Source organism: uncultured Hymenobacter sp. (assembly GCF_964242765.1).
GTDB lineage: Bacteria > Bacteroidota > Bacteroidia > Cytophagales > Hymenobacteraceae > Hymenobacter.
On sequence record NZ_CAXTBM010000033.1, the window covers coordinates 1 to 57,671 of the forward strand.

Genomic DNA, 57,671 nt, shown 5'->3' on the forward strand with positions numbered 1-57,671 from the left:
ACCAGCCACCGCTGCCATGCTCAGCCGATGCAACCCCTGACCAGCCACCGCTGCCGTGATAAACAGCCGTTAGGCCCGACCAGCCACCGCTGCCATGCTCGGCCATAGTAGTGTAGCGGGTTGTTTGAGCACTTACTAAGTTAGCTGAAGTAACAGCCTTGGTAGTAGGAGAAGCAATCTGCAACAGAGCGAAGGCGATGATATTAAGCATGATAGCAGGAGATTAGTTGTGTCAAGTGGTTGAGTGACACAAAGGTGTACCAGATCCTTTCTCCCGTAAAGGAAAGGTAGAGTATAAAAGTGATTTGTATGTTAGTTATATAATTTTTGACTATTCTAATTAGTCCTCTTGCCCCTTCGCCAACTACTGCTCTTCGCCCTACGACTTTGATAGATTAGGTGATTATAATACTTCATAATGTGACATCACATCTGCCAAAAGCACACACTTTATCTGGTGCAAAGGTTAAATCAGAATAGGATATTTGTAAAGGAAAAAAATACGTTAATTGTGACAACTGTTTAACTGCAGTTTCGATGCTCTACTTATGCCTTTCCAATACTCAGGGCACGTTTTATGATGGATGGGTTGAATAATTTGGCGCGAATTGTGACAGATCGGCGGCAAAAAGTGCTGCCAATATTAGATTTCACAGCCAAGCCTAGTTCCAATAAGGAAATGGCTTTGCTCAACTTTTTGGTTGAGGAGCAAGGCAAATCGCAACAGCAGATTGTGAAAGCGTTGTATGGTAAAACAGACGCTACTAGCAAAACTGCTTTTCGGAAGCTGAAGTCGCGGGTGCAGCAAAAGATGCTAAACCACCTCTTCTTTCTTGACGAGTCGGACCCACGGCACGAACTATCGCGCCGGTACGAGCAGCAATGCCTGAACTTGTATTACCAAGTCAGCACACTCTACAGAGAAGGCGAATATTACAACGCAGAGCGGCTTGGACGTAAGGCACTGCGCTTAGCAGAAAGTATGGAATTCACACATTACGCTGTGATGTGTGGGCAATTGTTGCGTAGCATTTATGCCGATATGCAGCAGCCAGCCAAGTTTCGTAGCAACAATAAGAAGCTGGCAACCAATCAGCAGCGCCTAGCACTGGAAGAGGAAGCAGGGACAATTTTTTGGGAGGTGAAGGCCATGATGGCGTATACCGTACGTGCCCGCCGTGCTATGCTCGGAAAGATTGAGCTTCATTTAAAACAATTGGAGGAACTGCATAAAAAAGCGCGCACGTTTATTACTTTCTTCTACCTCTATCGCACACAAATCGCACGAGAGGAGTTGATCGGTAACTACGAAAAAATAATTTGGTTGACTGCTGAAACTGTCAAGGGCTGGGAAGAAGGTAAAATAAATCGCATACGCTTTGACAAACGCTTCAATAACTACATGAGTGTGTATGCGCACTTGCGAAGTCGGCGGGCTGGAAAAGGACTTAAACTAGCAGAAGAATACGCTAAAGATTTTCACTATTCTTCTAATAACTGGCTGTATTTCCTGGAAATATACATGTTGCTAGCTTTGCATGCCGGACAGTATGGACAGGCGCAGGAATTGCATCAAACGGCCCGGAAAAGCTTGTACTTTGCCAAGCAGCGTCATGCTGCTCAGGAACGCTGGAATCTATATGAAGTGTACCTGCAATTCATTCGGCCTGAGGCTTCTCCTTTACGTATTCGCAGCTTCAACACGTTCATCCAGACGGTGCCAACGCACAGCCGTGATAAGCAAGGCTACAATGTGGCGGTACTGATCTTGCAGTTTCTATATTACTTACGTCAGCGTGATTTAGACGGCGTATTGCTGCGCTTGGAAAGCTTACGTAAATACCAGCAGCGGCATTTGCGGGAGGCTGGAGCACTTCGGAGCCAACTGTTTTTTCGGTTGTTAGCCATCACAGTGAAGTCCGATTTCGATCCGGCCGAGAGCCAGCGCTTGGCCGAACCGCTCTTAAATAGAATGCAAGCTGCTCCCCCTCCCGGCGAGGCTTTCTCAGAAATTGAAATTGTACCTTATGAGGATTTGTGGGCCTTGACGTTGGAAATTCTAAAGACCACAGCAGCTCAAGTTCAAGAAGAAAACCGGCAAATAGTTTGATCGTTGCTAACTAGTGCTACCGCTGTAGCTGTACCTAATACAAGCACTGCCTTGCTTATGTATATCTATCTCGGTTCAATCTTTCCTGAGACTGATTGTTGACCACAGTTTTTTGGGGTGGTAAGTGCTTTTTAATCGCCGTGCCCAGCTTGCGAAGCTTTTTTGTTTCGTTGCGTAGATATAAGAAAGTGATTCAGCACGCGAGATACTTCGACAAGCTGGGCACGATTCGAACTTGAAATTTCAACCATTCTTCCATAAACTGGCCCTTATTAGAAGCGAAAAATTGTTGACTTATGGGGTTTTGGCTGGTAATACGGTGACAATGCGGCCTACACAATGGCTGCTTGGGCATTCATTGGGGCCGTTGCCGCGCAGAGCCATCCGAACGGCATACTGGCCAGGACGGCGGAACGAGTGCTGTACGCGCCGGCCATTGCTTACTACGCCGTCGCGAAAATCCCAAAGCACCACTACATTCTCGCATAAGGGTAGTTGCGAATCCACCGCGTCGAAAGTGATAGGTTGCCCTACGCGAACCGTATCGGAGCCGGCTGTGAAGTTGAGGACGACTTCCTGTGTGAAATCGACGGGAATGATTTTTTCGGCTTCCCGAACCTCGCCCGTTTTCTCGTCTACTACATCGAGTTGGACGGTGTAGCGGTTTCGGGCAGTATAGCAGTGTGATATTACTGGGCCGGTAAGGGTGGTGCCGTCGCCCATCTGCCAGCGAAAAGTAAGCGCCCCCGCTGCCGCATCGACCGAAGCACGAGCATCTAGCTCCACACAAAGTTCCACAACGCGCGGCAGTGGACACGTTGCGCTAACCGTATCACCGGCCGCCTGCGCCTGCCCTGACTGCTGGAAGCCAAGTAGCAGAACGCCCACTCCGATAGGTATTCGTAAAAAACGAAAGTAAAATTTCACGCCACACACCTGAAAAGGCAGAAATAGTAGCTCACCAATTAAAATTTATTGAGGCGCTGAAATACTTCGCGCATGTAGGTCTGGCCAATAGGAATATGCTTGTTGTCAATGAGAATGGTATTGTCTTCTATGGCCTGCACCCGTTTGAGATTGACAATAAAAGAACGGTGTACACGTACGAACAGCGTATCGGGGAACTTCTCTTCGACAGCTTTCATGGTACTGTACACAATGAGCTTGCTCTGGTCTGTGACGATATGCACATAGTCGCCGAGAGCTTCTACATAACGCACCTCATCGAAAAGCACTTTCACTAGTTTGGTATCCACTTTCATAAAAGTGAAATCGGCGTCGGCGGAAGGTATAGCTTCGGCCGGATGCGCCTGAACTAGCTCTAAAGCTCGTTGGGCCGCTTTCAGGAAACGGCCGTAACTGACCGGCTTTACGAGGTAATCAACTACATCGTGCTCAAAGGCTTCCACGGCGTACTGTTTGCTGCTGGTGATGAGTACGACGAGTGGCGGATTCTGAAGTGTATTGAGCAGGTCGATGCCAGACATGAACGGCATTTCCACATCCAGAAATAGTAAATCAACCTTTTGGGTACGCAGAACTTCGGCTGCGGCTACTGCGCTTTCGCAACTACCAATGGCTGTCAGGAAAGGAGTGCTAGCAATGCAGTTTTCAACGACTTGCACAGAAAGCGGATCATCGTCAACAACCAAACAACGCAGGGGAGAAGGAGAGGCAGGCATATTTTCAAAGGTATACTATCGTTTGAAGAAAAGCAGGGTTACTATCTTTTACAAAGACGTTTGGCTAGTCAGTCGCTCTTGCAATTGCGGGTAAAGCAGCTGTAGTTCGCTGTCAACTTTCTGGATGAGAGGTGCTAAAGCATTTATATCTGTTTCCTGACGAGCTTGGCACTCCAGCGTCTCCAGCGCAGAATACAAATAGTCGACTCCAAAGTACGCTGCTTGACCTTTCAGCTTGTGTGCAATGCGCGCCAAAGCATTTGGGTCGGCGGCAGCAAATTCAATTTCCAAGTGCTGTTGCAGCTGTGGAGCTTGCGTGAGAAAGGTATTGACTATCTGACGAATAAATGCTTCGTTGCCGCCTGCCAGCTCTTCTAGCAGCGTCCAGTCGGGAGTACAGGTGTTGGTTTGGTGAGGAGCAATGGGTTCGGTTGGTGCCGGTGGGTGTTGCGAAGGCAGGGTGATACGACCGGTATAATAGGCAAGGCGAGCGTAGAGGAGGGCTGGGTCAAAGGGTTTGGCCAGCGTATCGTTCATGCCAGCTTCGAGCGCCAAGGCGCGGTCTTCGGGTAGGGCGGAGGCCGTGAGGCCGATAATTGGCAATTGAGCGTCATCCGGGAAACGCGCCCGTAACTGGCGAGCCGCTTCGTAGCCATCCATTTCGGGCATTTGCACATCCATCAGTACCGCGTCGAAAGTGGTTTGCTCGGCGGCTTCCACAGCTAGTCGGCCGTTAGCGGCAACAGTAACTTGCACATTCCAAGCTTCCAACGTTTTGCGGGCAACTAACTGGTTGAGGTCATTGTCTTCGGCCACGAGTACCCGCAACGCTGGCTCGAAGCGGCCGACGGCCAGGGTTGCCTCCGGGGCCACTTCGGCGGGGTTGGCGGTTAGGTAAGGAATTTCAAATGAAAACGCGGAGCCGTGGCCTTCTTCACTTTCCACCCACAATTTGCCGCCGTGCAACTCCACCAGATTACGGGCAATGCTCAAGCCTAGGCCCGTGCCGCCAAACTGCCGGGTAGTGCTGGTGTTGGCCTGCGAGAAGTCTTCGAAAATGGCGTCTAGCTTATTAGTAGCAATGCCAATTCCGGTATCTCGCACCACAAAGCGCACCAGTTGCTGGTTGGTTGCTGAATCGATGGCAGAATATACGTGCACCGTTACGCCCCCAGTTGTAGTGAACTTCACCGCGTTGCCGACCAAGTTGACGAGCACTTGGTTCAGCCGTACCGGGTCGCCAAACACAGCGGCGGGTACAGTGGAGTCTATTTCCAAGTTGAAATACAGGTGCTTGGCTTCGGTGGCAAACCGGAACATACTCGCTACGCGCCGCAGCAGCTCGGGAAGGCGAAAGGCGGTGTGCTCCAGACTGAGCTTGCCCGCCTCGATCTTGGAACTATCGAGAATGTCGTTGATAATGACCAGCAGGTTTTGCGACGACGACTGCACGGCTTCCAAGTACTCGTTCTGCTCGGAGTTGACGGGCGTCTGGCGTAGCAAGTGCGTCAGGCCGATAACCGCATTCATCGGCGTCCGGATTTCGTGGCTCATGTTGGCCAAAAACTGGGCTTTGGCTCGGCGCGAAGCTTCGGCTACGTCGCGGGCTATTACCAGTTCGGCGTTCATGTCCTCGATGTGCGCTTTTTGGTGGCGTAGTTCCTGCGTCCGTTCGCGAACTGTGGTTTCCAGTTGAAGCTTTTGTCGGCGAAGAGTTGCCTCTCGGGCCCGGACAAAGGCGAAAACCCCAGCTCCGGCCAGTAGCAGGCTGAGCGCCGCAAACCACCACGTCTGCCAGTACGGGGTGGCAACATCAAATGAACTTGCCACGGTCTTCGACCACACTCCTTGTTCGCCTGATCGGGCGCGCACTTGAAAGGCGTAGCTGCCTGCCCCAAGCCGTGGGAATTGTGCTTCGCCTACTACGGTAGGCCGGCTCCATTGATCCTGGTAGCCTAGCAAGCGGTACTGATATTGTAGGCCGGCCTGGTCAGGTAGCAAACTCACGGCCCGGAACGTGAAATTGACTTGATGCTGCGTGGCCGACAACTCTTTGAGTTGGTACGGCGGCTGAGCGGCGCCGTCTACTTCGCTGGCAAGCAGCACTGGAGTCGGTTTGCTGGTGCCGGGCATCAGGTGCGGCGCGTTGGTACGCAGGCAAAGCAGGCCAGTGCGAGTACGCAACCACACACACTGGTCGTTCCAAGCCCCGGCAGCTTCGGGCAATAAATCCCGCACCAGCGGATTGCCGGGCAAGGCTGCCGGGGCAAAACGCTGGTTGTTGTCGTGGAAGGATAAGCTGTTGCGGTGCACCACCAATACCTGCTCGCGATGCGCCTCCTGGCGGTTGTCACCACGGTAGCTGCCGCGCCAATGCGTTGGAAGCAAAGCGTAGCAGTAAGGCGAAAGAAGTCCATCGGCCGCACTATAGGTTCGCAGCTTATTTTTCTCGTAACAGAAAACGCCGCTGCCTTCGGTGCCAATCCATACACGGCCCACATCGTCGGTGAGTAGGGAGGATACATCAAGGGCACCCGTTTGGAAACGATAATAGCGAAAGCTTTTACCTTGCCACACGGCCAACCCGGTATCGTGGGTGCCAATCCATACCTGACCTAATGAATCGGTAGTAAGCGCGTAAATAGTATTGTGCAGCAACCCATTGGCTGTGGTAAAATGCTCGGCCAACTGAGAGGAGTCCGCGGGCAAACGATAGACGCCATCCAGTGCCGTTCCCACCCACAGGTCACCGTTGGGGTGTTGGGTTAGCGCTGTAACGGAAAGTGTAGCTGGCAGGCGCTTTACCTGGTGCATGGTCACTGCCGGAGACGTAGGTGCCGCTATCTGGGTTTGCCAGAGTCCATGGCCGGTAGTACCAGCCCAAATAAAGGTTCGGGCTGGCGACGGATAGCGGCCGTCAGAAATTGGGTGCGATGAACGGGCGCCCAGTGTTTGGAGCAAGACACTGGGTGGGTAGGGCAGCCGCTTTTTAGGGTCGACAACAAAAGGGGAAGACCGGCCTGGAACTGGGCTGAGCGTGAATTGTTGCCCGGTTGTTAGAATCCCGGTTGCTCTAGCGCCGCTCTGCAAAGCGCCAACTGCCGATCCTGCGCTTTCCGACAAAGGATAAAATGTTAAGTGTCGGTCCGCCCAGCGCCACAAGCCCTGACCGGCCGTGCCAATCCATACAGTATGCTCTCGGTCGGCCAGTACGCACTGTGGAATAGTGCCGGCGGGCAACACGTGGTGCAACGTGGCAAACCGCCGCGCCGCAGGCACCGATGCAGCCGACAAATCGGCATTATCGTAGGTAGTATCCGCGAGTGGAATGCCTGATACCGGATGGAAGCCAGGTGGACGTGACGCCGCATTTGTTACGCGCCTAAACCGTTGACCGTCCCAGCGCGACACACCGCCTTGGTAGTGCCCTACCCATAATTGACCGGTGCGTGGCTGCACGTAAAGCGTAGTCACGAAATCTTCGGCTAATCCGTCTTTGGTATCGAAGGCAACAAACTCCGTCCCATCATACCGAACCAGGCCCTCCGCCGTGCCAATCCAGAGGTAGCCCGCGCGGTCTTGCGTCAGAGCATAGATAAAGGGTTGAGGCAATCCATCAGCAGCGCCAAACTGCCGGAGAAAGTAGCGTGGCACCTGCGCGGCTGCCGGCACACTGAAAGACAGCAGGAGCAGCAAAAACAGACGGCGAAACAGCAAAACAATCATGTGGCGGAAGGGCACTACTGGCCTCATCAGTCGTAGCAAGTTAGGAGGCTGCCCATGACAATAAACATTTTGCTCCCGCAACGGAGTTGAAACCTCGTTGAACTGCCGCTACTGCCTGACGACTACTTTCCGGTTACTTTAAACTCGGTGCGGCGGTTTTGCTGGCGATTGGCTTTGCTGGTGTTGGGCGCTACCGGCTGCGTGTCGCCGTAGCCGGCGAATGTGAGGCGGTCTTTGCTGATTCCTTTGCCAACCAAATAATCCACTACTGTTTTGGCGCGGCGCTGGCTCAGGTCCTTGTTGTAGCTGTCGTTGCCCACGTTATCGGTGTGGCCGGATATCTCTAGACGTAGGGCAGGCGTTTCCGCTAGCAAAGCTTGCAGACGAACCAGTTCGCCCGTACTTTCTTTGCGCAGAGTAGCTTTGTCGAAGTCAAAGAAAATGTTGTTGAGCACGACCTTCACGCCTACATCCAACTTCTTGAGCGGAATGTCTTTCACCACTTCTGAATAAGCTGCCCCCGCCGGCAAATCAAAGTTCTCGGAATGGAACAAGTAGCCATCCTGCTTCACTACAATCCCGTAGTTCACGCCCGATGGCAACGACACCAAATAGCGCCCCGATTGGGCATTGGCCCGAAATGAGGCAATGGTTTGGTTCAGTGAGTTGTCGATTACGTCGATAGTGGCTTCCAAGGGCTGCTTGGTAGCATCATCCGTCACGGTGCCTTTCAGGATAGTTACCTGAGCCGTAGCAACTGGCACCGGCGGGGCTAGCAACGTCTCTTTCACTGGCAAAGCCCGCGAAGCTAGCAACTGGTCTTCCTGGCTAAGCATCGGTGGCTTCTCGGGCCCTAGAAACGTAATTTGGTAGATGTCTTTCGAGCCCATGCCATCGTCGCGAAACGACGAGTAGTAGCCGTGCCGGCCCGAAGCGGAAATCACGAAAAATACGTCGTCGTCGGGCGTGTTGATGGGCCAGCCCAGGTTTTCGGGGGCGCTCCACTTGCCGTTCTGGAAGGTGGATTTAAAAATGTCGTAGCCCCCCATGGAGCTGTGGCCTTCCGAGGAAAAGTACATCGTCTTGCCATCGGGGTGCAGAAACACGCCTTCCTCGCCATACGGCGTGTTGATGGTAGGACCCAGGTTCACGGCCGGACCACGGCCATCTATGTCCACCTTGTATATGTCGCGCCCACCCACGCCGCCCGGCTTGTCGGATACGAACAGTAAACTCTTGCCGTCCGGCGAATAGGCCGCCGACGATTCATGGGCTTTGCTGTTGATGCGGTTGCCGAGGCGCTGCGGCTTAGCCCAAGTGGCACCGCGTAAATTGGCTTCGTTCAGGTCGCCGCCGTTGTCTTCCACGTACACCAGCATCCGTTGCGCATCGGGGGCGAGGCCTACCGTGGCATCGTGGCCGGTGGAATTCACGGTTTCGCCGAGGTTGCGGGCGGTACTCCAGGTGTCGCCTTCGCGGTTGCTCTGGTACACGTCCTCGAAATAGCCCCCCGACTCCGGGTCCTTCTCTCCCCCGGTCGAGCCTTGCCGCCGCGACGTAAACAGAATCACCGATTCGTCGGCAGAAATAACCGGACCATAATCCGGATAGGGGGAGTTGACGCCGGGACCTGCGTTGTCGATAAATACCCGCACGGGCTTATCTGCTAGTTTGCGGCCGTTTTCGCACTCCTGAACTTTCTTCTGAATGTCTTGCGTGAAGGCTGCCGTATTTTTGGTGCCCGTTGCGGGCGTGGCCTGCTTGTACTCGGCTATGGCCTCCTTCCATTTACCATTTAGGTGCAAGCCTCGGCCCAGCAAGTAATGAATACGAGGGTCGACACCCGAATTGAGTTGATATGCCTTACGCAAATAATTCAGCGCACGCGGCTTGAAGCCGGAATGCAAATAACAATCTCCGATTTTGAGGTTAAGCTGCGCATTCTCAGCGTTCAACTTCTGGGCTTCGAGGTAATGCGGGAGAGCCTGCTCGTAGCGCGGCGGGTCCGAGTGGTACCACTCGTCTCCCGACTTAATTTCCTTGAGCGCCGTCTTCAAGCCATCTTTATTGTCGCCGAATTTGTCTTTACTGAATTCTACGCTTTGGGCTTGCGCAGCAGAGGAAAACAGCAGGAAGGCTAATAGATACTTGTGCATTTTGTTCGCAGGGTTATGCGGAGCTGTTCATGTTGATGCCGGTGCCCGCAGAAGGTGCAGAGATGCAGAGCATGTTCTTTGTCTGCTCGGCTACTGGACTACTCTATTTACTCTCGCCGCAGCCGGAGTTGGCGGCGTAGTTAGTGCCCACTTCCAAGCCCAACTCGGCCGCTTTGCGCCAATCCTGGCAGGCTCCTTCGGTGTTGCGAAGCATTTCGCGGGCATGGCCGCGGTTCAGATAGGCTTCGGCGTATTGCGGGTTGAGGGCAATAGCTTTGCTGGCGTCGGCTTCCGATTTCTTGTAGTCTTCGAGCTTGAGATAAGCGGCGGCGCGGTTGTTCCAGGCAAAAGCGTAGGTAGCATCCAGGGCCACGGCGCGGCCAAAATCTTCGGCGGCTCCTTTATAGTCGCCCGACTCGTAGCGCGTGGCACCGCGGTTGGTGTAGGCGGTAGGGTTGTCTTGCTTTTTCTGGAGGTAATCGGCGTAGTCCTGCAAGGCGCCTTTCACGTCGCCCGCTTTGCGCTTGGTACCAGCGCGGTTCAATAGAGCGGGCAGCAACTCGGGTTGCAACGCCAGCGCCTTGGTATAGTCTTGAATGGCTGCCGGGTAATTGTTGAGCTGGCGCTGGGTGCTGCCTCGGTCGTGCCAGGCGTAAGCGTAGTTTGGATCAGCCTTAATGGCTTGATCGAAATCCGCTTTAGCAGCGGCGTATTCCGCTTTTTCGAAGCGCAGCGCCCCCCGATAATACCAAGCCGGAGCATAGGCAGCGTTAACTTCCACGGCTTTCGTGTAGTCCTGCTCGGCTTCCGCGGCCTGCTTCAACGCTTCGTGGGCCTGCGCCCGCCCGAAGTAGGCCGTGCCGCTCGTAGGCTCAAGCTTCAGCGCCTCGTCGTAATCCTGCACGGCGGGCTGGTAGTCTTTTAGCTCGTAACGAGTGGTAGCGCGGTTGTAGAAAGCCTTGGCAAAGTCGGGACGCAATGCTAGGGCTCGGTCAAAATCCTGCAAGGCAGCCCGGTAGCTTTTCTGGTTGAATTTCACTACGCCGCTGTTGTACAGCTTCTCGGCTTGTTGGGCGGGCGGAAGGGTAGAGGCGCGAACCGAATCCACTTGAGCCCGGGTCGCCAGACTAGTTAGAATAAAGGTGGCCGTTAACAGTAATAATTTCAACATCACATCCAGGCAATTTTGCTTTGACTGGATAAATATAATTTTAATTGCGCAACCATGATTGCGCAGCTTATTTTTTTATTGATTGGTATAATTATAATTAGATGAAGTAGCAGCCTACTAGTTCTGACTAAGCTGCTAGCTGCGTACGAGCCAGCGTTTCCCATTCGTGCCGGATTGTACCGTGAAACACTGGCCGGCCGGCCCGGTGGTACCAATAAGCCGCATTGCTGGCGTCGCCTTCTTGGCGGTGCAACAAGGCATGCAGCCAATCGTGGAGTGGGTCTCCTTCATGCTCCTGTGCAATGTCGTGGGCGTTAGACCATTCGTCGCGGCCTGCATACCACAAGGCCTGTAGCAGCGGCGACAAGCCAGTTGGCGGTGCGTGTTGGGTAAGTGAGGCGTTAAATTCAGCGTACGTCATCGGTAGAAACAAAGCAGGGTGCTTACTCTATAAGTAATACGTGTTGCTGAGGTTACGAGGCTTTGCATCATCAAGATCATAGCACGATAAGACAACCGGCATGCTAGTGCTAGAAATCAGGGCTTTGCCAAGTAAGCAGCAGCTATTTTTCAGACCGAAAATCTTTTCAAAATCAAGCGCTGCATCAGGGCCACGGCTATAAATCAAACTTCCTGGAAGCCGCTGATGTTTGCGTATTTTTGCAGCACCAACGACTCACTATGGCTCGTTGCTTTTTCACATTTCACCCCAACGCCTAGCTTTTACCTATGGCTACGTACCCAGAATACATGGTTGCCCCTATTCGCCAGGACCTCGTGGAGGCCGGTTTCGAGCAGCTTATGACCCCCGAAGAAGTGGACGCCGTCCTCAACGAGCAAAGCGGTACCGTACTGGTAGCCGTCAACTCGGTGTGTGGCTGCGCTGCCGGCAAAGCCCGTCCGGCCCTCAAAATGGCCATTGCCAGCTCCGAAAAGAAGCCTGCCAAACTCGTAACAGTGTTTGCCGGGATGGAAACCGAAGCCGTAGCCAAAATGCGCGAGCATTTGCTGCCTTATCCACCCAGCAGTCCTAGCATTGCCCTGTTCAAAGACGGCGAGCTGGTACACATGATTGAGCGCTACCACATCGAAGGCAACGACATGATGCGCATCGTCAACAACCTGCAAGGCGCTTTCGAAGAGTATTGCTAAGTTGTGGGCTGCCATTTATGGCATTAATTCAAAAGGAAACGGCTTGTGGCATCTGCTACAAGCCGTTTCCTTTTGGAGACGTTTATCAACTTGTTCCTTTATGTCCGCATCTTAACTAAAGCCCCAACGATTTGAAGAAGGCTTCCTGGTTTGGCTCACGCCCCAGGAAATTTTTTACTAAGTTGATTTCCTCGTCGGTGCCGCCTTTGGCCAGAATCATGTCGCGGTAGCGCAGGCCGGTTTTCTGGTCCATCACACCGTTCTTCTCGAACACCGAGAACATGTCCTCAGCGTATACTTTCGACCACATATAGCCGTAGTAGCCCGCGGCGTAGCCAGTGAGGTGGCCGAATGCCGCCTGAAAGTTAGTGCCGTCGAGGTAAGCGAAAGGCATGATCTGGTTCTGAAGCTTTTTCACTACTTCAGTGGTCGTTTCGGTGCCGTTCGGATCAAACTTATCGTGCAAAGTCATGTCGAGGGTGCCAAGCATAATCTGCTGCGACGCGCCGATGCCGGAGCCCACGTTGCGGGCAGCCTGCATCTTGTCGTATAATGGTTTCGGTAATACTTCGCTGGTCTGGTAGTGCTTAGCAAAAGTCTTGAGGGCATCATAGTTCCAGGCCCAGTTCTCCAGAATCTGAGAAGGCGCTTCCACAAAGTCGCGCTTCACGCTAGCACCCGACTGGCCTGATAGCTCCGCGGTGGTAACCATGTTGTGCATCACATGGCCGAATTCGTGAAAGAACGTGACGACTTGTGAGTGACTCATTAGGGCCGGCTTGCCGGGCGTGGGCGCGTTGAAATTGCAAAGCAGCACCGCCGTGGGTAGTTGGTAGCCCTTGGCCGTTGCCTTACCCGATTCCACTCCGAAACAGGCGGCGTGGTAGTACTTGTTTTCGCGCGGAAATAGGTCGATGTAGAAGCGGCCAATAAGCTTGCCGTCGCGCTGTACTTCGAACATGCGCGCATCCTTGTGCCACACCGACGGCTCTTTTACTTCGTTGAATTTAAGCCCAAACAATTGCTGCGTAGTTTGAAACAAGCCATCTACTACGTGGCTCACTTCGAAGTATTCCTTCACCTTCTCGGCATCAAGTTGGTATTTGTCCTTCATTAGAAGGTTGTTGTAGAAGGAGCTTTCCCACGGTGAAATCGTCTTCACGCTAGGGTCTTTGAGGTAAGCGCGCTTCACGGTCAGCAATTCGTCTAGGTCCTGCAAGCTTTTCTGTTTCACCCGGTCCACCAATTTGGTTTCGAAGGCCCACACAGCCTCGGGGTTTTTGGCCATGCGGCTACTGGTTTGGTAGGCGGCATAGGTCTTGTAGCCAAGCAGCTGCGCTTTTTTTTGCCGCTCAATAAGCAGTTGCTTCAGCACCTCTAGGTTGGTGTCGGCGGCGCGGTTGTTATAAAGCACGTAGAGCTGCTTGCGCATCGCCTCCGATTCGGCATACTTCATAAAGGTGCTATACGTGGGGCCGTCCACGGTAATGCGGTAGGCGTCGCCAGCCTTGGGGCGGCCCTTTTTGAAGTCGTCGGGTAAGCCTTTCATGTCGGTCTCACTTACCAGCAAGAAGCTTTGGTCTTTGGCGATGTTTGCCCCAAAGGCAATGCTCAGGTCCCCGATTTTGTCGTTCAGCTTTTGCAGCTCCTTGCGTTGCTCGGGCGTCAGCGCAAAGCCGTTGCGCTCGTAATCCTCGATAGTCTCGGTCAGAAATTTCTTGCGAGCACCCGTCAGGGCTTGCGCTTCCTTGGTTTTGGAATAGCCTTTTACCGCTTGGTACAGTTTCTCGTCCAGGGCCAGCTCATTGCCATACTTGCTGATTTGCGTTATGCTTTTCTGCGCTTGGTTCCGGATGGCCGAATCGGGGCTGGCGTTGAACAGAATATTGATTGGCCCGGCCACCCGATCAATATCATCCGTGAGATTGTCAAGCGCCACCATCGTATTGGCAAACGTGCGCTTGCCGGCTGGCACATTATAAATGGCATTCAGTGAAGCTCTCGTACCGGTAATAACCGTTGCTGTTGCCTGCTGCACATCGGCCTTGGTGGCTTTAGCGAAAGCAATGGGCTGATTGAAAGCCGGCACCAATGGGTTGAGCGCAGCCGCTACGCTTAGCACCGTCAATGAGCTGATCAGCAGCGTTAGTATCGTTCGCACTGGCACGAAAAGAGTATAAAGGTGCATCGAAAGTGGGGTTGAAAAAGTATGCTTTAAGATAATCTCTTTACTGGACTACTTTTATATAAAGTAGTATATAGTTAAGTAAGTTTCTCCGCCATCTGTAGAAGCGAGGTACGCTGGCAGCCAACAAAAACGCCGCTTCTCAAGGAAGCGGCGTTCAGCTTTCATTAGCAGCAAAACAGCGTTTAGTTGGCTACTTCGCTCAGGAACTTGATGCGCATCAGGCGTAAATCTTCCTCGGTATAGTCGTCGCTGCCGAGCTCTTTCAAAGCCACCGCAATATTGTCGGTGCTGGCCGTCATGAAGTAGTCGTAGATTTCCTCTTGGCGCTCTTCGTCCAGAATGCCGTTGATGTAATAATCAAGGTTGAGCTTGGTGCCGGAGTAGCAGATATGCTCGATTTCCTCCATCAGTTCGCGCATATCAATGCCTTTAGAGGAAGCAATTTCCTCTAGGTCCATCTTTTTGTCGATCTGCTGGATAATATAAATCTTGATCTTCGACTTGTTAACGGCCGACTTCACCACCACGTCGGAGGCTGTCAGAATATCGTTTTCTTCGACGTACTTCTTGATGAGGGCCAGGAAGGGAGGGCCGAATTTCTGCGCTTTACCTTGGCCTACGCCCCCAACGTGCGCTAGCTCATCCAGCTTGGTAGGGAAAGTAGTGGCCATCTCCTTCAGCGACGGGTCCTGGAAAAGAACGTAAGGCGGCAGTTCTTTCTCCTTCGCCATTTTCTTCCGCAGCGCCTTCAGCATCTCGAACAGGGTTTCGTCGTGGCCAGCGGCTTGCTGCACCTCTTCCTGCTCCTGTTCTTCCTTCACCTCCTCGTCGTAGTCGTGGTCTTTGGTGAGTTTTATTGAATGAGGATTTTCGATGAAGTCCATACCCATATCGGAGATTTTTACAACGCCAAAATTTTCAATATCCTTCTCTAAGAAACCAAAAATCAGACACTGGCGCAACAACGAATGCCAATACTGCGCATCGTGGTCTTTGCCTTTTCCATATACTGGCAAGCCGTTGTGGCCATAGCTTTCTACGTGGGCATTGTTCATGCCCATGAGCACGGTGCCAATGTGGTCGAGGCCGAAGCGTTGCTCGGTTTGCACTACCGCTTTCAAAGCTAATTCCACCTCGTGCTGGGCTTCGAAACGCTCTTTGGGGTGCTTGCAGTTGTCGCAGAAGCCGCAGTCTTTCTCGAAATGCTCGCCGAAATAGTGGAGCAACTGCTTGCGTCGGCACACCGCCGAGTCGGCATAGTTAGCCATTTCCTGGAGTAGCAGCTTGCTGTTGTCGCGCTCCGTTACGGGCTTGTCTTTGTTGAACTTCTCCAGCTTCACGATGTCGTCGTAGCTGTAGAACATCAGGCAGTCGCCGTCGAGGCCGTCGCGGCCGCCGCGGCCGGTTTCCTGGTAGTAGCCCTCAATGCTCTTCGGCGTGTCGTAGTGAATCACGAAGCGCACGTCGGGTTTGTCGATACCCATTCCGAAGGCGATAGTGGCCACAATCACGTCGCAATCCTCGTTGAGGAAGGCGTCTTGGTTGGCCATGCGCACGTGCGGATCGAGGCCGGCGTGGTAGGGAAGGGCCCGCACGTCGTTTACTTTCAGCAGCTCGGCAATTTCCTCTACTTTTTTGCGGCTGAGGCAATAAATAATACCAGCCAGCCCCTTGCGCTGCTTCACGTACTGAATCAGCTGCTTTTTGGTGTTGTGCTTAGGCCGAACTTCGTAATAAAGGTTGGTGCGGTTGAACGACGTCTTGAAAACGCTGGCATCATCCATTTGCAAGTTTTTCTGGATGTCGAGCTGCACTTTGGGCGTGGCGGTGGCCGTGAGGGCAATAACGGGTACCTGCCCAATGTTGTCGATAATGCCACGAATCCGGCGGTACTCCGGCCGGAAGTCGTGGCCCCACTCCGAAATACAGTGCGCCTCGTCGATGGCTACAAACGAAACGGTGGCTTTCTGCAGAAAGTCAATGGTTTCATCTTTGGTCAGGCTCTCGGGCGCCACGTAAAGCAATTTCACTTCGCCGCTGATAACGTCTTTCTTTACTCGGTTCATCTCGGCCTTGGTCAGGGTCGAGTTTAGAAACTGGGCATTCACGCCAAAGGCGTTAAGCTGGTCCACCTGATTTTTCATCAGGGCGATAAGCGGGGAGATGACAATGGCCGTGCCGGGCAGCACCAGCGCCGGGAGCTGGTAGCAAAGGCTTTTACCGGCTCCAGTAGGCATAATAACGAATGTATTATGCCCCTCAATTACGTTCTGAATAATGGCTTCCTGCGTGCCGCGGAACTGCCCGTACCCAAAAACTTCCTTTAACTTGCCTTTCAAATCAGCTCCTTGGCTGATTACATTGTTCACGGCTGGCATTGACATCCTCACTTGCTCGGTTGGAAGATTCAGGTAAGTAGCAACCGCAAAGTGCAGGTTTCTTATCTCAATCTAGGGAATTTTGAAGTATTCGGTAGGAGATACTAAAGGAGTAAGATAAAACCACGCTCTATTTCGCCCTCCGTACTCAATACCTAATCAAATTTAGATTGAAACCGCAAAACGAACTTCATTCCATTGCAAAAAAAGTGCTGCTCAGCGAAGCGGAAGCAATCATGGGCGTTGCGGAGGCTATTCAGTTGACTCCAGACTTTGCATTATGCGTAGAAGCAATACTCTCTTTACGGGGTAGAGTGGTCGTTACGGGCATCGGCAAGAGTGCGCATATTGCCAGCAAGATCGTGGCTACCCTTAATTCCACAGGCACTCCAGCCTTATTTATGCACGCCGCCGACGCCATTCACGGCGACCTGGGCATGATCCAGCCCGAAGATTTTGTAGTGGCCATCAGCAAAAGCGGTGATACGCCCGAAATAAAAGTATTGGTGCCGCTACTCAAGCGTAAAGGGGTGCCTATGGCCGCTTTGGTCAGCAATGCCGACTCTTATTTGGCTGTACAAGCCGACTTTATCTTACATGCCCCGGTCACGCGCGAAGCCTGTCCGCACAACTTAGCTCCCACCACTAGCACCACCGCGGCCCTCGCCCTCGGCGATGCGCTAGCAGTGTGTTTGCTGGAAAGCCGGGACTTCACTCGTCAGGACTTTGCCCGTCTACATCCTGGCGGCACCCTCGGCAAGCAACTTTATTTGAAGGTAGGTGATTTAAGCCGCCAAAATCAGCGGCCTCAGGTGCAGGAAAACGCGCCGCTAAAGGAAATCATCCTTGAAATATCCGGCAAGCGGCTTGGCGCTACTGCCGTGCTGGACGCAACCGGGCAGCTTCGAGGTATTATTACCGATGGCGACCTGCGCCGAATGCTCAGCACGTTTGCTGGTCGCCTAGAAGATGTGCGCGCTAGTGACATTCTCACGCTCAACCCGGTGGCGGTTGATGTAGAAGATTTCGCGGTGGAAGCTCTGGCCCGGATGCAGGAGCGCAACATCACGCAGCTTATTGTGACCGAGCAGAACCAGTTCTGCGGATTCATTCACCTGCATGATTTACTGCGTGAGGGCCTAGTTTAAACCAGTTAGGGAGGTGGTAGCGTCCTTTGAAAGGATGGCAAGTAAAGCCACCTCTTTACGGTTCCTTTTAAAGTTAGATATTTGCACACCTCTAACACTAACACCTTAGCAGCAACAATTCTTGTTTTATGATGCAACACACTTATCTCGTCGTAATGGCGGGCGGCATTGGTAGCCGCTTCTGGCCCTTTAGCCGTACCAACCATCCCAAACAATTTCATGATGTATTAGGAGTAGGCCGCTCGATGCTTCAGCTGACCGTTGACCGGTTTGCGGGTATTTGCCCACCCGAAAATGTATTCGTAGTTACCAATAGAGATTATAAAGAGCTGGTACAGCAGCATCTGCCCGACCTGCCCGCCGATCAAATTCTAGGAGAACCTATTGGGCGCAATACCGCTCCCTGCATTGCCTACGCCAGCTATTGTATTGCCAAGCGCGACCCGCAAGCCGTTATCGTAGTGTCGCCGGCTGACCATGCCGTACTGCGCGAAGACGAGTTCCGGCACGTTATTAGCCAAGCCGTTGATGTAGCGCGCACGCACGAGGTGCTGATTACGCTCGGCATCCAGCCTTCCCGCCCCGATACAGGCTACGGCTACATTCAGTACATCGACGAGGAAGCCAGCAGCCTGCCCAACGGATTGAAGAAGGTGAAAACCTTCACGGAGAAGCCAAATCTGGAATTGGCGCAGATGTTTTTGCAAAGCGGCGATTTTCTCTGGAATTCAGGCCTGTTTGTATGGCGTGCTGACGTTATCGTGCAGGCCTTCCACCAGTACCTGAATGATATTGCCGAAGTATTCGACGATGGATACGACCAGTTAGGCACCGCGCAGGAAGAAAATTTCATCACCGAGGCCTACTCGCGCTGCCGCAACATCAGCATCGACTACGGCATCATGGAAAAAGCCGACAATGTATTTGTGCTGCCCGCCGATTTCGGCTGGAGCGACCTGGGTACCTGGGATTCATTGCACCGCATGGGCCGCCGCGACGAAAACAACAACGTCATCGACGGCGACGCCATTCTTTATGATACCACCGAGTGTGTTATCAAGACACCGTCTGAGCGCCTGGTGGTCGTGCAAGGCCTTGATGGCTACATCATTGCTGAGTACGACAATGTGCTGCTTATTTGCAAGCGCACTGAAGAGCAGCGCGTGAAGGAGTTCGTAGCCGACGTGAAAGCCAAAAAGGGAGTAGGATACAACTAACCGTTATTGACGAGAGAAGAGCTAGTCTTTTTTGTTGTTCCGTGCTTTAAAACAACAAGCCCTTGCTGTTCACACAGCAAGGGCTTGTTGTTTTAAAACAGTAGGTTTTTGAAGACACGAATTGCACCGGTTTGCGTCCTCGCAGGGACTAGCTCTTTATCAACCGCTGCCGCAGCACCTCAAACAGCATGATGCCGCTGGCAACGGAGACGTTGAGAGAACCAATCTGGCCGGTCATTGGAATGCGGAGACGGTGGTCGGCGAGGCGAAGGTATTCGGGGGAAATGCCGTCTTCCTCGGAGCCCATAAGGACGGCTACGGGTCCGGTGAGGTCTACCGTGCCGGTTTCAAGGCTCGCATCGGCTTTTTCAGTGCAGGCCACGATTTGGACTCCCGACTCGCGTAGGAAGGTCAGCGTGTTTTTTAGATTAGCTTCCCGGCAGACGGGCACTATGTTGAGCGCACCAGCCGACGTTTTCACGGCGTCGCCGTTGATTTGGGCCGCGCCGTGGGCGGGTACTACGATGGCATGCACGCCCATACACTCGGCGTTGCGGGCAATAGCGCCGAAATTACGTACGTCTGTTACCCGGTCCAGAATCAGTAGGAAAGGCGTTTTGCCTTCCTCATACAGCCCAGCCAGAATACTGTCGAGCGGCATATAATCTATGGGCGACACGAAAGCAACAGCACCCTGATGGTTTTTGCGAGTCAGGTTGTCGAGCTTTTCCACTGGTACCGACGATACTGGGATGCCTTGCTGCCGAGCCAGGTCATTGATTTCCTGGGTGAGGCTGTTTTTGGTGCCGCGCAATAGAAAGATTTTTTCCAGGGTACGGCCGGCGCTTAAAGCTTCCATGATGGGCCGCAAGCCAAATAGCATATCAATGCTGCGGTCGGCAGCGGCAGGCCGGTTTGAATAGCGAGGCTTCTCTGTATCAAAGGAACGGCCCTCATTGTTGCGTGGGCGTAGCCCTTCTGGCCGGCTGTCGTTGCCTTCCGAACGACTTTCGGGGCGGCGGTAGCCGGCTGGGGTTTCGCCGCTGGAAGCGGGGCGGCCCGAGTCCCGGCGCGAGGCCCGCGGCACGGGGCGGTTTTCCGAGTCGTAGTAATTGCGGCGCTCCTTCAGCGGCCTAGGGCGGTCGTCGTTGCTTTTCTCCATTGCTCCACGGCGGCATACCAAAGTCGTTCGTACTCAGGCCGGCGCACCAATTCATAGTGTTCGGGTGCAAAGGTACTGGGTTTCCACCGGAACGTGTAAGAGGAAGCCGCCCCGTTGTCTGTACCATGATACACCCAGCGTTCCTCCTGCGCTGTGCGATATACTGCATCAGGAGGCCCCAAGGCTATGTACAACATGCCCCGGTCGGTCATCCAACCCGCTTTGTGCGCGACAAATAGCTGATTGGCTGCTTTGGCCCGGCCGTAGTATGTCCGGATGGCCTGTCGCGCTATGGCTTGCTGTCCGGCAGCGGCATTCAGCCAGAACTGATCTACGGCCCGTTTGGGATTAGGCGCATCGTAGAGTTTCTTGCGCTCCGCCGAGGTAGTTAGGTAAACCAAGGGTTGAATCAACTCATCGGCCGTTGTGAGCTCCGGATAATTTTTATCGGTCACCAAAATGCCCATCAAGCCTTTCTCGCCGGCCAAGCGTACGGTGTAGAGCCCAACTTCTGGCAACACTACGGGCAAGCCAGCCGGAAATGCCAGAGAGTCGCTGATGGACAGGGTGGGTGGAGCAGACGATTGGCGGGCTGGGTCAGCGTGAGGCGGCAGCGAAGCGACAAAAGACGCTGCGTAACGGCGTATAAGCACCGGCAAATCCTGACCATAACGGTCCACATAAAATACTTCTCCGGCCCGCACGGAACGGCGCAGCAACGGAGTGCCTACAGTGTCTGTAAGTACATAAGGTCTAGAAAGTTGCGCCGTAGTTAGCGGTAGCCAGGCTGCGTCGCCGGTGGCAGCTTCAGTGGCCGGCGCACAGGCCATGCTGAGCACGGTGCCGCTGGCGAGTTTAGCTATCGGCAAGCAAAACTCCACCCGGGCGGCTGCCCCATCGAGGCGAATGCGCCGGGCAAGGTGACGTACTGTATCGGTCCAGAGCGGACGACGAGCGTCATACGACGGCCAAGCCATTATGCGCAATAGTTGGCCCTGACGAACTGCGTTGCCGTTTGGAAAGCGTAGATAAACCCGCAAACTGTCGCCCTCTCGGCGTGTGTCAAGCTGCACGCGCCGGTCGATGCGGTACTGGTCGGAAAATTCCCGTTTTTGAGCAACTACGGGAACAAACTCCAACAGCAAAAGCACTAACAGCAAATAACCTTTCATGGAAGTTGGCATAAAGGCTGTAACGCGAAGTTCCCCTCCACGAACGTAAGAACAACAACCTATACTGGTTCTGTTCAACGTTCGCGAAGGGGAACATCACGTTATAGCTAGCTACTGTTATTGCCGCGGATAGTACTGATTTAGTAACTCCAGCGCCTTGCTGGCGCGGCCCTGGTCGCCGATTTGTTCGGCAACGCGGTATACACTCTGCACACTCAGCAAATAGGTTTGGTTCTCCATGTCAAACAGTGCTGGGTTGTGGGTCTGGTAATAGGGTAGTGCCACCTGAGCCCGGCTGATTATCTTGTCCATAATGTCGTTGGCGCGGGGCCGCTCGCCTACAGCTACCAATGCCGGCACAAATTGCGGAGCGTAATAATCGTAAGGAATGCTGGCGTCCGGCATCACGGCAAAGCACTTATCGAGCACCTCTTTGGCTTTCGCCTTGTTGCCTTCGGCTAGGTACGTGTTGGCTAAGCGCGCGAATTTGTCGCGGTAGTTGGCTGGGAAGCGCAGATGGTTTTCGTCGTAGAAGACGCCCGGATCATTCAGGTTGCGATAGGCAAACTTTTTCATCAAGCTCTCATACATCAGGTCTTTGGCTACGTAGCCCTCGTCGCCGCGGGGCTGGTAGTTGGGGTCCTTCATCGGCAGCACCCGGTAGGCCATGCCTTCCAGCTGGAAGTAGGGCTGCAAGTTCATGAAGTCGCCGCCCGCCACGGTGCTAGAGAAGTAAATCGGCCGCTGCCAGTTGTTGGTTGCTAGCATGTCCAGAATCACCAAGTTTTTCTTTTCAATGGCGCCTTTGCCCATGTTCCATTCCATGCGCGTCACGAGTTGCTTGCGGCGGTCTTTGGGTACGATGCCTAGCTTTTCCACCGCTGTGGTGTCTACGTCGAGGTAGAAGCTCGGGCTTGGGAACGACATCATGGCCGGGCCACTTTCATCGTACGATACCTTCAGCAAATCACTGTTCTGCGTCACTAACTGCACAAATTCCTTTAGGTTGATTTGCTTTACGGCCGGATTCTCGGCGTACGGCAGGTAGTCGTTGGTGCCCTGCTTGTAGCGGTCAGCCGGCATAGAAATAGGCAATGGCTGCGACTTGTACGAGCGGTTTTTCATTTGCTGAATGTACCAGTCGGTGTTCAGGTAGCTCAGCACGGCTACCCGCACGTCGGTGCGCACGCCTTCCACTTCCTGCGCGTACCAGAGCGGGAACGTGTCGTTGTCGCCGTTGGTAAACAGGATGGCATTGGGCTGCAACGAATTCAGCAGGTTTTTGGCGGAATCCACGGAGTTGTAGCGGCCCGACCGGTCGTGGTCGTCCCAGCCCTGAGCCAGCAACAGCACCGGAGCCAGCAGGCCCAACATAGTAGCTGCCACAGCACGACCAGAATCAGCTTTCAGCACCGAACGCAGCAGTTCAGCCAAGCCCAATACGCTTAAGCCGATCCAAATGGCAAAGGCATAAGTGGCCCCAGTAAAGGTGTAGTCTCGCTCACGCGGCTCAATGGGTGGCTGGTTGAGGTAAACTACAATGGCCAAGCCAGTAAACACGAACAGCAGACCTACAATCAAAGCGTTGCGGGAGTCACGGCGCGACTGATAAAACAAGCCGATCAAGCCCAAGACAAGCGGAATAGCAAAAAAGTTGTTGCGGGCTTTACTGTCGGCCATGCGTTCTGGCACACCGGCGTTACTGGCTTGCCAAGGCCATAGCCCACCGGATTGCTGCACGTCGCTTTCCCGGCCCACGTAGTTCCAAAGGAAGTAGCGCCAGAACTGATGGCCCATTTGGTAGCGAAACAGGAATGAGAGGTTCTGGCCCATCGTTGGCTTCACGCCTTCCTGAATGTCCACCCATTTCTGATAGTTGTAGAAGTGTTCTGGCTGGGGGCTGTAGATGCGGGGCAGCAGCATTTTATCGGCATCATCATACACCACAACCTGCCGCTTCTCGGCTACTACGTACTTGTTGCCTTCGCGCACATAACGCGGAGCACCTTCCTCGTAGCGGACGGGGCGCGCATTGAATTGTGGGCCGTAAAGCAACGGCCGGTCGCCGTACTGCTCACGCTTGAGGTAGCTCACGAAGCTGAGTACATCCTCGGGATTGTTTTCGTTGATGGTAGGGTGATAGCTACTCCGGATAGGAATGATGAGGTAGCTGGAGTAACCAATCAAGATAAATACCAAGCTGAGCATAGCCGTGTTGAGCAGGCGGTTGCGCTTCTGAATGGAGTAGCGGAAACCAAGCACCAGCAGGCCCACAAATAGCACCAGAAAAATAAGGATGCCCGAGTTGAAAGGCAGCCCCACGCTGTTCACGAAAAACACCTCGAACCCACCAGCCAGGGAAGGCAGACCCGGAATGATGCCCACCATCACCAGGCCTACCAGCACGAGGCTCAGTGCCAGCGTGAGGACGCCACCCCAAGTAGTCGGGTTTTGTGTGCGGCGGTAGTAGTAGATGAAAGCCAGCGCCGGCACAGCCAGCAAGTTCAGCAAGTGTACTCCAATGGAGAGGCCAATTACGTAGGCAATTAGGATCAGCCACTTATCGGAATCCGACTCGTGGGCGCGGTTTTCCCACTTCAACATTATCCAGACAACCGCCGCCGTAAACAACGACGACATAGCGTACACTTCACCTTCAACCGCATTAAACCAAAACGAATCAGAGAAGGCGAATGACAACGCGCCTACCACTCCCGAACCGAGAATTAGCAGGCTTTGGCCAAAGGTAGGCTCCGGTGCCCCCGGTACCGAATGACCCACTGCTCCGGAGTGGTGCAGCACCAACTTCTTGGCTAGGATAGTTATGGTCCAGAACAAGAATAGCACCGTGAACGAGCTACTCAGCGCCGATAAAGCGTTAACCAGCACCGAAACTTTGGTTACATCGCCAAAAGAAAACAGCGAGAACAAGCGGCCAAGTAGCAGAAACAAAGGGGCTCCGGGGGGGTGTGGAACCAGCAGCTTATAGGAGCAAGCAATAAATTCGCCGCAGTCCCAGAACGAAGCGGTAGGCTCCAGAGTGATTAGGTAAACGACGGTGGCCACGGCAAACACCAGCCAGCCAACCAAATTATTCAGGCTTTTGTATGAGCGCATACGGTAATTAGTAGATGGGGCAGGCCCCGGCCGTCGTCGCCTGACGCGGACTTTTGATCAAGGGAGGAAAGTTGTAGAACGCCAAAAGTAGACAATAAATCCCGCCGTACAGTGTCCTCTTCTACAGTTGGAACAGCCGTCGTTAGATGATACGCACAAAAAAAGCGGCCAATGAAGTGGGCCGCTTTTCCAGAGACGAATCAAATGAAAGCAGACTAATTCTGCAATACGAATCTTTTCGTAGATATCACTTTGTCGTTTAGTACCAAACTGTAGAAGTACATACCTGCTGGCAAGTCCGACAAATTGAGGGGCATCCCGGTATTAGAAGCGTCAGGTCGTAAGGCAAACGAGCGTAGTTCCCGGCCTAGTATATTGGTTAAACGCAACTTGTACTCAGGTCCTACTTTCTGATTTAACGTCACTACTACCAAGCCTTTGCTTGGATTAGGATATACGTCTAGCGCAACTCCTGCTGTTTTGGTATTAAGTGAGGCTTGCGGCGCATTGCTGACCGTTATGCTACCAACCATTCCTTGCCAAGGACCCCCGGCGGTAGCCTGAAAAGAATGGGGCTGGCAGTGATAAGTGATAGTGCCCAGGGCGGTGAAGGGCCCACGGGTGGCAGGGGCGTTTTCGCCTGCGTTGAAGGGAGCAAACGAAACGCCGTCATCTGCCACGCTCGGATGGCTACCCGATACCCACTCCCAGCGCACCTCATCGCCAGGACGAATGATAACGTTTTGCGGCGAAAAATTATTCGGGTCGCTTCCAACCGTAACGCCTACCCTCACCACAACCGTAGCGGCATAAGTTGAAAACGAGGCCAACATGAGGCTCATCAACCCAACCAAACGAGTAGAAATTTTCATGTGAAGATGTTTTGTTGAAAATCTGTTGGAGTGGCAGATTTTCGAATATAGTTATTTTTATGTATTTAGCGCAAAACCACTGCCACGGCAGTAGAATCGCTATTGGTGTTGCTTAAAACAAGCACCATGCCTAACTACACTACGGCAGGTAGTGGTACAATAGATGACACTGAAAGCGAAAAGGTTGCGTTCCACTTACATCAAGCCAATGCTCAGGTCTTACTACTTACTCGTTAAGCAACAGCTAAAGGTTGCCTATTGCTTTTCATGCACATAAAAACATATACGTTTCACTTGTTTGTGTCGACCAAAAGCCGTTATTCCTAGATATAGCGAATTTGTTTTAAGTCAAAAAAACGGACTTGCCCGCTAGCTGCTAAGATGAGACGCCCTGCCTCGTCGACACCCACAATTTCGCCTGTGATTTGACGGCCGTCGATTTCGTACAAGTGGGGCTGCTGGTAGCGGTAAAGCACTTGGCAGTAGTCAGAACGAATAGCGGCCAAGCGGCCAGCGCGTAGCTGCAAATAGCGTCGCTCCAAGTGTTCGAGCAAGCGGCTGGCTAATGTCGCTAGCGCGTAGGCACGGCCCGTAAGCGCGGCAAAGGAGGTGGCCGTAGGTACCTGAAATTCACGCTGGTTGATATTCATTCCAATTCCTACTATACTATGCTGAATCATTGTGCCGCTAAGCGTGTTTTCAATCAGGATACCACCTAGCTTTTTGTCACCAAAAAAAATATCGTTTGGCCACTTCACCCGAAGCACGGGGTCGGGGCCGAGCAAGGTTCCTGCCCAGTCGTGCACGGCTAGTGCTACCGCCTGGCTAAGTGAAAATTGGTCGGGAGCTGGCAGAAAGGTGGGGCGCCAAATCACTGACAGCGTTAGGTTCTCGCCGGGCGCAGCTTCCCAGTGGTTGCCACGCTGGCCTCGGCCGGCAGTCTGTTTGTCGGTTATTACCACGCAGCCGTCGGTGGCGCGGTTTCTGTAAATAAGATCCTGCGCCTCCGTGTTAGTAGATGCGCATTCGGGCAACGAAACCACTTGATGGCCCGTGAATAACGTTTGGGGGAAAAGAGCCTCCACGTGTTTTGCGTACTTTGTGAAGATCAAACCTAATAATACCCTATGAAAAGTACCCTGGTTCGTCAGGATTCGGACAAGTTGGCAGAGGTAGTAGTACGTGGTATGCAGGAGAAAAAAGCCCTGAATATCGTCGTAATGAATCTCAAAGAGTTAAAAAATGCTGTAGCAGACTATTTTATTATCTGTTCGGCTTCATCAGATACCCAAATCGACGCTATTGCGCGTTCGGTGGAGGAAGAAGTGGAAAAGCTTACGGGCCAAAATCCCTGGCAAACCGAGGGTCGAATGAACCGCGAGTGGGTGTTACTTGATTATGTGGACGTAGTAGTTCACGTGTTCCTGCGCGACCGGCGGCAGTTCTACGCTTTAGAGGAGTTGTGGGGTGATGCAGAAATCCAATACATCGAAGAGGAAACTGTATCGGCCCGATAAAGTAAACTACGGCTGTTTTCGTCTAGTAGCGGGAACAAACGTGCTGGCGGGGTGTTCCGCCTTTGATTTTTTGCCCTAGCTAATTCTTATACATGTCAGATAACACGCCCAAAAAGAAAAAGCCCATGTTGCCTAGTCCGGCTCCTAAGCCTGGTATGCAACTCTGGCTGCTCGCTGGGCTGGTTTTGTTTCTGTGCGCTTGGCTGTTCTTTAATCAGAGCGGCAGCAAAGTGGAAATAAACCAGCAGAAATTCGAGCAGATGTACACCGCCGGCGACGTGCGCGACGTTCGGCTGCTCACCGACCGCTCGGAGGTAGAGGTATCGTTGAAAAACGAAGCCGTGCGCACCGATAAATACAAGGCGTTACTTAGCCGTCGGGGGCCCCTCGCCTTTGAGGCCAGCCCACAGTTTGTTTTCCGCGTAGTCGACGGAAAAACTTTCAAGGAGGATTTCGAGAAGCTACAGGCTAATGTGCCACTCGAGCAGCGTATCGGCATTACGTTCGATACGCGCACTGGCTACGGTGATTTAGTAACCACTTGGGGCTTTACCATTCTGCTGTTCGTAGGTTTCTGGTTCCTGATGCGCCGCATGAGCGGTGGAGCCGGAGCTGGTGGGCAGATTTTTAACATCGGCAAAAGCCGCGCTGCTTTGTTTGAAGGTGGTGACAAAGTGAAAATCACCTTCAAAGACGTAGCAGGGTTAGAAGAAGCCAAGGAGGAAGTACAGGAAATTGTAGAGTTTCTTAAGAATCCTTCGAAGTTTACCATCCTCGGTGGTAAGATCCCGAAAGGCGCCTTGCTAGTAGGTCCTCCCGGTACCGGTAAAACGTTGCTGGCCAAAGCCGTAGCTGGCGAAGCTGATGTGCCGTTCTTCTCTCTCTCAGGCTCCGACTTTGTTGAGATGTTTGTAGGGGTCGGTGCCGCTCGGGTACGTGACTTGTTCAAGCAAGCCAAATCGAAAGCGCCTTGTATCATCTTTATCGACGAGATTGATGCAGTGGGTCGTAGTCGTTCGCGGGGCAATATGCCTGGTGGCAACGACGAGCGCGAAAATACGCTGAACTCGCTGCTAGTAGAGATGGACGGTTTCGGTACCGACTCGGGAGTTATCATTCTGGCGGCTACCAACCGCCCCGATACGCTTGACTCCGCCTTACTACGTCCCGGTCGTTTCGACCGTCAGATCAGTATCGATAAGCCAGACATCAACGGACGTACCGAGATTTTTCAGGTGCATTTGAAGCCCCTGACCTTGGGTCCTGATGTGGAAGCTCGCCGTTTGGCTGCTCAGACGCCTGGTTTTGCTGGTGCTGAAATTGCCAACGTCTGCAACGAAGCCGCTCTTATTGCTGCTCGTCGCGACAAAAAGTTTATCACCATGCAGGACTTCACCGACGCGGTTGACCGTGTTATTGGGGGCTTGGAGAAGAAAAACAAGATTATCAGCCCCGATGAGAAGCGCATTGTGGCCTACCATGAAGCTGGTCATGCTATTGCGGGCTGGTTTCTGGAACACGCCGACCCATTGGTCAAGGTAAGTATTGTTCCTCGTGGCGTAGCTGCCCTCGGATATGCACAGTACCTGCCCCGTGAGCAGTTTCTTTATAATACCGAGCAGCTCACCGACGAAATGTGTATGACGCTAGGCGGTCGTGCTGCTGAGGAAATTGTATTTGGCAAGATTTCCACTGGTGCCTTGTCTGATCTGGAGCGTATCACCAAGATGGCTTACTCCATCGTGACGATGTATGGCATGAACGCCAAGTTGGGCAATGTCTCTTACTATGACTCAAAAGGGCAGAACGAGTATGGCTTTTCGAAGCCTTATTCCGAGTCTACTTCGCAGATGATAGACGAAGAGGTGCGCAACATTATTGAGAATGCCTATATCCGCACCAAAGAATTGCTGACTGAGCGTCGGCATGAACTGGAAGTGGTGGCAAAAGAATTGCTTGATAAAGAAGTGCTGTTGCAAGATGACTTGGAGCGCTTGGTAGGCAAACGCCCACACGGTGTGCAAACCAACTACCAGGCTCATATGGCTGGTACCGACCGTAGCGAAACTTTAAGCGAGCGGAAGCAAGAGCATCCAGGTGTTCCTCTCAGCGACGATCTGCCAGACTTAAATCTGCCAGGTGTAGACGTTGATTTACCCAACGGTAATGCTAGCTCATCTGCCGGCTCCGGCGGTAGTGTCGTAACCCCTTTATAAAGGAATTCTTTCATAAAGTAAAAAAGCCAGTCCCTAGGACTGGCTTTTTTGTTTGCGAAAAGTGAAAGCTAGAAGCTCTGTTCAGGCTGAACTAACTGAAGAATCAGCAGACGCAAACGGTCTGCCATTAGTAGTTGATTTGCAGTGCAAGTTAATTCCTAAACCAAATCCACAACGGACTGTGTGCTTGACGTAACTCAGGGCAATCACAAACCAAAGAACCTAGAGCCAGGTCGTATTACTTGTTAAACGAGTAGTACGACCTGGCCCTAGGTCCTTTGGTTTGTGGTATCTCAGTACGAAATGATAGTAGACTATTGGTTGGCCTTTACGTTCAACGACGACAGGCGGGTCTTGACGTTGGGCTTCTTTGCCCGATAATCCGAGGAGTAGATAGACCCTTGCTGACTGGAACTGGCCTTCATCTGCTTACGAGTTCTTAGATAGTCTTTGGCTTCGTTGTAGATATCCGATTTGTGCTCCGCTTTTTCTAGCACAACTTGGTAGTAGCGGCGGGCCACTCCAACATTATTTTCTTCATCGGCTATTTTAGCCAGATTGTAATTGGCATGAACGTAATAGCCAACGCCTGTCTGACCTGTGGATTCTGAAAAAACCACGCACCGTTGAAAGTAGTCTTTGGCTTTGGTGGCATTCTTGTACTTATTCTGATTAAGCCAACCCAAATAATAAGTAGCATACCGGCCGCTAAAGCCTTCATAACCAGGCATTCCTCGATTTAGTTTGTCTAGGATGTCGAGGCTCACTTGTTCGCACTTCCGATGTTCGCCGTTATTAAAGCACAACATAGCGTAGTAACGCTCGAAGTAGCCATTGTCGGGGTAGGTAGTGGCCAGTTGGCGGGCTACCTGTAGGGCGGCGGCAGAATTATTCTCACGCTCGCTTCCCAAGATTTTCATTAAGAAGAACTTCGCTTCGGGACCTGTATACATTCCGTTGGCGGCTACGTTTGTAATCTGCTGCAAGCCCAGTTGCCGGTTGCCCTTAGGAAATAACAGTAAGATGGGGCGCAACCACGGGTGCTCGTCTGAAATCCAAGCAGCATAATAGTTAAACAATCCCTGCCCAAGTAAAAATTCAGGACTTAAGCCATTGGCTTCTCTGCTTTTATCAAGATAGTCGAGGGCGCGCTTGCTGCTAATAGTTGCTCTGCGTAGATCGTGGCGTTCGGCATGCAGACGAGCATCAAACCCATAAGCAGCAGCAAGAAAGAAACACGCCTCGTAGTTTTTGTTGTCAATATCGTACAGCCGTTCCCCTTTGGTAATAGCTGTGTCCATATAGGCAAAAAACTTCTTGTCGTAGATGGTGTTAGTGACGTTGCTCGGCATGATTTTCCACCATGTGCTCAGTCCCATCAAGAAGTAAGGCATGGGATGTTGCGGATAGCGACGGCGCAAAGACCGGAATTGCTTTTCAGCTTGGTCATGCTTGGAGTTGTAGAGATTGTGCACAGCACCATCCAACTCTATCTGAATATCCTGGTTGAGTAGTAGCCAACTTTTGGTGTCTACTATCGTGGGAGCTACATCCACGTTCTCCAGCGTGATGTTGCGCATGCCGTCTACCAGTGTGGTATCCGGCGCCTGGGCGAAAGTATTAAAATTTATTATAAAGAAAGCCAGCACCATCCAGCCTCTCTTGCTGGCATACTGAAGACTCTCCGTCATAGATGTTAGCTTTATAAATTTGTATTTATTCTTCATGGCTAATTCCTTTAAAGCGTAAAATTAAGCTATAAATGCCAACTAAGCATGCTCTAATGGGTAAGGAAATATAGGATATATTTTAGTAAGAGAAAAACCTATAACACTGTATTATATCAAGCTACGATAATGTTATATCAAATTAAAGTTTAAGACTATTTCGTTAAGTTGCTGTGCCCATGCCAAAGCAACTTATGTGCCTTAGCAAGAAGTACATTCATAAAACAATCAGTTAAAATCCCTCACCGTTGGTTTGCATCGCTACTACAGTTTGCCAAACAACTACCTGTCTTCCGCAGAGTTGGAGTTTTGCAGTATGATTGGCAGCTTCTACCTTAGGGCTTATTACCTTTGAGCTATGCCTGAATCGTCCCGCGATATTATTCTGCGTCGTATCCAAGAAGCACTCCAGCAGCCTACACCGCTTAAGCCTGCTCCCGACTTCACGGCTCCTTTACACCCCCGGGCGCCCGGCGACCTAGCCGTTGCTTTTGCCGAAAGCTTTGTGCGAGTGGGTGGACAGCTGTATTTCTGCGAATCGGAGGAGCATTTCTACGATCAGCTTTTCACCTACAAAAAGGAAAAGGAGCTAGAGCATTTGTATGTATGGGAGCCTGAACTGAAAAAGATGCTGCACGCTGGTGGCCTCGTCTTCAACCAGGATGAAGAGAACTTTGTAGCCCACGCCGATGCGGGGCTCACCACATGCGAGGCGCTAATAGCTCGTACCGGTAGTGTGTTAGTTTCGGCGGCAACTAGTAGCGGCCGCCGCCTCAGCATCTATCCCGATCAGCACCTGGTAGTAGCCCGCACTTCGCAAGTAGTAGCCGACATTAGTGACGCTTTGCGTAATCTGCAGCAGAAATATGGACCTGAGCATCTGCCTTCCATGATTTCGCTCACCACAGGCCCCAGCCGCACGGCTGATATTGAAAAGACTCTTGTGCTCGGTGCCCACGGCCCGCGCAGCCTTGCTCTGTTTTTATTGGATGACGAAGCCGCCACCTCGCCTGCCTGATTTGACGTTGCCACCCGGCCAGCGGGTATATTTTGCTTCCGATTTTCACCTTGGAGTCCCCGATGCCGCTAGTTCGCTGACGCGGGAGCGGCGCATTGTGCGCTGGTTGGATTCTGTCGCGCCCGATGCCGCTGCTATCTACTTGCTCGGCGACATTTTCGATTTTTGGTTTGAATACCGGCACGCCATTCCCCGGGGCTTTATTCGCCTGCAAGGAAAACTGGCGGAATTAACGGATGCGGGGCTGCCAGTGATATTCTTCACCGGCAACCACGACATGTGGATGTTCGATTATTTCACCCAAGAACTAGGCATTCCCATCCTACGCCATCCGATTAGCCAACAGATTGGGGGGCAGGAATTCCATATCGGACATGGCGACGGACTTGGGCCTAAAGACTATACGTATAAAGTATTAAAGCGTGTCTTTGCCTCGCCGGTTGCGCAGTGGCTATTTGCTCGTTTGCATCCCAACTTTGGTATTGGGTTGGCCAATGGCTGGAGCCGTCGTAGTCGGATTCAGAATACGCAAGAAGACGAAAAATATTACGAGGACGAAGAGTGGCTGTTGATTTACTGCCGGGAGTTGGAAAAACTCTTTCATCATGACTATTATGTGTTCGGGCACCGGCACCTGCCAATCGACGTAGCAGTAGCTCCGGGTAGCCGGTATATGAACCTCGGCGAATGGGTCAATTATTGCTCGTATGGCGTGTATGATGGCACCGATTTGGTCTTGCAGCATTTCGAGAGTAAGCAATAAGCTGTGGCAGAAGCTGTTTTCGATTGCCTTGCTACTTACTGTTCTCGACTTATCACCAGCTTTCGCCCAAACCACCGTGCCCAATCCGGCGTCGGTGGCGCCGCCGAGCCAGCAGCCGGCGCCCGCACAGGCCGCTTCCTCGGCAATTAAGTCCACCGAAACTGCCCCGACTGGTGCTGCCTGGACGCTAGTGCGCAACGTTGCTTTGCCCAAGCCCGGCGTGGCTTCGTTGGACCGCCGCGGCACATTGTATGTGGCCGATGCCCAGAACAACGTACACCAATACGGGCCTGACGGCCAAGCCCTCAACACGTACTCGCCGCCGCAGCCCGGTCACGTAGCGCAAATTGAAGCCTGGAATACCACCAAGATTTTGGTGTTCTATGATGACCGGCAGGAACTGCTGATGCTCGACCGGTTTGCCGCCCCCATAAGTCAGCTTAATCTGTTGGATTTGCTGGAAGGCACTGCCCGCGCTACCACCCTGGCTCCCGACGACCGAATCTGGCTGCTCAACGAATCGGACCTGACGTTGCGCCAGTTCGACCCAACGCAGCCGCGCAACACCCGCAATACGCCTCTGGACCTGCTCATCGGTCGTTCCCGTCCTGATTTTCGCTTCCTGCGCGAGTATCAAAATAACCTGTACCTCGTCGACCGAGTGAATGGGATTTATGTGTTCGACAACCTCGGCAACTACCGTAAAAAGCTGCCTTTCCTTAACCTCACTACTATCGGATTTCGGGGCGACGAACTGTATTTCCTTGCCGATGGTGCCGTGCAGCTTTTTCACCTCTACAACCTCACGCAGCGCGCTCTAGCCTTGCCCGTGCCCGCCACCGACGTACGGCAAGTATTGCTAGGGGAGGGCTACGCCTACGTTTTCACCTTGGCTGGCATTCAAGTATATAAGCTGTGAAACGCTAGAGCATCCTCTAGCCTAGACACGACAGGAAGCACACCCCTTATACAAGTTGAAGCCGCAACGCGACGCCCGGTTTTACAAGCCTAGCCTAGCGTTGCGGCTTCATTTTGATAGAATGCAGAGCTGAATAATAGGTTCGTTGGGCCCCTACTACTGCGGAAGCGTGTGCTAGATTGTGGCATTTGTATCGCCTCGAATCCCAAGGTTTCTGGCTGTCGATAAGTGGATTGCTTGGTGTATGGCCGCTCGCTAGTTCCATTTCGCCGTTAGTTGCAGCTAGAGCAGTAAGCTGAGCGATAACCTCCACCTAAACGCCACCGTTAACCTGATACCGGCTTCGGCCATGCTGCTCTCCTTCCACATCCAAAACCTGACCTAGTTATGAAAGCACTCGTGTATCATGGGATGAGAGACGTTCGCGTCGACACCGTAGATGATCCGAAAATCGAAGACGCCCGCGACGCCATCATTCGCGTTACGAGCACAGCTATCTGCGGCTCCGACCTGCACATTTACAACGGCAGCATTCCGCAGCCCCGCCCCATGGTGCTAGGACACGAGTTTATGGGTATTGTGGAGGAAGTAGGTAGAGGAGTCGGCAATAAGCTCAAGGTCGGTGACCGAGTGGTGGTGCCCTTCCCTGTTGCGTGCGGTACGTGCTATTTCTGTAACCACGAGTTGCCGGGCCACTGCGAAAATTCCAACCCCGACCATTATGGCCCGGAGGGAGGCCTGGCTACCGAAAAAGGTGGTGCCCTTTTCGGCTACACCGACCTGTACGGCGGTTACAACGGCGGCCAAGCCGAGTTTGTGCGCGTGCCCTACGCCGACTTCGGCCCGCGCGTCATTCCCGATTCGCTAACCGACGAGCAGGCACTCTTTTTAACGGATATTTTTCCGACCGGTTATTCAGGGATTGATTGGGCTGATGTGAAAGGGGGCGAATTCATTGCCATTTTTGGCTCGGGCCCGGTAGGCATCATGGCTGCCAAATCGGCGTGGCTGCGGGGAGCGGCCCGTGTGGTGCTCATCGACACACAGCAGTACCGCCTCGATAAGGCTAAAAAGGCGACGAACTCGGAAATTATTCTCTGGGAAAATGCCAAGGACGTAATCGAGCAAATCCGGGCTATGAGTGAGGGTCGCGGTGCCGATGTGTGCGTGGAATGTGTGGGTTTCGAGCCCGACCGGGATTTGCTCGACCGCGCCAAAGCAGTGATTAATCTTGAAAAAGGTTCGCCGAAAGTGCTGGAGGCCTGCATGAGCGCTGTGCGTCGGGGCGGAGTAGTTACGGTGCTAGGGGTTTATAGCTCGCCTTATGACAACTTCCCTATCCATCAGTTTTTCGACAAAGGCATTACCATCCGGGGAGGTCAAGCACCCGCCCAAAAGCACATCGATAAGCTGCTTCAATATGTAATAGAAGGCAAAGTGGTGCTCGACGACATCATTTCGCACCGCCTCCCACTGTCTGAAGCTGCCCACGGCTACGACATCTTCCGCAACAAGAAAGACAACTGTTTGAAAGTAGTGTTGAAGCCTTAAGCTCAGGCTGCTTTTCTTACGTTATATAGTAAGAGAGCCTGCTAAATGCAGGCTCTCTTGCATTTGAACAGGTAAGTAGCGGCAATTTAGGAAGCCTTGTTTTTGAGCTTTTTCAGTTAGAGAGCTGTGGCTATAAGTACAGTTTACAATGGAAGAGCCAGCCTTCCGGCATCACAAGGCCACAATTTTATAGCGCAGGCAAGGCAGAAGGAGGGAAGTTGATGGGGCATTTCTATTACCTTTGAAAAATCCTGTTGAGCTTTATTAATCGAGCGTATCGTTAAGAAATCTACTCGTTTCTCTATGATCTATCACGCTGTCCGGGGTTGGCTTCGGGGCTGTTTCCTGCTTAGCGTATTAGTGCTTGTCTGGCCAAGCCAGCTGCTGGCTCAACAAGCCAAGACTGCGCTGCCCGATAAGCTGGCGCCCACGCTACGCATAGCAACTCGGCAGCCAGCAGTGAAAACCAACGTGCGGGTAAGTGTGCGAGAACAGGCGGCATTTAAAGACTGGGTTCACGAAGCATTGCCGGGTGTGCAAGTGAAATCCGAAGCCGGGCACCCTAGCCTTTTACTGATTTATGGGATAACCAGCGCACAAGTAGACTTGCTGCTAAGCTCTCCGCTGGTGGGGTTTGTGGATGCGCCCAACCGCCCGGCGCACGACGAGCGGCAGCTAAACCGAGCCGATCCAACGGTCAATACCGTGTCGGCGGTGCACCGGCGCTATCCCAACCTCACGGGGCAGGGGCTTACCGTATCGGTAAAAGAAAATCCTTTCGACCCTACGGACATCGACTTCAAGGGGCGTTTAGTCGATGTTAATCTTACCCCTACTAGCCGGTCGGAACACGCCACCATCATGGCTACGCTTATTGCGGGCGGGGGCAACTCGGCGCCGAGCGGCAAAGGGGCTGCGTGGCAGGCCCGACTTACGTCGTCTGACTACGCCAACTTACTGCCCGATAGCGATGCGCAGCTTGCGCCGCGTGGAGTGAGCGTGCAAAACCATTCTTACGGCACCGGCATCGAAAACTATTATGGCTTGGAAGCGCAGGCGTACGATGTGCAGAGCCGACGGTATCCGACGCTGCTGCACGTTTTTTCGTCGGGCAATTCGGGCAACCAGACCAGTGCTACGGGCACCTACCAAGGCTTAACAGCGGTAGCCAACCTAACGGGGCAATTCAAGATGTCGAAGAACACGCTAAGTGTGGGTGCCACCAACGCATTAGGGCAAGTGGCGCCGCTTAGTTCGCGCGGCCCCGCTCACGATGGTCGTATAAAGCCAGAACTGGTAGCTTTCGGTGACGACGGCTCTTCCGATGCGGCCGCGCTGGTATCAGGGATTAGTTTGCTAGCCCAACAAGCGTATTGCAACCGCAACAATGGCATATTGCCGCCCGCGGCACTGGTAAAGGCAGCGTTGCTCAACAGCGCCGACGATACGGGCCGCCCCGAAGTGGATTTTGTGTCGGGCTTCGGGCAGGCAGACGCGTTAGGCGCTGTGCGCGCTCTGCTCGACGGGCATTATATGACGGGTATAGTTGAGCAAGGCCAAGTGCAGCAGTTTGTACTGGTGGCACCACCCGGTACTCAACGCTTGAAAGTAACGTTAACCTGGACCGACCCCGAAGCAGCTGCCAATGCTCGCCAAGCTCTCGTCAACGATCTGGACCTGGAACTAGTCGATTTAAGTGCCGGCACCAGCACGCACTGGCTGCCTTGGACGCTAAGTGCTTTTCCACACCCCGATTCGCTGGCTTTGCCCGCGCGCCGCCGTCCCGACCATCTCAATAACGTCGAGCAGATTACACTGCCCATTGCTTCGCCCGCCAAATACATGGTGTCCGTGCGCGGCTTCAACGTGCCTATCGGTCCGCAGGCGTTCAGCGTGGCATACGAGTTTGAAAGGGACTTGGAGTGGATGCACCCGCTTAGCACTCTCGGCCTCCAGCCGGGCACCACCGAGCCGCTACGCTGGCAGTGGGCTGGCCCCGCTACCACTGCCCGCCTCGACTATCGCCCCATCGGGACCAATACTTGGCAGCTAATCAACCCTGCTATCGACTTGGCCCAACGCAGCTACGCTTGGTTGGTCCCTGAGGCGACCACACTGGCCCAACTGCGGCTAACAACTGCCACCGGCACTGCGTATGTGTCGGATACTTTTGCTATCGGGTCCGCGCTGCCGTTGCGCGTCGGTTATGCCTGCCCCGACGAGACGTTGCTGTATTGGGGGCGTGTGCCCGGAGCCACCCGCTACCAGGTGTACCGCCTTGGTGCCACGCAGTTAGAACCGTTTCTGCTTACTACGGACACTGCGTTTGTGTTATCGAAAGCGCAACGAGAAGTGTCTTCTTACTATGCCGTAGAACCTGTGTTAGGCACGTTGCGCGGCGAACGAGGCACCACCCTCGACGTTGCCAATACCGGGCTCGACTGCTACTTGCGCTCTTTTGTGCCGCGGCAGGCCGTGGCCGATACCGTGCAGTTACTGCTGGAGCTAGGCAGTACCTACCGCCTGCAATCCGTCGACTTGCAGCGCCGTGAGCAAGGTGGATTTCGCACCGTTCAAAGTTTGAACTTGCCTTTTGCCCTCGCCACCCAACTTACAGACCTAGATGCTGCGCCAGGGTTCAACGAGTACCGAATGCTCCTTCGGGATGCTAACGGTCGAGAGTTCTACAGCCAAATAGAATCGGTCTACCACGTCCGCCGCCAGGACTTGCTGGTGTTTCCTGTGCCCGTGTTGGCTGGTGAGTTGCTAAGTGTAATCGGCGAACCGGGCATGCCGCTGCACCTGCGCCTCTACGACAGCCTGGGCCGCCTCGTACGTGAAGCCGATATGAAAGGGGCCATCAACGCCTTCGATACCAAGGGCCTGCGTGCTGGCGTGTACCTGTTGCGCGCTCATGTCGCCGGCACCAACTTCACCCGTCGCCTCGTGATACTATAGTATCGCGGCTGTTATCCTTATTATATATGATACAAGGGAATGTTAATTCGGTGGAGTTAAAACTCCTGAGATTCAGATAGTAGAGTGAAGACCAATTTCGCCCTTAGTTTCTCCTTTCAACGAGGGCAGATGCTGAAAAGCAGTAGCCGTAAATTGCTTTAAGCTCAGCAGCTACGTAGAAAAGAGCAAACAAAAACCCTGGCCATTTCCAGCCAGGGTTTTTGTTTGGTAGCTAAACTAGTTTAAATAGCTCTGCTGCTTAGTACAGATAGTTGAGGGCCGTACGGTCGTTGGAATTGAACGGACGGTTGGCACCCGAGCCGATGCAGGCCAGCATCCACGAGGATGGGTCTGGGCCGGAAGGCGTACCCGGAACCAGAACGGCCCCTACCGAACTAGCGCCCTCGTTGGTATACTGTCCGCCGCAGCTGTAGGAACGGTCGGCGTAGTCGGTGTGACGGAAGCCGATGCAGTGGCCCACCTCGTGCGCCAGAATAGTAGCAATGTACGTGGAGGCGTTGGCCGTGCCGATGGCACCCGAGTTAACCGCAACCTGGCCGTAAGGATTGCCGCCCGAAGGGAAGCCTGCCGAAGCCAGGTAGTCCGAGCCAGCAGGCGCAGCCGTCAGCACGATACTGCCGCCCGACGTAACGCGGGAAAAGCGCAGGCGTAGATTCTCGGCATTGTAGCGCCGGATCAGCTCGTCCGTAGCCGTGATGTAGGCGGAAGGCAGGCTGGTCGAAACCCGAATGGTAATCGTGCGTGTGCCACTCGCCGTGCTTACTAAATTGTTGGTTCGGTACTGCTCGTCCTGGCCCACACGCAGCATCGAGTACTCGGGCTGACTGGCAAGCATCTCGTTAGTCAACAAAATATCACCTTCTACCAGAATGCCACCGTCTATCTGCTTGGCTTCCTGAGTACTAAAACCAAGTGAACGAATCTGACTTAAGCTTTCTTCTGATATTTCATTTTTTGCTACTACTTCCTGCTTCTTCTCGCAAGAGGTAAGTGCCATAGCAGCGCCCATCAAAAGCGCTAGCGGAGTGAGTAATTGATTTTTTTTCATGAAAGAGGTTGGTTTGGTTGTGGAAGAAAGGAGCTAACTGTGCTGAAAAAGTAGTGCTTTCTTGATGATACTTCAAAATATATCCAGCGATATTGACATAATTATACACAAGACAGTATTTCTAGGAAGATGTCAATTCCCTATGAAAAACCGCATATGCAGCGAATGAAGGCAGCATGAGGTAATCAGTGGGGCTGTAAAAAATATAATTAAAGATTTTGTCCAACAGAACGTAAGAAGGTTGAATAATACAGTTCAGTAGCGTTGATTCCAGTGGATAATTTCAGTTGAAATGAGTGAGCTGAACCCCGCTTTCGAATTATGTATCTTTGTAGAAACTGATTTTTCGCGGTGCCTGACGCTGCTTCACTATATAGATCTTTCACAGTGGCTTGTACTTCCTGTTCTACTGGCGGTGGCTGCTCTACTACTACCTCGGGCTGCGGCTCGAAAGGCAGCTGTAGTAGCGGCTGTACCCGCCTCAATGTGTTCGACTGGCTCCAGGATCTGGACACCCCGAGCGACTTTAAAGGCTTTGATACCGTTGAGATCCGCTTCAAGGGCGGCCGCAAGGATTTTTACCGCAACACCCACCACCTGCCACTGGTCACCGGCGATGCCGTGATAGTGGAAGCAGGTGGTAATGGCTGGCACTTGGGCCACGTCTCGCTCAAAGGCGAACTGGTGCGCTTGCAGATGAAGAAAAAGAAAGTGCCCCTCGACTCCAAAGACATCCACAACATCTTGCGTGTGGCTACCGAGCAGGATATGGAGCGCTGGAATGCCGTGCGCGACCTGGAAACCGGCACTATGTTCCGGGCCCGCACCGTGGTAGACGAACTGCGCCTGCGCATGAAGCTCTCCGATGTGGAGTACCAAGCCGACCGCACCCGCGCTACTTTCTTCTATTCGGCCGAGGACCGGGTGGACTTTCGGGACCTGATTAAGCGGCTTGCCGATGAGTTTCGGGTGCGGGTGGAAATGCGGCAGATATCGTTGCGCCACGAAGCCGGCCGCCTCGGCGGTATTGGCGTGTGCGGGCGCGAGCTATGCTGCTCCACCTGGCTCACCGATTTCAAAAGCGTAAGCACTACCGCGGCTCGCTATCAAAATCTGAGTTTGAACCCAGCCAAACTCTCCGGCCAATGCGGCCGCCTCAAGTGCTGCCTCAACTACGAGCTCGATACCTACCTCGATGCCCTGAAAGACATTCCGCAGGTGCAACGCCCGCTGCAAACCGAGAAAGGCGACTACGTGCTGCAAAAAACCGACATTTTCAAAAAGAAAATGTGGTTTGCCGTGCGGGGCGATAACAACTGGGTGGTACTCCCCACCGAGCGGGTGCGCGAAGTGCTGGAAATGAACAAGCGCGGTGAGAAAGTGGAAACGCTGCTGGAACCCGTGCGCGAAGAAGAAAAAGCGCCCGAAGTAACCGCCATCGTGGAAGGCTCGTTGGAGCGCCTTGATGACAAAATCAAATCAGGGAAGCGCAGTAAGCGCGGCAAAAAGAAAAATAAATCGGAGGATGCAGCCGCCGCATTAGTAGCTTCCCGCGACGGAGCTAACCCGGCAGCAAGTGCTGCTCGTCCGCCGGCATCGACAGCCGATGCAGCAGTTGCCCCCGAGCCTGCCGCTGCCAGCGAGGAAGTTCGCCGTCCGCGAGGTGCGGCGGCCCGGCCCCTCAACCGCCGCAATAACCGCAACCGCTCCGGTAACTCTGCGGACGGAACGCGCAGTGAAGGCCAGCCGCGTACTGCCGAAGGCAAGCGGAACCCGCCAGCTGAAGGCGGCAAACCTGCCGGTAGCACCGAGCCGCGCCCACCCCGCCAAGGCGGCGAGCGGCGCAGTGGGCGCGGAACGGCAACGCCGGGAGAAGGCGGCGTCAGCCGAGCGAGCGGCGCAGAAGGCAATGCCAGCCGTTCGCCACGCGAAGGAGGCCGTTCGGGCCGCCGCGGTGGGCGCCGGCCCGAGGGTGACGCCCCCGGTTCGTCTTCTGTTTCTCCTGCCGCTTCCTAGTTGCCTTGATGTTTATGCCCACGTTTCGTTTGCTGCCAGCCCTCGGGCTGTTTCTGGCTGTGCTGTTGACTGCCTGCGACCCCAACCAGGTGTATGAGAAGAACATTGATTTCGACAAGTACACCTGGTCGGTGCGGCAGAAGCCAGCTTTTATCTTCGATATTGCGGATACTACCCAGCGCTACGATGTGTATTTCAACATCCGGAATGCGTCGTCCTACGGCTACTACAACCTGTACGTGAAGCACACGCTCACCGATCCGGCCAACAAGCAGGTGTCGCAGTTGCTGCACCAAATGCTATTGATGGACCCGCAAACCGGCGAGCCCCGCGGCAAAGGCACCGGCGACATCTACGACCATCAGTTTCTGGCTTTGCCCAACCAGAAGTTTCAGCGGTCGGGTACCTACAAGATTGTGTTGGAGCAGTACATGCGCCAAGACCAACTGCCGGGCCTGATGGCGGTGGGAGTGCGGGTAGCCCAGGCAAAACTTGCTGCCCCCTAAAGCAGCCCGCTCAACTAAGCTGCTTGACGTATACTTCAAGTTAGTTTCCTTGGAAAACAAAGACGCCCTGGTTTGGAAACCGGGGCGTCTTTGTTTGTGCGAAGCTCAAAGTAGCTATACTGCGATACGTTCCACTTTAACTGCATTCAGCCCTTTTTTGCCTTCAATAACTTCGAACGAAACCCGATCATTCTCCCGAATTTCGTGCACTAGGCCCGTCTGGTGCACAAAAATATCCTGGCTATTCTCATCCTGAATAATAAAGCCAAACCCCTTGGCTTCATTGAAAAACTTCACTTTCCCGGTTTTCATAAGGGTAATAAGGTTGATTTGGTAGTGGAAAGGGTAAAAAGACGCGGGTAAATCTAAGGGGTATTTCGGAACTCACCCAACGCAGGCGCGCCAATTCCAACCCCAGCAACAGCAGAAGCGTAGCAATAACTGCCCGACCTTACTGCCCCAGTATTAGAAGTTGTCGTTTCACTTCCTGCCCTTTCTGCTTATGGAACCCCAAGCCAAGCCAAACCCCGACCACGCCACCCCGGCCGCTACTACCACGCCTCCCACACCCGCTTTCGACCCCCATGAGGTGCCGGGCAGCGAAGCTACCAACAGCATCACCGAGGCCTATGCCGACGAAGACCGCACCGAAAACCAGCAGGCCAGCCCGGGCCGGGGCGAGTTCGGACCGCACGGCCCGGGCCACACGCAAGGCGGCCACGGCAACCAGTATCGGGCCGATGAAGTGTATGGCGGGCAGCTAGCACCCGCCCCGCCCACCCGGGGCAGCTACGACGGTGGCAAGTCCGAAAACAACACTGGCTCTGAGGCTAGTACGCCCACCAACCGTAGTTCCAGCTCGTTCGGAACCCAGCCGGAAACTCCCCCTAATGGCTCTACTGTCTCGCCCGACTATGCCAACGACAACGACGCCCCGCAGCGCACGGGTGGCGGCTACAGCGAAGACTACGGCCGCTCCTCACTAGTGGGAAGTGGGGCGGCAGGCAACGCCGGGGCTAACCTAACTGGCCAGCGCAACCAAGAAGAGGATTACATTCCCGCCGATTCCAAAGACGCTGCCGCAGCTCCTGGTGGTTTCCAGGCCAAGCCCGCGCCCGTGCCCAACCAACCGGCTGTAGCCGGTGCCAATGAGCACACCAAATCCGATACTGCCCGTGATGCCGATGAGTCGCGCACCGGCTATGTGCGCACAGAGGGCGAGGAAAGTGAGCAAGGCAACACCAGCACGGGCATTGGCAGCCGCGGTGGGTCTTACAACGATCCTACCGGTCCCAAAACAGATGCCCCCGGCCAGTCTGGGCCACAAAACACCGATCCTAAAGCCCAATAAGCGGTTTCATCGACGGGCCGTCATTTCGAGGTACAAGGAATCTGAGGCAGCTTATAACAGTTAGCCTTGGATTTCTTGTGCCTCGGAATGGTAGCAGCCTTACTTGGCTAAGCGTTTGGTAGCTTGGTAAATACGGCCCTTCTCGTTGCTGAAAACGAAGTTGTTGTTGTCGAGGAAAGTAAGAGCTTCAGTTTGGCCGGAACTAGGAATGGGTAAGCAACTCTTGGGCCCATCGAAGAGGCGGCGGCCGGGTTGACGTTCTAGCAGGTAGATGTGGCCATAGCCGAGTAGTGCCACGGTGCGGCTGTCGGGGCTGAGGGCAGCGGCCGTTATCCAGGTGTTGATTTTGATGCTGTCGAGCAGCGTGGCTACGTGGTAGCCAGGGCGCGCCGGTAGGGCATACATCTTCACCCAGTCGCCTTTACCCCGATTTTTGGTGAACAGGTACAGACTATCCTGGCGGTAATAAAACGCTTCGCAGTCGAAGTTGCGCTCGTCTTTGCGGGGCGGAAAGTCGCGCTGGTCGGGGTAGCGGAAGCGGATGGTATCGATCTGGCGCAACCCCGAGCCGCCGAGCCGGTAGATAGCCAGGTTGCGGCGCTTGTTCTGGTTGTTGCCGAAGTCGCCGATGTAGATGCGGCCTTCGTCGTCGCGCGTTAGGTCTTCCCAATCGATGTTGACAAGAGGGCTCAGGTCGAGGGTTTGGAGCAAGTCGCCCTGGGGCGTGACTTTGTAGAGGGAGGCCGCCGTGCCGCCGTCGCCGTGCGTCCATAAGTCGCCGTATTCGTCGGCTGGCGCGAAGCCCGAGCTTTCCACTAGTATAGTCTTCGACATTTTGCCGATCTGCCGCACCACATAGTCTTGCCGCACCCGCGAAAAATCGCCGCGCCCCTCATCCTGGGCGCAGCCGCAGATAACAGATTGCAGAAACACTAAAACCGGGAATAGCTTGTCGCGCAGCAAAAAAAGCATTTTCTACTATTGAGGTGAGAAAGTAATAACAGCAGCCGTAAGCTCAGGTACATACGGAGGCCTTGCCAAGTAGCACACAAGTTTCTGCCGCGCCAAAGGTGGTGCTTCAACAAAGCTTAACTGTCATTCCGAGCACAGCGAGGAATCTGACAGTTTTACATTCTAGCCGGAGAAGTTAGATTCCTCGCTGTGCTCGGAATGGCAACCAAAGTCGCCTTTCAGAAAAGCTTGCCCGCTAGATAATAGAAACGCACTAGTTGAAATTTTATCCGTGTGGTGTTTGGGCATTCAGTTTCACTAATGAGTTTTCTAACTGATGCGTTTTTTTACTGCTTATGGCCGAGCAGCATCTCACTTGATTAGTATGTACGGTTGGAGCTTAGCGAACGTCACGTCATCAAGGATGCGGATTTGGCGCAGGTCGGCGGATTGACGGAAAGGGCCGTGCTGCTGCCGGTAGGCAACCACTACCCGCGCCAAACGCTTGCCCATGTACGGGTGCGCCTGAAGGATTTCGAACGGGGCATTATTTACGTCGAGCAAGCTAGCGGTGAAACCGGGGCGCACAAAGGTGTACTTGCGCAAGCTGTCAACAAGATCGGGCGCGTCGCGCAGGCTGTAGATTTCCACTAGCTGCCCTTCCTCCTGAAAGCCTCCCAACCGCTGCCGATACTCCACCACGCGCGCCGAAAGGCCGCGCCCAATTCCCCGAATCTGCATGAGCTGCGTGGTATCGGCGGAATTGAGGTCGAAGGGCTGTAGGTTACGAGGCTTGCGGGCGAACTTACTAGTAGGCAGCACCGCCGCTGTACCCGTTGCTCCGGTACCGGGCGCAGTGGGGTAGCGGCTGGCATAGGCGCGGGCCTCGCGGGGCGGCAGCTGCTCCGGCAACTGAATGTAGGGCGCTAAGCGGGCATAGGTGGTATCGGAGAGGCCGTAGGCTTTGCGGATTTGCTCTTTGGCCCGGAAGCCCCCCACTACGTCGCGGTATTTCACCAGCCTTTCGGCCAGCCACTGGGGCAAGCCCCGCGCTTGCCAGTCCACACTCGCGAAGCTGTTGGGGTTGAAGGGAGCAAGCGCAACCTGCGGCACGCGCACCCGCGGCGCATAGATACGGCGCGGGTAACGGCTGTTGCTAGCATACGCTTGCTTCACTTCACGTTGCGCAGCTAAGTCGGCCGCTAAAGCATTCAGTTGCTGCTGATCCGGAGCAGGATCATAGGTGGTTAAGCGCGGGCGTAGCAGTGGGGGCAGCAAAAGGAGCGCCAGCAGCAAGCTTAGCAACAACACAAAGCCGGAAGTTTCGCGGCGTGAAAAACCGAAATAACGACGAACCCAACGGCTAGGCTTCATGCAACTAAGATTCTGTAAGTAAGAGATACACCTAGATAGGTTGATAACGGTTGTCTTGCTCGCCTGATAACACCCGGCGTCGGGCTTCAGCAAGCGCCGCCCAACGGTTAGCTTGGCAACGTTAGCACGCGTAGTTTTCCTGGTAAGCTAAGCCGCGAAAAATATAACCCACGTATTACTTTTTGATTTTCACGTCAACTTCGTAGCGGTAGCGGGGAGGCCCCCCGAGGGGAATAGCGAAAAACGGTAACGCCACGTCGTATTGGTCGGTGACGTAGAATACCAGGTCGTTGCCTTCTTTGGTGAGGGAAGTGAGGCGCATATCCAGCGAAAGGCCGTGCTCTTTGTTGCTGATGGGGTGCACGCTGCGCGCCCACACGTTGTCTTGGCTGACCTCGGCCGGGTGCCCATTTTTAACTACGCTAAAGATCTTGATGCTCACGTCGCCGTCCAGGTCGAAGTTACTTTGCTGAATACTCACCACCCGGTCGTTGACGAACGGGTAGAGGTGGGTGATGGCGCGCCGTTGGGGCATGAGGCGAAACGCATATTCGTAAGTGAAAGCATTACCGCCTTCCACCGCAATATTCTGGGTAGGACTAGTGCTTAGAAAATAACGATACAGGTTGCCATCGTCGCCAGATTTGCCTTGCGCAATGATTTTGAACACGTAGCCATCAAACTCGGGCACCAACTCGCCTTCCAGCGGATTGAGCGGGCCGAAAGTGTACCACTTGTTGTCATAGGCTTTGTCGGCCCCAAACTTCACTTGCTTCAGCAATGTGCCCGCCCGAAAACCGCCCTTGGGTTCGGTGGCACGGGCATCGGGACCGGAGTGGGCGCCCGCACCGCCGTACAAGCTAAACTCGGTGGTGGTATTCCAACTGAAGCGCAGTTCATCGAGCTGGCCTCCACAATCGGGGTCGAAGACGCGGATGTAGATGGGCTGCCGGTTCTGCTTCGGCACCAGAAAAAAGAAGGTTTGCGTGAAATCATCGTCGCCCCAGCTTCTTTCGGCTTGCGCTCCAAATGTAACAAGCGAGGCAATGTTTTCGCCGGGGTTAGGCACGGCCTGCCCTACGGCTAGGGTGCTACCAAGCACTGTTAGGAACAGGCAGAAAATAGAAAGTTGAAAAGCACGCATGATGGCAAGATACCGGGATTTTAAGATGATTCCGTTCTGGTCGGTTAGTGGCGTTGCCGATGCCAATTGTGGCCCGTATCATTACGCACTGGTTTGCTGCTCTTTTCCATTCGCCTACCTCTCGCATGAGTCAGACCCCGATTCGTACTGTTGACTTTTTCGACGTCCTGAGCGCCGACCTCGCGCGGCTACGCGACATAACGCAGCGCCGCTTCCGGCCTCTCACCGACGATCAACTCAACCGCCGACCCAGTCCCGACAAATGGAGTGTTGGGCAGTGCCTGGAGCATCTCAACATTATTGGCGGCCGTTATCTGCCCCTCATTACGCACAAAATACAGCAGGCCCAGGAGCGCGGCAGCACGCCGGCCGAAACAGTACAGCACGGCTTTATCGGCCGCAAAATGACGGAAGCCATGCGGACGCCGCCGAGCCAGAAAGCCATGAAGGCGCCTCAGCAATACGCCCCGAGCGGCGCGCGCTTGCCCCGCACAGTGGTGGAGGTGTTCAGCCGGCAACTCGATGAGCTGGAAGGGGTCTTAAAGCACGCCCGCCGCGTCAATGCCAACACCATCCGTATTCCTAATCCTATCATTCCGCTGCTTTACCCGCGCCTCACCGATGTAGTGGAGATGCTGATCGAGCACATCAAACGCCACGTAATTCAGGCCGAGCGAGTACTAGATGGCAAACCAAGGGCTTAGCTTCAGCTAGTGATGATCTTCTTCCGGGGATGGGGGAAGCTCGGCGGCAGCGCGGTGCAACAAGGCGGTGGGCACGCGCGGGTAATGGTGGTGCACATGGTGGAAGGCAAACGACGAAACCACCGGCGTCCAGACCTGCGCTACGGCAGCGGCTGCCCGGGCAGCGGGGTTACGCGAAGCTAGGTGGTGCGGTATATAAGACGCCCAAATCGGCATGGTGGCACTCATAAAGAAGGCGACGCCCCAGTATACAATACCCACCAACGAGCCCGTCAGGAAGTACAGTGCCACAAAAGCGGCCAGTACAACGACCGTCAAGGCGGTTTCCAGTAGTTGAATGCGGCGGGTGTTGGGGGCAATGCGCAACGACTCGCGGCGGAGCATCAGGATGTGCCAGGGACCTTGCCACAGCACGCGCGCAAAACTCCAGGTAGCGGGCGCGCCTTCGGGGTCGTCTTCGGTGAGGCAGCGGCCGTGGTGGCGCAGGTGCGTCACCTGCATAGCATGGCCGCTTTTGAGGATGAGCAGGGCGCTGAGCGTTAGGATTTGCTTGTTGATAAATTTGGGCAAACCCAAAGCGTTGTGCATGGCATCGTGCATCTGCACGAAGGCTGCCAAACACACGGCTACGGCCATCGGCACCGCCAGCCACCACCAGCCGGTTAGCGCCAGCCCTACGTACAGGGCGGCCAGCACCCAGGGGCGCGCCAGTTCTACCTTGCGCTGGCTGGCGGTAAGCTGTAAATGCGCAGAACTAGCGGTGGTTTTCATCGGAAAGAGGGTTACAAGGAAGAATAGTGTGTGGTGGGCAGACTGCGTTATTCGCGCCGCTCGTGGCGGCGGGGCAGGGCGTACGCCGGAATCTGGTCGGGGCCGACCGACTGCCAGCGGGGGCGGAAAGAACCGTGGTAGCCGAAGAGCTTGCCGAATATCTTGTTGCGCACTTCCACCTGAATCCGGTAGCAGTCGGCGGCATCATCGTACCATTCTTCCACCTCCGCGAGGCCCGAAAACAGCATGGGGAAGCGGAAATTAAAGGGGCCTTCGTAGAAGCGCTGCTCCCCGGAGCGTAGCTGCAAGCCGCCCCGCTCGGTTACGGCCAAATCAATATCAACGGCGAGGTGCTGATGGGTGCCGAGGTAGTCCACAATACAGTCGCGCTGCTGGCTGCGGATCATGGTGGCATCAAAGCAACGGGTGTGCTTGGGGAATTCAAAGCGCCGAATCCAAGTCACGGTTTCGCGGCCGAGTGGGTCGAGGTAGGCGTAGTTTTCGATGCGAAAGGGAATGTTCTGGCCGGCATCGGGAAACATGATGTTGCGTAGCAAACCGACCCGCAGAAACGGCTGCGTATAGAACGGTCCGTGCCACACCTGCTCCATGGTGCCCTCGCCAATAAAGGCGCGCTGATGCTCACTGGCAAACGCCAGCCGTTCCTGAATGCGGGGATGAAGTCGTTGGAAATCAGCTCCAAGCTGCTGTTGATAAATGGATTGCATAGAAAAGTAGGATAAGGACCGTAAGAACAAGCTACTTATTGAGGCGGCCGACGCAGGCAGCGGCTGGCGCTTGGCAGTTCATCGGAAAGCGTAAGCAGGCCAACGGCGGCCAGGGCCATCATGCACAGGTTGAGGGTAAGCGGGTTGAAGGGCGCCACAAATACCATCGGCTGACTGAACAGAGCGCCGGCGCCGAGCACCAACAACCCCACTATATTAAGCCGATACACGAGGCGCAGGCTGCGGCGCGACAGCAGCCAAAACAGCAACCCAAACCCTATTTCGCTCACCCCCACAGCCGTGGCGATGCGGTGCGCCGCCGCTACCGAGAAGCCTGCGCCCTGCAAAATGCGCAGCTCGCCGGTATCGGGAAACAGCAGCTTGGGTACTACGCCCTGGTAGATCCAACTTAGTCCCAGCACCAGCCGCACCAGCCACTGCATGAGCGCCAGCCGCACCGACACCGCTGGCCGGATGCCTTTTTCCAGCCACAGCCGCAGACAATCGAAGCTCCAGGCCGTAGCCCACCCAATCAGCGGCCGGAACGCCAGCCTATCAACCACGGCGCCGGGCAGACCAAAGCGGGTTTGATAGTCGTAGCCGGTCAGGAAGCGCAGGCCGTTGTCGGTGGGAATGTATTTCCAGTAGCCCGCGCCAGTCTTAATCAACGACAGCCACTCATCCGACCAGAACTTGAGAACCGAGGTTCGTTCGCCGTTTTTCTCTTTGGTGCCCATGCTTTCGCCCTTGCCCGCCACGCCCAGCCCAAAGCCGATGCGGGTGGCGTAAAGAAACTGCTGAGGCTCGGCCTTGGTAGGGCGGGGTAGATAGGAAATTTCGCTGAAACGCAGGTCCCACTGCTGGTGCAGCTCAGGCTGCTGGGTGTGCGCCCAAAGGGCTTCCATGGGGCATTGGATGCGTACCTCAACGTAGATAGGGATGTTTTTCAAATCGTGGAGCACCGCTGGGGGCCGACAGGATAATTACTAGAGAAAGGTACTACTGCCGAGGTTAGTAGACAAGGCAAAACGATTGGTTTTCGAGGACGAGCAGTAATTATTAGCAGTATTATTTGCGCGGTGTCGTGTGGAATTCAGTGCAGCAGAGCATCTGAATTTTGTCAACTTCGCCCGGCTATTCAATTCCACCCCATGCGTTTCTTTCTGTTCAGCTTATTCGCCCTGCTCATGCTGTTCACGGTCGGCTCTTCGGCACCCACGCCGCCCGGCAACGGGGGCAACGCGGCCACCTGGAAGAAAATCGACCAATTGCTAGCCAAAGACCAAGCCGCCTCGGCCGCTAAGCTGCTAGAGCCCATCTATCAGCAAGCCCGCCAACGCCAAAACGCGCCAGAGTATCTGCGGGCCTTGCTCTACAAGCTGCGTTTGCTGGATGCCAAAGAGGAAGAAGCGGATGAGAAGGCCATTGCCTTGATGGAAGGGGACCTGAAGACCACCCAATTCCCGGTCCGGCCCATACTGCATAGCCTCTTGGGCCAGCTCTACGCCAATTACTACCAGCAGCACCGCTATCAACTCCTTGACCGGACGCGCGTTGCCGGCCCCAATCCGGCAGATGCCAGCGCCGCCGACCTGCGGACCTGGGACGCTGCCCTCTTCGGCAGTGCCATCGTGCGCCACTACCGCGCGTCTCTCGCCGACGAGCCCCGCCGCCAACAGCAACTGCAACTTAAGGCGTTAGGCTATGCCATCCGGAGTGGTACTGCCGAGGCCCAAGCCCTGCGCCCTACGCTCTACGATCTGCTAGCTCACCGCGCCGTGGATAACTTGCAAAACGACGAGTACTATGTCACGCGTCCGGCCGAGCAGTTTGAGTTGAAGAACCCTACATTGTTTGGTTCCGCATCTGACTTTGCCCGCTTGCAGTTGCAGGCTCCGCAAGCGGATTCTTTGAACGGCCAGTTGCACGCTCTGCGCGTGTTGCAGCAACTCACTGCCTTTCGACTCACGGACAGCAAGAACTTAGCTGCACTAGCTGACGTGGACTTGAAACGTCTGCGCTTCGTGCGCCAGCATGCCGAATTGCCAAACGAGGAGGAACTATACCACGCCGCCCTAACCCGCGAAGCCGAAACGTACAAGGCCCTACCTATTAGCTCGGAGTTTCTGTTTGAGCATGCTTCTGCACTAATAGAAAGCGAACCTGCCCAAGCCCGTGAGTTGGCGCTGAAAACCGAAAAACAATTTCCGAAGTCGCGCGGCGCGGCGCAGGCCAAGAGCTTACGCCAAAGCATTGAGCAAGTGGAAGTGAATTTCACTGTGGAGGACGTGGTGCTGCCCGGCCAGCCGTGGCTGCTGAAGCTGAACGTCCGTAACGCGCCGCGGCTTTACGCCAAGGCCTATCGGCTGACAGTGGCGCAGGCCGTACGGCGCTTGTGGCAGCAAGACAACGAGAACGAGAACGACTTCCAAAAAACGTACGCCCGTGCTCTGGCTGCTACGCCCGCTGCCACCTGGACGCTGGAACTGCCTGGCCCCGCTGACTATAAGGCGCACACGGTGCAGCACAGCGGGCCGGCACTCCCGCTAGGGCACTACCTGATTTTGGTGAGCACCACCAACGAAAACCCCATCAAAAAACAAACTGGCGTCACAACGGCTTATGGGCTTTTGGGAGTGAGTGAGCTGAGCGAAGTGCGCCGGGGTGGCGCCACCCCCGCAGGACAGGAATTGCTGGTGCTGCACCGCCAAAGCGGGCAGCCGGTGGCGGGGGGGCGAGTACTGCCGTTTTTTCAGTATTACGACCAGAAGGTTAGCACCTACAAGCAACGGCGCGGGGAGCCTCTAACCACTTCTGCCGAAGGCCAAGTGCAGATTTCAATAGGTTTTACGCCCCAACAGAACACGCTGCTGCGGGCTGTGCTGCTCACCAAAGGACGCGATTCGCTATTAGTTACGGAAGGGGGCTATTACAGTCTGGGCCAGGTGCGCAAACCCAAGCCCGAACAGGCTCGGCGCCGCACCTTCCTCTATACCGACCGCGCCATCTATCGCCCCGGTCAGACACTTTACTTTAAAGGCATTTTCACCGAAGCCCTGGCGGGTAAGGCGCAACTTCTTACCAAACAGCCCGTGTCGGTACGCCTCGTGGATGTGAATGGGCAGACCGTACAAACGCTGCCTTTCACGACCTCTGATTTCGGAAGCTTCCACGGTTCCATCATTTTGCCCACGACCCTGCTCAACGGCGAAATAAGCCTGCAAACCGACTACGGCAGCGTGAGCTTCGCGGTGGAAGATTACAAGCGACCCACATTCCAGGTGACGTTTGAGTTGGTGGCAGGCACGCCCGTATTGGGCCAGCAGGTAACGATGCGCGGCAAAGCTGCCGCCTACGCCGGCCAGCCCATTGACGGCGCCACCGTGCAGTTTCGAGTGGTGCGCCGCACCTTTTGGCCGATGTTTGGGCGCGGCTCCGACGGCCGGATAGGGTACCCCGGTGGGCAGCCCCAAGTGGAGATCAGCAATGGTGTCACCAGCACCGATTCTGTGGGCGGTTTTACGGTTACGTTCGTTGCCAAAGGGGAAGCGCAAGGCCAAGGGAAGCGCGGTCCTTGGAATCCTGGCTACGTTTTCGAGGTGACGGCCGACGTGACAGATGATGCTGGCGAAACCCGCACCGGCGAGCAGCGCGTCAGCCTCGGCAGTCAGGCCCTAACGTTGCGCCTCGACGTACCGGACCAGCTCAACCGTGAACAGCTACCGGCCCTGAAACTGCTTAGCACCAACGCCACCGGCGAGGCAAAGCCCGCTCGCGGTACATGGCAGCTCTACCACCTCACGCCACCCGCTGGCGCTAACCGGCCGCGGGTCTGGGAGCGGCCAGAGCGGGAAGCCTTGAGTCGTGAGGAGTTCAAGCAACGGTTTCCGCTCGATGCCTATGCCAACGAAGACAACGACAGCTCTTGGGTGCGTACCCTCGTACTCACGCAGGATTTCGACACCAATAAAACACCGCTGCTGTCAGGTTTGGCATTGCCACTGGCACAGCAGGCGCCCGGCCGCTACGTGCTGGCTGCCACAACTCCCGCGGCTGGTGGCGCACCAGCCGCCAAAGTCGAGCAGTCGTTTACGCTTTACTCAGCTTCGGCCGCCACGTTGCCCGTGCCTAGTCCCGACTGGTTTGTGAGCTTGCAGGATAGCGTAAAGCCCGGCCAGACGGCCCGTTTCTTGGTGGGCAGTTCCGAGGCGGACACCCACATTCTGATGGAAATGGAAGCCAAAGACGAAACGCTGCGGCACGAGTGGCTCACGCTCCGGGCTGGTGAGCAGCGCTTAATAGAAATTCTGGCCCCCGTCACCCTGGACGGTAGCCAGCTTTACGTTCACCTCACGCAGGTGCGCGACAACCGTCTCTACACTCACTCCGCCGCCGTGCAAGTAGCCACGCCGCCCGCGCCGTTGTCGCTCAGCGTTGCCACCTTCCGCGACAAGCTCCAGCCCGGCCAGAGAGAAACTTGGCGCGTCACCATCCATAACGCCGCCGGCCAGCCTGCGAATTCCGAGTTGCTAGCTACTCTATATGATAAATCGTTGGATGCTTTCCGTCCGCATTCCTTTATGGAGCTAGAGTTTCCGAAACCGTATTATCAGCCCGCACTGGCTTGGAACGGGCGGTTTGTAACGGAGGAGTCGCAGGGATTGTGGATGCCTTCTTCGGGAGACGCTGAGGTGCCTGACTACGTCTATCCAGGAATTCAAAGGTGGGGGTACAGTAAGATTTTCAATCCATACGAAATTCCGGATTTAGACTACGGACAAGGAGTAAGAGTAGGTGCGGGTGCGAGTGGCTTAAGACGATCTGAAGATGTGCTGCGGGAGGGAGCAAAAGGGGGATATAGTAGAGCATCCAAAGCCAGGAGTATTACCATTCGGGGGGCCGTTTCCTCTGCCGCATCAGCTCCCATGGCAGCCGCTATAGCCCAGGATGTAGCTAGTAATTCAGAAGCCCTCAACGAAATGGTAACCGTCGGCTACGGAACGCCAAAGTTCTCTCAGCCTCAGCCCGACCTAGCCGGCGTACAGGCGCGCAAGGACTTCCGCGAAACAGCTTTCTGGCTGCCCGACTTGCGCACCAACGCCCAGGGCGAAACCGTGCTGGAGTTCCAGATGCCCGAAGCCGTAACGCGCTGGCAACTGCTGGCCCTGGCCCACGACCAACAACTGCACTCCGGGTTGCTGCGCCGTGAACTGGTCACGCAAAAGCAGCTGCAAGTAACGCCCAATGCGCCGCGCTTCTTCCGCGAAGGCGACCAACTCGTACTCACGGCCAAACTCAGCAATCTTACCACGCAGCCCCTGCGCGGCACGGCCCAACTCTTCCTGCTCGATGCCCGCACCCAGCAGCCTCTCGACAGTAAGTTGCTTGAAGGCTCCGCGCAACTGGAATTCAATCTGAAAGCCAACCAAAGCAGCGCCGTCGGCTGGAGCCTTGCCATTCCCGAAACCGCCGAAGGCCAAGTGCCGCTCGAAGCCATAACCTACCGCGTGGTAGCAGAAGCGCAGCCAGCTACGGGAAGCGAGAAAGCAGTTGGCAAGACTTCGCGCAAGACCAGGAATGAAAAGCGGAAAGCCAAAAGCGAACAGCTAGGAACCGTATCCGATGGCGAGGAAAACACACTGCCGGTGCTGCCCAACCGCTTGCTCGTTACGGAGAGCTTGCCGCTGCCTATTGTTGGCCCGGCTACGCGGGAATTCGAGTTGAAGAAGCTTACCGGCACCACCTCGCCCACGCGCCGCAACTACTCGCTCACACTGGAAATGACGCAGAACCCCGCCTGGTACGCCGTGCAGGCGCTGCCGTATCTGATGGAGTACCCCTATGAGTGCTCGGAGCAGGTGTTCAGCCGTCTTTATGCCAACCTGGTGGCCGCCAAAATCCTGGCTAGCAACCCGCGCTTCAAAACCGTGCTAGCCGAGTGGAGCCGCGCCGCCCAAGCCGGCGACAAAGCAGCCCTCAGCAGCAAGCTAGAGCAGAATCAGGAGCTGAAACTCTTGCTGCTTCAGGAAACGCCGTGGGTGCGCGATGCCCAATCCAACACCGAGCGTATGCGCCGCCTAACCGAGCTGTTTGATGAAACCCGCCTTAAAACGGAAACCACCCGCGCCCTCACCAAACTGGCCAAGATGCAGCAGCCCAACGGCGCTTTCCCGTGGTTCGAGCAAATGCCCGACGACCGGTACATCACCCAGCTTGTTGTGGCTGGTTTCGGCAAACTACAGAAGCTAGGAGCCCTGAACATAGAGCAAGACGCGCAGGCCCGCCAAATCGTGAGCCAAGCCGTGCTCTACCTCGACGGCCAGCTCCAGCGCGACTATGAGGAGCTACGCCGCCAGAAAAACGTAGACCTAAAGCAAAACCACGTATCCGACACGCAGATTCAGGCCTTGTACGCCCGCAGTTTCTGGCTTACCCAGTCGGTTAATCAGGCAAGTCAGGCGGCTTTTGGGTATTACCAGCAGCAGGCCGCTACGTTCTGGCCGAGTCAATCCCGCTACCTCCAAGCCCAAATTGCGCTGGCTTTTCACCGCCAGAAACTACAGCCTGCCGCGGTGAAAGACATTTTCACGGCCCTCACCGAAAACGCCCTGCACAGCGAGGAACTTGGTATGTACTGGAAAGAAGTGCGCGGCGGCTACTACTGGCGCGAGGCCCCCACCGAAACCCAGGCTACCCTGATCGAAGCCTACAGCGAAGTGCGTAACGACCAGAAATCGGTGGATGAAATGAAGCTGTGGCTGCTCAAGCAGAAGCAAACCCAGAACTGGAACAGCACCCGCGCCACCGCCGATGCCTGCTATGCCCTGCTGCTCCGCGGCTCCGACTGGCTACAACCCACCCAGCCCATTCAGGTGACGGTAGGGGGGAGGGCCGTGGTGCCAAGTAGCCAACAGGCCGGTACGGACTATTTCAAAACCACGTTCCCGGTAGCGGAAATCAAGCCCGCCCAAGGCAAAGTGGTAGTCAAGAAAACCGACAACGGCGTGGCGTGGGGCGCCCTATACTGGCAGTATTTCGAGCAAATCGACAAGATTACATCCGCCGCTACGCCGTTGCAGCTAGAGCGGCAACTGTACCGCGAGCAGCGCACCACCAGCGGCCCGACGCTGGAGCGCTTCACGGCTGCCTCGCCGCTACGGGTGGGCGACGTGCTGGTAGTGCGCCTGGTGCTGCGCTCCGACCGGGACCTGGAGTACGTGCACCTCAAAGACCAGCGTGCGGCGGGCCTCGAACTCATCAGCCAGACTTCTGGGTACCGCTACCAATCGGGGCTCGGCTATTATGAAAGTCCTCGCGACGCGGCTACCAACTTTTTTATCAGCTGGTTTCCCAAAGGCACTCACACCTTCGAGTACCGCCTGCGCGCAACCCAAAGCGGCGACTTTTCCGGTGGCCTCAGCCAGATTCAGTGCCTGTATGCTCCGGAATTTACAACTCACTCCACTGGCACGAGAGTGCAGATTTCTCCGCAGTTGTAGCGGTGTGTGGGCCGGCGCGGGTAGCAGGATTGCCCACCCAAGTCGGTGCTTTTGTTGGTTCTAAACTGAATTCTGCTAGCGGTTGCCATGCAAGTTTAGCGGGTTAAGTTGGCGTCTGCCAGCCATAATTCATCCCCTTGTTTTCAACTGCTATATAGGGAACGCCAGCTAGCAACTTTATGTGCAACGTTGATTTTGCCCGTCTCGGGCGGTACCTTCGCCCCTTCATTAGACAAAAGCACATGAAGATACGACTGATGATTGGGCTGGTTGGCTTGCTGCTAAGCAGCGCTCCGGTGCTAGCCCAAAGCGACAAAAACGCAGCTTCTGTTACGCCAACTACTCTTCCGGGCGAAGAAAATCTTTCGGTTCAAGAGCGTGCCGAGCGCGACTTTCTAATGCCCGTACGCCGCAAGCAAGCGGCAGCTTTAAAGCACGTCGCCCAGCAAGAAGCAGCGGCCACGCAAACCGCCGCCGAAATGCTGGCACGAACCCCGGAGCTAACAGAGGAAACCAAAGTTCCGGAGACGTTAGCGGCTCCTAAAGTAGCTGCCCCGCACCGCACCTATCACCGCAGTTCTTCGGCGCACCGTAGCAGCGCCAGCCGTAAAAAGACGGTGCACCGCTCAACAGCTAGCAAAAGCAAATCAACCGCAAAGAAGCGCAGCACCCGTCGTCGCTAGTAGAAGGCAAAGGTGTACTAGTGAAAGGGGAGAGGCACGCCAATTGGTTTGCCTCTCCCCTTTTTTATGTGCTTGGTAGCTAGTGTAGTCTGCGGGCAGACTACTTCAATTTCCAATCTGCGTAGAACTTTTGTAGGGTGTAAAAGGCCTTTTTTCGCTCGCCACGGTCGGAAATTAGTCCCTTGCGGTTCCAATAGTCTTGAATGCCGGGTAGTGGGCGGCGGGGCGAGCGGAAGTCAGTGAGGATCCAGGGGGTGACGCCGCGCAGAAAGGGAATGCGCTTGATCATGGCCAATTGGTGCTGGTAGAAGTTGTCCTGAAACTCCTCCGTGAAGCGCGCCGTAGCTTCGCCGTGCATGCCCGCAACGCAGTCGGCGCCGGTTTCACTGATGATAAGGGGCTTGTCGTAAGTGGTTTTCCAGGTTATGTTGTCGCAGTCCTCGATTTTGCGGCTGTACCAGCCGATGTACTCGTTGCAGCCCAGCACGTCGAGGTATTGCCCCAGCGGGTCGTCAATCATCATAGTGTTTTCGGTGGCGTTGTGCACTTCCAGCGCGGCCGTGATGAGGCGGGTATTGTCGAGCTGGCGGGCCGTTTCGATTTGGCTCTTCAGGAAGTTGAGGCGGCTGTCGCTGAGTGGCGTCTCATTGGCCATCGACCACAGTACTACCGAGGCTTTGTTTTTGTCCCGCGTAATCATCTCGGTGAGTTGCTGCTTGGCGTTGGCCAGCGTGGCCGGGTTGGCCCAATCCACGGTCCAGTACACCGGAATTTCCGACCACACCATCAGGCCCATCTTATCGGCCAGGCGGGTCATGTTTTCGTTGTGCGGGTAGTGGGCCAAGCGCACGTAGTTGCAGCCTAGTTCTTTGGCCCAGCCGAGTAAGGTTTGCGCGTCTTCCATGCTGTAGGCACGGGCGCCGCGGGTCGGCATTTCTTCGTGAATGCAGATGCC

The 57,671-nt window shown here is 54.7% G+C and carries 41 protein-coding genes (1 of these 41 running past the window's edge); 17 read left to right on the forward strand and 24 right to left on the reverse strand.

The features are described 5' to 3' along the window. Positions 1-211 (reverse strand): hypothetical protein (locus ACFE7X_RS14560; protein ID WP_375436406.1); only part of this gene is annotated, 211 nt, incomplete at its 3' end. 366 nt (positions 212-577) lie between these two features. On the opposite strand from ACFE7X_RS14560, the gene ACFE7X_RS14565 reads away from it, so the two are divergent. Then, on the forward strand, positions 578-2,110 hold the full coding sequence (locus tag ACFE7X_RS14565) for a hypothetical protein (protein ID WP_375436407.1): 1,533 nt from the start codon (positions 578-580) through the stop codon (positions 2,108-2,110). 294 nt (positions 2,111-2,404) lie between these two features. Here the strand turns inward: ACFE7X_RS14565 and ACFE7X_RS14570 are convergent, their stop codons facing one another. From ACFE7X_RS14570 to ACFE7X_RS14595, 6 genes are all read right to left on the reverse strand, one after another. Next, positions 2,405-2,998, reverse strand: a complete 594-nt coding sequence (locus ACFE7X_RS14570; protein WP_375436408.1) for a PKD domain-containing protein — start codon at positions 2,996-2,998, stop codon at positions 2,405-2,407. 77 nt (positions 2,999-3,075) lie between these two features. Further along, positions 3,076-3,792 carry a LytR/AlgR family response regulator transcription factor gene (locus tag ACFE7X_RS14575; RefSeq protein ID WP_375436409.1) on the reverse strand — a complete coding sequence of 239 codons (717 nt, stop codon included), beginning with the start codon at positions 3,790-3,792 and terminating at the stop codon, positions 3,076-3,078. Positions 3,793-3,840: 48 nt separating this feature from the next. Further along, the gene (locus tag ACFE7X_RS14580; protein ID WP_375436410.1) at positions 3,841-7,518 is read right to left on the reverse strand and encodes an ATP-binding protein; all 3,678 of its coding nucleotides are present in this window, start codon (positions 7,516-7,518) and stop codon (positions 3,841-3,843) included. Positions 7,519-7,640: 122 nt separating this feature from the next. Beyond that, positions 7,641-9,674 carry an OmpA family protein gene (locus ACFE7X_RS14585; RefSeq protein WP_375436411.1) on the reverse strand — a complete coding sequence of 678 codons (2,034 nt, stop codon included), beginning with the start codon at positions 9,672-9,674 and terminating at the stop codon, positions 7,641-7,643. A gap of 103 nt (positions 9,675-9,777) precedes the next feature. Continuing rightward, positions 9,778-10,845 (reverse strand): tetratricopeptide repeat protein, encoded by a 1,068-nt coding sequence (locus ACFE7X_RS14590; RefSeq protein ID WP_375436412.1) that lies wholly within the window; start codon positions 10,843-10,845, stop codon positions 9,778-9,780. Between the two features lie 127 nt (positions 10,846-10,972). Further along, positions 10,973-11,266: a hypothetical protein gene (locus ACFE7X_RS14595; RefSeq protein WP_375436413.1), complete on the reverse strand. Its 294-nt coding sequence runs from the start codon at positions 11,264-11,266 to the stop codon at positions 10,973-10,975. 308 nt (positions 11,267-11,574) lie between these two features. On the opposite strand from ACFE7X_RS14595, the gene ACFE7X_RS14600 reads away from it, so the two are divergent. Then, positions 11,575-11,997, forward strand: coding sequence for a BrxA/BrxB family bacilliredoxin (locus ACFE7X_RS14600; protein ID WP_375436414.1), 423 nt, complete (start codon positions 11,575-11,577; stop codon positions 11,995-11,997). A gap of 115 nt (positions 11,998-12,112) precedes the next feature. On the opposite strand, the gene ACFE7X_RS14605 is transcribed toward ACFE7X_RS14600, so the two are convergent. Both ACFE7X_RS14605 and recQ read right to left on the reverse strand, forming a co-directional pair. Further along, entirely contained in the window at positions 12,113-14,185 is a 2,073-nt protein-coding gene (locus ACFE7X_RS14605; protein ID WP_375436415.1) for a M3 family metallopeptidase, read from the reverse strand. A gap of 182 nt (positions 14,186-14,367) precedes the next feature. Further along, on the reverse strand, positions 14,368-16,554 hold the full coding sequence (recQ, locus tag ACFE7X_RS14610; RefSeq protein ID WP_375436416.1) for a DNA helicase RecQ: 2,187 nt from the start codon (positions 16,552-16,554) through the stop codon (positions 14,368-14,370). A gap of 179 nt (positions 16,555-16,733) precedes the next feature. Between recQ and ACFE7X_RS14615 the strand changes: the two genes are divergently transcribed. Beyond that, entirely contained in the window at positions 16,734-17,711 is a 978-nt protein-coding gene (locus ACFE7X_RS14615) for an SIS domain-containing protein (protein ID WP_375436417.1), read from the forward strand. A gap of 128 nt (positions 17,712-17,839) precedes the next feature. Continuing rightward, positions 17,840-18,928, forward strand: coding sequence for a mannose-1-phosphate guanylyltransferase (locus ACFE7X_RS14620; RefSeq protein ID WP_375436418.1), 1,089 nt, complete (start codon positions 17,840-17,842; stop codon positions 18,926-18,928). 148 nt (positions 18,929-19,076) lie between these two features. Here the strand turns inward: ACFE7X_RS14620 and rlmB are convergent, their stop codons facing one another. The 5 genes from rlmB to ACFE7X_RS14645 form a co-directional block, all read right to left on the reverse strand. Further along, a complete protein-coding gene (rlmB, locus tag ACFE7X_RS14625) occupies positions 19,077-20,090 on the reverse strand; it encodes a 23S rRNA (guanosine(2251)-2'-O)-methyltransferase RlmB (RefSeq protein WP_375436419.1) in 1,014 nt (337 codons plus the stop codon). Further along, on the reverse strand, positions 20,054-21,262 hold the full coding sequence (locus ACFE7X_RS14630) for a GWxTD domain-containing protein (protein WP_375436420.1): 1,209 nt from the start codon (positions 21,260-21,262) through the stop codon (positions 20,054-20,056). Before ACFE7X_RS14630 ends, rlmB begins: the two co-directional genes overlap by 37 nt. A gap of 117 nt (positions 21,263-21,379) precedes the next feature. After that, entirely contained in the window at positions 21,380-24,379 is a 3,000-nt protein-coding gene (locus ACFE7X_RS14635) for a DUF2723 domain-containing protein (RefSeq protein WP_375436421.1), read from the reverse strand. 215 nt (positions 24,380-24,594) lie between these two features. Then, a complete protein-coding gene (locus ACFE7X_RS14640; protein ID WP_375436422.1) occupies positions 24,595-25,251 on the reverse strand; it encodes a T9SS type A sorting domain-containing protein in 657 nt (218 codons plus the stop codon). Positions 25,252-25,574: 323 nt separating this feature from the next. Then, positions 25,575-26,336: a biotin--[acetyl-CoA-carboxylase] ligase gene (locus ACFE7X_RS14645; protein WP_375436423.1), complete on the reverse strand. Its 762-nt coding sequence runs from the start codon at positions 26,334-26,336 to the stop codon at positions 25,575-25,577. A gap of 42 nt (positions 26,337-26,378) precedes the next feature. Here ACFE7X_RS14645 and rsfS point away from each other — a divergent pair, with 42 nt between their 5' ends. Beyond that, positions 26,379-26,768: a ribosome silencing factor gene (rsfS, locus tag ACFE7X_RS14650; protein ID WP_375436424.1), complete on the forward strand. Its 390-nt coding sequence runs from the start codon at positions 26,379-26,381 to the stop codon at positions 26,766-26,768. A 92-nt stretch (positions 26,769-26,860) separates the two neighbouring features. Next, positions 26,861-28,984: an ATP-dependent zinc metalloprotease FtsH gene (gene ftsH / locus ACFE7X_RS14655; protein WP_375436425.1), complete on the forward strand. Its 2,124-nt coding sequence runs from the start codon at positions 26,861-26,863 to the stop codon at positions 28,982-28,984. Positions 28,985-29,298: 314 nt separating this feature from the next. Here ftsH and ACFE7X_RS14660 read toward each other — a convergent pair whose 3' ends face one another. Beyond that, entirely contained in the window at positions 29,299-30,675 is a 1,377-nt protein-coding gene (locus tag ACFE7X_RS14660) for a tol-pal system protein YbgF (protein ID WP_375436426.1), read from the reverse strand. A 394-nt stretch (positions 30,676-31,069) separates the two neighbouring features. On the opposite strand from ACFE7X_RS14660, the gene ACFE7X_RS14665 reads away from it, so the two are divergent. The 5 genes from ACFE7X_RS14665 to ACFE7X_RS14685 all read left to right on the forward strand — a co-directional run bounded on the left by ACFE7X_RS14665 (position 31,070) and on the right by ACFE7X_RS14685 (position 37,920). Beyond that, the gene (locus ACFE7X_RS14665; protein ID WP_375436427.1) at positions 31,070-31,729 is read left to right on the forward strand and encodes a lactate utilization protein C; all 660 of its coding nucleotides are present in this window, start codon (positions 31,070-31,072) and stop codon (positions 31,727-31,729) included. After that, on the forward strand, positions 31,701-32,492 hold the full coding sequence (locus tag ACFE7X_RS14670; RefSeq protein ID WP_375436428.1) for a UDP-2,3-diacylglucosamine diphosphatase: 792 nt from the start codon (positions 31,701-31,703) through the stop codon (positions 32,490-32,492). The genes ACFE7X_RS14665 and ACFE7X_RS14670 overlap by 29 nt, the downstream gene beginning before the upstream one ends. A gap of 28 nt (positions 32,493-32,520) precedes the next feature. Next, positions 32,521-33,411, forward strand: a complete 891-nt coding sequence (locus ACFE7X_RS14675; protein ID WP_375436429.1) for a hypothetical protein — start codon at positions 32,521-32,523, stop codon at positions 33,409-33,411. Positions 33,412-33,798: 387 nt separating this feature from the next. Beyond that, positions 33,799-34,962 (forward strand): zinc-dependent alcohol dehydrogenase, encoded by a 1,164-nt coding sequence (locus ACFE7X_RS14680; RefSeq protein WP_375436430.1) that lies wholly within the window; start codon positions 33,799-33,801, stop codon positions 34,960-34,962. A gap of 303 nt (positions 34,963-35,265) precedes the next feature. Continuing rightward, complete coding sequence (locus ACFE7X_RS14685) at positions 35,266-37,920, forward strand: S8 family serine peptidase (RefSeq protein ID WP_375436431.1); 2,655 nt, start codon at positions 35,266-35,268, stop codon at positions 37,918-37,920. 259 nt (positions 37,921-38,179) lie between these two features. Here ACFE7X_RS14685 and ACFE7X_RS14690 read toward each other — a convergent pair whose 3' ends face one another. Next, positions 38,180-38,989, reverse strand: coding sequence for a M57 family metalloprotease (locus ACFE7X_RS14690; protein WP_375436432.1), 810 nt, complete (start codon positions 38,987-38,989; stop codon positions 38,180-38,182). A gap of 387 nt (positions 38,990-39,376) precedes the next feature. On the opposite strand from ACFE7X_RS14690, the gene ACFE7X_RS14695 reads away from it, so the two are divergent. Both ACFE7X_RS14695 and ACFE7X_RS14700 read left to right on the forward strand, forming a co-directional pair. Next, entirely contained in the window at positions 39,377-41,005 is a 1,629-nt protein-coding gene (locus ACFE7X_RS14695; RefSeq protein WP_375436433.1) for a stage 0 sporulation family protein, read from the forward strand. 14 nt (positions 41,006-41,019) lie between these two features. Beyond that, on the forward strand, positions 41,020-41,511 hold the full coding sequence (locus ACFE7X_RS14700) for a gliding motility lipoprotein GldH (protein ID WP_375436434.1): 492 nt from the start codon (positions 41,020-41,022) through the stop codon (positions 41,509-41,511). A 114-nt stretch (positions 41,512-41,625) separates the two neighbouring features. Here ACFE7X_RS14700 and ACFE7X_RS14705 read toward each other — a convergent pair whose 3' ends face one another. Then, on the reverse strand, positions 41,626-41,823 hold the full coding sequence (locus tag ACFE7X_RS14705; protein ID WP_375436435.1) for a cold-shock protein: 198 nt from the start codon (positions 41,821-41,823) through the stop codon (positions 41,626-41,628). 190 nt (positions 41,824-42,013) lie between these two features. On the opposite strand from ACFE7X_RS14705, the gene ACFE7X_RS14710 reads away from it, so the two are divergent. Further along, positions 42,014-42,862 (forward strand): hypothetical protein, encoded by an 849-nt coding sequence (locus ACFE7X_RS14710; protein ID WP_375436436.1) that lies wholly within the window; start codon positions 42,014-42,016, stop codon positions 42,860-42,862. Positions 42,863-42,961: 99 nt separating this feature from the next. Here ACFE7X_RS14710 and ACFE7X_RS14715 read toward each other — a convergent pair whose 3' ends face one another. From ACFE7X_RS14715 to ACFE7X_RS14725, 3 genes are all read right to left on the reverse strand, one after another. After that, positions 42,962-43,834, reverse strand: a complete 873-nt coding sequence (locus tag ACFE7X_RS14715; RefSeq protein ID WP_375436437.1) for a hypothetical protein — start codon at positions 43,832-43,834, stop codon at positions 42,962-42,964. 351 nt (positions 43,835-44,185) lie between these two features. Then, entirely contained in the window at positions 44,186-45,187 is a 1,002-nt protein-coding gene (locus ACFE7X_RS14720) for a ComEA family DNA-binding protein (protein WP_375436438.1), read from the reverse strand. A gap of 175 nt (positions 45,188-45,362) precedes the next feature. Continuing rightward, a complete protein-coding gene (locus tag ACFE7X_RS14725; protein ID WP_375436439.1) occupies positions 45,363-46,331 on the reverse strand; it encodes a hypothetical protein in 969 nt (322 codons plus the stop codon). A gap of 125 nt (positions 46,332-46,456) precedes the next feature. On the opposite strand from ACFE7X_RS14725, the gene ACFE7X_RS14730 reads away from it, so the two are divergent. Beyond that, positions 46,457-47,035: a DinB family protein gene (locus ACFE7X_RS14730; RefSeq protein WP_375436440.1), complete on the forward strand. Its 579-nt coding sequence runs from the start codon at positions 46,457-46,459 to the stop codon at positions 47,033-47,035. A 6-nt stretch (positions 47,036-47,041) separates the two neighbouring features. Here the strand turns inward: ACFE7X_RS14730 and ACFE7X_RS14735 are convergent, their stop codons facing one another. The 3 genes from ACFE7X_RS14735 to ACFE7X_RS14745 are packed head-to-tail and all read right to left on the reverse strand — an operon-like array spanning position 47,042 to position 49,484. Beyond that, entirely contained in the window at positions 47,042-47,806 is a 765-nt protein-coding gene (locus ACFE7X_RS14735; RefSeq protein ID WP_375436441.1) for a fatty acid desaturase family protein, read from the reverse strand. A 47-nt stretch (positions 47,807-47,853) separates the two neighbouring features. After that, complete coding sequence (locus tag ACFE7X_RS14740; RefSeq protein ID WP_375436442.1) at positions 47,854-48,534, reverse strand: DUF4166 domain-containing protein; 681 nt, start codon at positions 48,532-48,534, stop codon at positions 47,854-47,856. Between the two features lie 35 nt (positions 48,535-48,569). Further along, positions 48,570-49,484: a DoxX-like family protein gene (locus tag ACFE7X_RS14745; RefSeq protein WP_375436443.1), complete on the reverse strand. Its 915-nt coding sequence runs from the start codon at positions 49,482-49,484 to the stop codon at positions 48,570-48,572. 201 nt (positions 49,485-49,685) lie between these two features. Between ACFE7X_RS14745 and ACFE7X_RS14750 the strand changes: the two genes are divergently transcribed. Continuing rightward, positions 49,686-56,033: an alpha-2-macroglobulin gene (locus tag ACFE7X_RS14750; RefSeq protein ID WP_375436444.1), complete on the forward strand. Its 6,348-nt coding sequence runs from the start codon at positions 49,686-49,688 to the stop codon at positions 56,031-56,033. Between the two features lie 242 nt (positions 56,034-56,275). After that, positions 56,276-56,716, forward strand: coding sequence for a hypothetical protein (locus ACFE7X_RS14755; protein ID WP_375436445.1), 441 nt, complete (start codon positions 56,276-56,278; stop codon positions 56,714-56,716). 100 nt (positions 56,717-56,816) lie between these two features. Here ACFE7X_RS14755 and ACFE7X_RS14760 read toward each other — a convergent pair whose 3' ends face one another. Continuing rightward, a protein-coding gene (locus ACFE7X_RS14760) for a glycoside hydrolase family 2 protein (RefSeq protein ID WP_375436446.1) crosses the window boundary here: on the reverse strand, positions 56,817-57,671 show its final stretch. The gene runs 966 nt beyond the window's last position; only the last 855 of its 1,821 coding nucleotides appear in the window; the start codon falls outside the window, past its right edge; its stop codon occupies positions 56,817-56,819.

What these genes read in the sequence shown, in the direction of transcription:
- ACFE7X_RS14755 (WP_375436445.1), top strand. Translation starts at nt 56,276, where the DNA reads ATGAAGATACGACTGATGATTGGGCTGGTTGGCTTGCTGCTAAGCAGC.
- ACFE7X_RS14735 (WP_375436441.1), bottom strand. Translation starts at nt 47,806, where the DNA reads ATGAAAACCACCGCTAGTTCTGCGCATTTACAGCTTACCGCCAGCCAG.
- rlmB (WP_375436419.1), bottom strand. Translation starts at nt 20,090, where the DNA reads ATGGAGAAAAGCAACGACGACCGCCCTAGGCCGCTGAAGGAGCGCCGC.
- ACFE7X_RS14670 (WP_375436428.1), top strand. Translation starts at nt 31,701, where the DNA reads ATGACGAAGCCGCCACCTCGCCTGCCTGATTTGACGTTGCCACCCGGC.
- ACFE7X_RS14605 (WP_375436415.1), bottom strand. Translation starts at nt 14,185, where the DNA reads ATGCACCTTTATACTCTTTTCGTGCCAGTGCGAACGATACTAACGCTG.
- ACFE7X_RS14635 (WP_375436421.1), bottom strand. Translation starts at nt 24,379, where the DNA reads ATGCGCTCATACAAAAGCCTGAATAATTTGGTTGGCTGGCTGGTGTTT.
- rsfS (WP_375436424.1), top strand. Translation starts at nt 26,379, where the DNA reads ATGAAAAGTACCCTGGTTCGTCAGGATTCGGACAAGTTGGCAGAGGTA.
- ACFE7X_RS14700 (WP_375436434.1), top strand. Translation starts at nt 41,020, where the DNA reads ATGCCCACGTTTCGTTTGCTGCCAGCCCTCGGGCTGTTTCTGGCTGTG.
- ACFE7X_RS14580 (WP_375436410.1), bottom strand. Translation starts at nt 7,518, where the DNA reads ATGATTGTTTTGCTGTTTCGCCGTCTGTTTTTGCTGCTCCTGCTGTCT.
- ACFE7X_RS14565 (WP_375436407.1), top strand. Translation starts at nt 578, where the DNA reads ATGATGGATGGGTTGAATAATTTGGCGCGAATTGTGACAGATCGGCGG.
- ACFE7X_RS14680 (WP_375436430.1), top strand. Translation starts at nt 33,799, where the DNA reads ATGAAAGCACTCGTGTATCATGGGATGAGAGACGTTCGCGTCGACACC.
- ACFE7X_RS14690 (WP_375436432.1), bottom strand. Translation starts at nt 38,989, where the DNA reads ATGAAAAAAAATCAATTACTCACTCCGCTAGCGCTTTTGATGGGCGCT.
- ACFE7X_RS14595 (WP_375436413.1), bottom strand. Translation starts at nt 11,266, where the DNA reads ATGACGTACGCTGAATTTAACGCCTCACTTACCCAACACGCACCGCCA.
- ftsH (WP_375436425.1), top strand. Translation starts at nt 26,861, where the DNA reads ATGTCAGATAACACGCCCAAAAAGAAAAAGCCCATGTTGCCTAGTCCG.
- ACFE7X_RS14665 (WP_375436427.1), top strand. Translation starts at nt 31,070, where the DNA reads ATGCCTGAATCGTCCCGCGATATTATTCTGCGTCGTATCCAAGAAGCA.
- ACFE7X_RS14715 (WP_375436437.1), bottom strand. Translation starts at nt 43,834, where the DNA reads ATGCTTTTTTTGCTGCGCGACAAGCTATTCCCGGTTTTAGTGTTTCTG.
- ACFE7X_RS14740 (WP_375436442.1), bottom strand. Translation starts at nt 48,534, where the DNA reads ATGCAATCCATTTATCAACAGCAGCTTGGAGCTGATTTCCAACGACTT.
- ACFE7X_RS14640 (WP_375436422.1), bottom strand. Translation starts at nt 25,251, where the DNA reads ATGAAAATTTCTACTCGTTTGGTTGGGTTGATGAGCCTCATGTTGGCC.
- ACFE7X_RS14730 (WP_375436440.1), top strand. Translation starts at nt 46,457, where the DNA reads ATGAGTCAGACCCCGATTCGTACTGTTGACTTTTTCGACGTCCTGAGC.
- ACFE7X_RS14590 (WP_375436412.1), bottom strand. Translation starts at nt 10,845, where the DNA reads ATGTTGAAATTATTACTGTTAACGGCCACCTTTATTCTAACTAGTCTG.
- ACFE7X_RS14630 (WP_375436420.1), bottom strand. Translation starts at nt 21,262, where the DNA reads ATGAAAGGTTATTTGCTGTTAGTGCTTTTGCTGTTGGAGTTTGTTCCC.
- ACFE7X_RS14685 (WP_375436431.1), top strand. Translation starts at nt 35,266, where the DNA reads ATGATCTATCACGCTGTCCGGGGTTGGCTTCGGGGCTGTTTCCTGCTT.
- ACFE7X_RS14725 (WP_375436439.1), bottom strand. Translation starts at nt 46,331, where the DNA reads ATGCGTGCTTTTCAACTTTCTATTTTCTGCCTGTTCCTAACAGTGCTT.
- ACFE7X_RS14660 (WP_375436426.1), bottom strand. Translation starts at nt 30,675, where the DNA reads ATGACGGAGAGTCTTCAGTATGCCAGCAAGAGAGGCTGGATGGTGCTG.
- ACFE7X_RS14575 (WP_375436409.1), bottom strand. Translation starts at nt 3,792, where the DNA reads ATGCCTGCCTCTCCTTCTCCCCTGCGTTGTTTGGTTGTTGACGATGAT.
- ACFE7X_RS14720 (WP_375436438.1), bottom strand. Translation starts at nt 45,187, where the DNA reads ATGAAGCCTAGCCGTTGGGTTCGTCGTTATTTCGGTTTTTCACGCCGC.
- ACFE7X_RS14620 (WP_375436418.1), top strand. Translation starts at nt 17,840, where the DNA reads ATGATGCAACACACTTATCTCGTCGTAATGGCGGGCGGCATTGGTAGC.
- ACFE7X_RS14705 (WP_375436435.1), bottom strand. Translation starts at nt 41,823, where the DNA reads ATGAAAACCGGGAAAGTGAAGTTTTTCAATGAAGCCAAGGGGTTTGGC.
- ACFE7X_RS14710 (WP_375436436.1), top strand. Translation starts at nt 42,014, where the DNA reads ATGGAACCCCAAGCCAAGCCAAACCCCGACCACGCCACCCCGGCCGCT.
- ACFE7X_RS14600 (WP_375436414.1), top strand. Translation starts at nt 11,575, where the DNA reads ATGGCTACGTACCCAGAATACATGGTTGCCCCTATTCGCCAGGACCTC.
- ACFE7X_RS14585 (WP_375436411.1), bottom strand. Translation starts at nt 9,674, where the DNA reads ATGCACAAGTATCTATTAGCCTTCCTGCTGTTTTCCTCTGCTGCGCAA.
- ACFE7X_RS14750 (WP_375436444.1), top strand. Translation starts at nt 49,686, where the DNA reads ATGCGTTTCTTTCTGTTCAGCTTATTCGCCCTGCTCATGCTGTTCACG.